Genomic DNA, 55,622 nt, shown 5'->3' on the forward strand with positions numbered 1-55,622 from the left:
AGGGGAGCATAAACATTGCGTGACGGTAAAGGGGCAATCGGCGAAACCCTGCTCAACTGGTACGACACCCATGCCCGCGTCATGCCGTGGCGCGTATCGCCTGCGGATCGGGCAGAGGGCGAGCGACCCGACCCCTACCGCGTCTGGCTCTCCGAGGTGATGCTGCAGCAGACCACGGTCGCCGCCGTGCGCGACTATTTCCGCCGCTTCACCGAGCGCTGGCCCGATGTAGGTGAATTGGCGGCGGCCGAAGACGGCGACGTGATGGCAGAATGGGCGGGGCTCGGCTATTACGCCCGCGCCCGCAACCTGCTGAAATGCGCGCGTGTCGTGGCGGATGAGATGGACGGTCGCTTCCCCGAGAGCGCGGCGGAACTGCAAAAGCTGCCCGGCATCGGCCCCTATACCTCCGCAGCCATCGCCGCAATCGCCTATGACGAGCCCGTCGCCGTGGTCGACGGCAATGTGGAGCGCGTGGTTTCGCGCCTCTTCTCCGTCGACACGCCCCTTCCCGGCGCGAAAGCGGAACTGACCGACCTGACCGCGCAGATCACGCCCGATGACCGACCCGGAGATTTCGCTCAGGCGATGATGGATCTGGGCGCGACGATCTGCACGCCGCGCAACCCGGCCTGTGGCATCTGCCCGCTGATCGACAGTTGCACCGCGCGGGCCGCCGGTATTGCCGAGACGCTGCCGCGCAAAGCCCCAAAAAAAGAAAAGCCGACCCGTCGCGGCTTTGCCTATGTGGTGATGAACGCTGAAGGCGACGTGCTGCTGGAACGTCGCCCGGACAAGGGACTTCTGGGCGGCACGCTGGGCTTTCCCGGCTCGGACTGGTCCGACGCGCCGACACCCGCCCCGCCGGTGCAGGCCGACTGGATTCTCTCCCCCGTCGAGGTGCGCCACACCTTCACCCATTTCCATCTGATCCTTCAGGTCCATGTCGCCCGCAAGGAGACCGAGTCCATGACCTCGCGGACAGATTTCCGCCCGGGCGATCTGCCCACCCTGATGCGCAAGGTCTGGGATGCCGCGCAGAGCGCCGATGGGTCGCAAGCTGAATGATTGTATCGGGTTAGCGTTCGGCTAGTATGACCGCGCCCGCATCGCTCACGAGGCCCCGATGTCCAGCCGCGACGAAATCCGCCGCCCCTCGCACGCCCTGCCCTTCTGGCTATCGCTCGGCACCGTGCCGCTGGCGGGGATCGAGGCGTGGGTCGGCGGCTGGACCCTGATCCTGCTGCCCGCCTATGCGTGGTGGCTGACGACGGTGCTCGACCAGCTGCTGGGGCATAACGAGGACCAGCCCGACACGGAAACGCCCGAGGACGACCTGTTCTGGTATCGCGCAATCACGTTGATCTGGTTCCCGATTCAGGCGGCAGTGATCTTCGGCACGATCTGGTGGGTGACGCATACCGATCACCTGAACGGCTTCGAGATCGTCGCCCTGATGTTCGGCGTGGGCGTGATCTCGGGCACGATCGGCATAGTCTACGCGCACGAATTGCTGCACCAGAAGTCCAGGCTGGAACGCTGGCTGGGCGACCTGCTGCTGGCCACAGTCCTTTATTCCCATTTCCGGACCGAGCATCTGCTGGTCCATCACCTCTGGGTCGGCACGCCGCGCGATGCGGTCTCGGCACGCTACAACGAAGGGTTTCACCGCTTCTTCTGGCGGGTGATTTTCGAGTGCCCCCGCTCCGCCTGGAGAGCCGAGAAGCTGAAGCTGCGCCGCGCGGGCCGCCCTGTCTGGCACCGCTCCAACCCGTTCTGGCGCTACGGCGCATTGCAGGTGCTGGCGCTGGTCGTGGCGGCGCTGCTCGGCGGATGGATGGGGCTCGGCCTGTTCCTGCTGCAAGCCCTCTTCGCGGTCTGGCAACTGGAGCTGACCAACTATGTCGAGCATTACGGCCTGACCCGGCAATACAAGGGCGAGGGGCGTTACGAACATGTCCTCCCGCGCCATAGCTGGAACGCCGATCACACGGCCTCGAACTGGCTGCTGATCAACCTGCAGCGCCACTCAGATCACCATTACAAACCCGATCGCCGCTTCCCGCTGCTGCAGACCTACGATGCCGAGGAAGCCCCGCAGCTGCCCTTCGGCTATCCCGGTATGACGGCGCTCGCGATGGTCCCGCCGCTCTGGCGCCGCCGGATGAACCCGCGCGTGCGGGCGTGGCGGCGGAAATACTACCCGGATGTCGAGGACTGGACGCCCTATAACACGGGCATGACGCCGTTGCCGCGCGGCTCTTTCTGACGCGCCCCTTCCTCTTGATGAAAATATCCCCGCCGGAGGCTCCCGCCGGCGCAGCCCGCACAGGCCTCAGGTCACGACGCGCATCGTCAGGTTGATCCGCCCGCCCTTCGGCATCAGCGGCGAGGTGCCGGGCTTCACGCGATCGATTCCATGATAAAGGAGCCGCGCCTCGCCCCCCATCACCATCACGTCACCCGAACGCAGCCAGATGCTTTCGGTCTTTCCGCCGCGGGTACGGTTGCCGATGCGGAACAGCCCGTCATCGCCCAGCGAGACCGAGACGACGGGCTGGTCGAAATCCTGCTCGTCGCGATCCTGATGCATCCCCATCTTCGCACCTTCGCCGTAGAAGTTGATGAGGCAGCATTCGGGGGCGCGACTCGTGCCCGAGACCGCCTCCCAGATATCGAGGATCGGTTGCGGAATCGCGGGCCACGGCTGCCCGTCGGGATGAGTCTCGGAATATCGGTAGCCCCGTCGGTCGGAGATCCAGCCGAAGCGCCCGGCCGAGGTCATGCGCACCGACATCGGCTTGCCGTAAGGGGTCATCGGCGAGAAAAGCGGTGCCTGCGTGACGACGCTACGCAGCGTCTCGATCAGCGCCTTTTGCTCCTCGAGACCGAGCCAGCCGGGGTAATGCCGGAAGCCACGGATCTCCTGCGGGTCGGGGCGAGATATTGCGTGTTTCGGATTTTCTGTCATTTTCTCGCAATCTTCCTCGGGGGAGCCTTCTTGCAGGCCGATTTTCCCCTCCTTATATACGCTTCGAAGCCGATGGCGGACCACACCGCCAGATAGCAGAACATGAAACCGAAACCCAAGGGATAGGGGCCGGGGGCCTGAATGGACCCGTTCCCCGTCATATCGCCAAGAGAGGTAACATCATGGGTAAAGTCATTGGTATCGACCTCGGGACCACGAACTCCTGCGTCGCCATCATGGATGGCGCACAGCCCCGAGTGATCGAAAACTCCGAAGGGGCACGCACCACCCCCTCGATCGTCGCCTATACTGACGACGAACGTCTGGTCGGCCAGCCGGCGAAACGCCAGGCGGTCACCAACCCCTCGAACACCGTCTTCGCCGTGAAGCGCCTGATCGGTCGCCGCACCACGGACGCGGAAGTCGAGAAGGACAAGAAACTCGTTCCCTATTCCATCGTCGACGGCGGCAATGGCGACGCATGGGTCGAAGTGAAGGGCGAGAAATATTCCCCCGCACAGGTTTCGGCCGTGATCCTTCAGAAGATGAAGGAAACCGCCGAGAGCTATCTGGGCGAAGAAGTCACGCAGGCCGTCATCACCGTGCCTGCCTACTTCAACGACGCCCAGCGTCAGGCCACCAAAGACGCTGGCAAGATCGCCGGTCTCGAAGTGCTGCGCATCATCAACGAGCCGACCGCGGCTGCGCTGGCCTATGGCCTCGACAAGAAAGAATCGAAAACCATCGCGGTCTATGACCTCGGCGGCGGTACCTTCGACATCACCATCCTCGAGATCGACGACGGTCTCTTCGAAGTGAAATCGACCAACGGCGATACGTTCCTCGGCGGTGAAGACTTCGACATGCGCATCGTCAACTACCTCGCTGACGAGTTCAAAAAAGAGCATGGCGTTGACCTCACCAAGGACAAGATGGCGCTGCAGCGTCTGAAGGAAGCTGCCGAGAAAGCGAAGATCGAACTGTCGAGCTCGAGCCAGACCGAGATCAACCAGCCCTTCATCTCGATGGGCAAGGACGGCACTCCGCTGCACATGGTCATGAAACTGACCCGTGCGAAGCTGGAGAGCCTCGTGAGCGATCTCATCAAGGCCTCGCTGAAACCCTGCGCCGCCGCGCTGAAGGATGCCGGCGTCTCCAAGGACGAGATCGACGAAGTCGTGCTCGTCGGCGGTATGACCCGTATGCCGAAAGTCGTGCAGGAAGTGACCGGCTTCTTCGGCAAGGAGCCCCATAAGGGCGTGAACCCGGATGAGGTCGTGGCGCTCGGTGCGGCCATTCAGGCCGGCGTTCTGCAAGGTGACGTGAAAGACGTCGTCCTACTCGACGTGACGCCGCTGTCGCTCGGCATCGAGACGCTGGGTGGCGTGTTCACCCGCCTGATCGATCGCAACACGACGATCCCGACGAAGAAGAGCCAGGTGTTCTCCACCGCGGAAGACAACCAGAACGCGGTGACGATCCGGGTCTTCCAGGGTGAGCGCGAGATGGCTGCCGACAACAAGATGCTCGGCATGTTCAACCTCGAGGACATCCCGCCGGCCCCGCGCGGCATGCCGCAGATCGAAGTGACCTTCGACATCGACGCGAACGGTATTGTCTCCGTTTCGGCGAAGGACAAGGGCACCGGCAAGGAGCAGAAGATCACGATCCAGGCGTCCGGCGGCCTGTCTGACGAAGAGATCGAAAAAATGGTTCAGGACGCCGAGGCGAACGCCGACGCGGACAAGTCCCGCAAGGAACTGGTCGAAACCAAGAACCAGGGCGAATCGCTGCTGCACTCGACCCGCAAGTCGCTCGAAGAGCATGGCGACAAGGTCGATGCCTCGACCGTCGAAGCGATCGAACTCGCGGCCAACGCGCTTGAGGAAGCCCTCAAGACCGATGAAGCCGGCAAGATCAAAGGCGCGATCCAGAACCTGACGGATGCGGCGATGAAACTCGGCGAGGCCATCTACAAGGCCGAGCAGGAGAAAGCCGGTCAGGGCGAGAGCTCCAACGACGAAGACAGCCCGCGCGATGTCGATGACGATATCGTCGACGCTGACTTCGAAGATCTGGGCGAGGACGAGCGCAAGTAATTGCGCATGGAATGTCGGGCGGGCCTGCCTTTTCCAAGGGCGGGCCCGCCTGCGTTCCGCCAAGGGGGTAACCAATGGCAAAACGCGACTATTACGACGTTCTGGGAACTGCCAAAGGCGCCTCGGCCGAAGAGATCAAGAAAGCCTATCGCAAGAAGGCGAAAGAGCTTCATCCCGATCGAAATTCCGACAATCCCGATGCCGAGGCCCAGTTCAAGGAAGTGAACGAGGCTTATGACGTCCTCAAGGACGCCGAGAAGAAGGCGGCTTACGACCGGTTCGGTCATGCGGCGTTCGAAGGCGGCATGGGCGGCGGGCGTCCGGGCGGCGGTTATGGCGGCGCGGGCGGTCAGGGCGACTTCGCCTCGGCCTTCTCCGACGTCTTCGAAGACCTGTTCGGCGACTTCATGGGCGGCGGCAGAGGCGGTCCCGGCGGTGGGCGTTCGCGCGCACAGCGAGGCTCCGACCTGCGCTACAATATGCGCGTCACGCTCGAAGAGGCGTATCGCGGCACCCACAAGACGATCAACGTGCCGAGCTCGGCCGCCTGTACGGCGTGTAACGGCTCCGGCGCGGAGGGCGGCTCCGAGCCGCAGACCTGTCCGACCTGTTCGGGTCTGGGCAAGGTGCGCGCGCAGAACGGCTTCTTCACGGTAGAGCGGACCTGCCCGACCTGCGGTGGTCAGGGTCAGGTGGTGAAGAACCCTTGCAAGGTCTGCCATGGCGCAGGCCGCGTGGAGGTCGATCGCCAGCTTCAGGTCAACATCCCTCCGGGGGTCGAGACCGGCACCCGCATCCGTCACGCCGGCGAAGGCGAGGCGGGGCTGCGTGGTGGTCCGTCGGGCGATCTCTACATCTTCATCGAGGTCCAGCCGCACGCGATCTTCGAACGCGAAGGCACCGATCTGCATTGCCGCGTGCCGGTCAGCATGGCGACCGCAGCCCTTGGGGGCGAGGTCGAGGTGCCGACGATAGACGGTGGCCGCAGCCGCGTTAAAATCCCGGCAGGCAGCCAATCGGGCCGCCAGATGCGCCTTCGCGGCAAGGGTATGCCCGCGCTGCGCGGCGGCGGGTCCGGCGACATGTTCATCGAACTGGCCGTCGAAACCCCGGTGAACCTGACCGCACGGCAGAAGGAAATCCTCAAGGAGTTCCAGGGGATCGAAGCCGAGAACAACCCGGAAGGTGCGAGTTTCTTTAAGAAAGTCAAAAGCTTCTGGGATGGCATGACCCAGTGACAGACATAGGAAAGGCGCCTTCGGGCGCCTTTTTTCTTGGTCTGACAGAGGGCGATTAAGGCTTTCTTCAATCCGAATCGTTCATGGTCTGTTTCATGGACCAGACGCCCCATCATATGGAGGAACCTCCGCTGCCGCTGTTTGCCAGCGGGACTGCGGTCCGTCCGCCGCCGCGTGCGTCCAAACGTTCCTATCTGCTCGACCACCGGCACCGGCTGCGCACGCGGTTCATGGAAGGCGGCGCGCGGGCCCTGCCCGATTACGAACTGCTCGAACTGGTGCTGTTTCGCGCCATTCCCCGGCAGGATGTGAAGCCCCTCGCCCGCCGCCTGATCCAGACCTTTGGCGATTTCGGGCGGGTGGTCTCCGCCCCGCCGAACCGGCTGCGACAGGTGACCGGCGTCGGGGAGGCTGTGGTGATCGAGTTGAAGCTGGTCGAGGCGTCAGCACAAAGGCTCGCGCGGTCGAAGGTAATGCATCGCCCCGTGCTCAGTTCGTGGCAGGCGCTTGTCGATTACTGCCACATGGCGATGTCCCATGCCGAGACGGAGCAATTTCGCCTGCTGCTGCTGGATCGGAAAAACGCGCTGATCGCGGATGAAGAACAGGGCCGCGGCACGGTCGATCACGTCCCGGTCTATCCGCGCGAGGTGATGAAGCGTGCGCTGGAGGCAAATGCCTCGGCGCTGATCCTCGTCCATAATCATCCCTCTGGCGATCCCACTCCGTCAGAGGCGGACATCGTCCTGACCCGACAGATCGACGAGGCAGCGAAGCTCTTCGGCATCGTGCTGCATGATCACCTGATCCTCGGCAAGGATTGCGAGATCAGCCTACGCTCGGAGGGTTATTTTTGAGCGGTCAGGCCCTGAGATTCGAACCCGTCAAGCGGCAGAACCACCGTGCCGCCATCGGAGGGGCAAGCGGGCAGATCGAGCGTGATCGGCATCGCGGCAGTCCCCGTGCCATGCATCCGCATCAGACGCCCGCCGACGGATTTACCGCAATCCTCGGGCGAAAAACTCGCCTCCAATTGCAGCCGGAGATCTGTAAGGGTCTTGGGCGCAGTATAGATCTCGATGCGCTTGCCATCGGCGGCGGTGAAGCTTTGCATATACCCGCCCAGCGACGTGTCCGGCGAACGCGGCTTCGTCGCGTCGAGGTGGCCAGCGTCGTCGAACTGCGCGCCGTTCTCATAGGCGTTGAGATGCAAAGGGCTCTCGGCTTTCGTCACCCAGATCGCCCGGTTGATCTTATCAAGGCCGGAGGCTCCGGCTTCCAGCTGCGCGATCATCGCACCGTCAGCAGTGACTTGCAGCGATGTCGTGGGCGCGAGAAGCGGCAGTACCGCCTCGAAAACCCCCGACGCATCCGTTTGCCCCGCGATCGAGAGCGATTCGTCACGGATCGCCAGATTCGTATCGGGATGGCACGGCGCGTTCAGTTCCAGCTTGGTCAAGCCGTCTCCGACTGGGCTCACCGACAGCACCGGGTTGTCGCAATCGGTGGCACCGGTTTTCAGCGGCATCGGTTGCGGCAGAGGCGCGTTGAACTGGTCGCCAGAGGTGCGCACAGTCGCCGGAACGATCCCGACGCCGGGATCGGCCGCAAAATGATAGACCGGAGGATTGCGCAGCACGGTTTTCGAAATCAGCCGGACCTTCGGCTCTTCGCGGGGCGGCGCGGCACGCTTTTCCCAGGTCTCGCTTCCGACCGAGCTGGCGACCAAAGACGCACCGAGTTGCGGACGCGGGCCCACGCTTTGCATCACATGACCAGTCGCGGCGGCGAGCAGGAATGTCGCTCCGATCATGGAAATCTTGCGAATGGTGCGCATCGCCGCCTCGAACTCGGTCTTAGAAAACTGCTTAATTTTTTCCTAATGGCCGAAAGCGGCGAAGCTGGGGCGCGATTGGGGAAATCGTGCACCCATAGCTGGCTTTGGGTGGGGTCACCCTGCCAAGAGAGTCAATGACTCCAACAAGATATGGAAAAGGCGGCCGAAGCCGCCTCAACTTTGCCATATTCCCGTCAGAGTTGTGTCAAACGAGCTGCCCGTGGCAATGCTTGAACTTTTTGCCCGAGCCGCAGGGGCAGGGATCGTTGCGCGACGGCTCGCCCCAGGTTGCCGGATTGGTCTCGTCAAAGCCCGGCAGCGGCTCTCCCACCACCTCGACCTCGGGCGCAGCCTCGGCCGCCGGCACCTCGGCGGGCGCGAGCTGCTGCTGTTGCGCTTGCATCATCTGCGCCTGCTCTTCTTCGGTTAGCGGGCGGATGCGGGCCAGCTGCTGGGTCACGTCCGAGCGCAAGCTGTCGAGCATGATCTCGAACAGCTGGAAGCCCTCGGTCTTGAATTCCGACAGCGGATCGCGCTGCGCATAACCGCGGAAACCGATGGTCTGGCGCAGCTGATCGAGCGTAACCAGATGTTCGCGCCATTTCGCGTCAATGATCTGCAGCAGGACCTGCTTTTCGATCATCTGCATCGTGTCGGCACCGAAGGCTTCGGCTTTCTCGGCCATCAGCGTATCGGTCGCATCTTCGAGACGCTCGGTGACGACCTCCTGATCGACGCCCTCTTCCTCGGCCCATTCCGCGATCGGAACGTCGAGGTTGAGCTGCTCGATCACCGCCTGATGCATCCCTTCGACATCCCATTGATCGGCATAGGATTTCGGCGGCATGTAGCGGTCCACGAGATCTTCGATCACTTGCACGCGCATATCGCGGGTGATCTCGCCGACCTCTTCGGTTTCCATGATTTCGCGACGCTGCGAGAAGACCGCTTTCCGCTGGTCGTTCATCACGTCATCGAATTTCAGAAGCTGCTTGCGGATGTCGAAGTTGCGGCCTTCGACCTTCGCCTGCGCACGCTCGAGCGACTTGTTCACCCACGGGTGGACGATCGCTTCGCCCTCTTTCATGCCCAGCTTCGAGAGGACCGAATCGAGCTTGTCGGAGCCGAAGATCCGCATCAGGTCGTCTTCCAGCGACAGGAAGAACAGCGAGCGGCCCGGGTCACCCTGACGGCCCGAACGGCCGCGCAGCTGGTTGTCGATGCGGCGGCTTTCGTGGCGCTCGGTCGCGAGAACGAACAGGCCGCCCGCTTCCAGAACCTTCGCCTTTTCCTCGGCGGTCGCCGCATCGATCCGCTTGCGGACCTCTTCGGGATCGGCGTCGGGATTCGCAGCGAGTTCGTCCTGAACGCGCATCTCGACATTACCGCCGAGCTGAATGTCAGTGCCGCGGCCAGCCATGTTGGTCGCAATGGTCACCGCACCCAGACGACCGGCCTCGGCGACGATGGTCGCTTCCTGCTCGTGCTGACGGGCGTTGAGGACGTTGTGCTTGATGCCGGCCTTCTTGAGCATGTCCGAGAGCATCTCGGATTTCTCGATCGAGGTGGTGCCGACCAGCATCGGCTGCCCCTTCTCGTGGGCCTTCTTGATCGCCTCAACGACAGCGTCGTATTTCTCCTGCGCCGTGCGGTAGACGCGGTCATGTTCGTCTTTCCGCGCGATCGGACGGTTGGTCGGAATCTCGACCACGCCCAGCGAGTAGATCTCGGCGAATTCCTCGGCCTCGGTGGCCGCGGTGCCGGTCATGCCGCCCAGCTTTTCGTAGAGACGGAAGTAGTTCTGGAAGGTGACCGAGGCGAGCGTCACGTTCTCGGGCTGAATGTCGACGCCCTCCTTGGCTTCGATCGCCTGATGCAGGCCTTCCGAGAGGCGGCGCCCCTTCATCATGCGGCCAGTGAATTCGTCGATCAGCACGACCTCGCCCGATTGCACGACGTAGTTCTGATCCTTGAAGAACAGCTTGTGGGCGCGCAGGGCCTGGTTCACGTGGTGCACGATGGTCGTGCTTTCCGGATCGTAAAGCGACTGCCCCTCGGGCAGAACGCCTGCCTCCATCAGGAGGTTTTCGAGGAAGTCATTGCCCTCTTCGGTGAAGGTCGCTGTGCGGGCCTTCTCGTCGATGGTGTAATGATCCTCGGTCAGGCTCGGGATGAACTTGTCGAGCGTGATATACAGCTCCGAGCGGTCGTCGGACGGGCCAGAGATGATCAGCGGCGTGCGCGCCTCGTCGATGAGGATCGAGTCGACCTCGTCGATGATCGCGTAGAAATGGCCGCGCTGCATCATCTGGTCGACCGACGTCTTCATGTTGTCGCGCAGATAATCGAAGCCGAGCTCGTTATTCGTAGAATAGGTGATGTCGGCGGCGTAGGCTTGCTTCTTCTCGGGCTCGGCCTGGAAGGGCACGACGACGCCGGTGGTCAGACCCAGCGCACCGTAGACCTTGCTCATCCATTCCGCGTCGCGCCGCGCGAGATAGTCGTTCACGGTGACGACATGCACGCCCTTGCCCGCCAGCGCGTTCAGGTAGGCCGGGAAGGTCGCGACGAGGGTTTTCCCTTCGCCCGTCTTCATCTCGGCGATGTTGCCCTGATGCAGGAAGATGCCACCGATCAGCTGCACGTCGAAGGCCCGCAGGCCGAGTGCACGCTTCGCGGCTTCGCGGCAGTTGGCGAAGGCTTCGGGCAGGATCTTGTCGAGGCTCTCGCCCTCTTCCTGCACGCGGCGCTGAAAATCGCGCGTCTTTTCGATGATCTGTTCGTCGGAGAGGGCTGCGTATTCCTCCTCCAGCGCGTTGATCTTGGCCACCAGCGGGCGCACCGATTTCACCTTACGATCATTCGACGTGCCGAAGACCTTCTTCGCGAGTGTTCCGATGCCGAGCATGTAATCTCCGAGGGTAGCTGACCAGATCGTTATTCCCTGTGCCTTGCCGCATAGGGTTTGCTTGCCTAGAAGAGCTAGCGAAACAAGGCCGAAACGGCTCTTACAGACCCTTGGCGATGTAAGGGGCGACTGCCAGAGTGTCAACGCCGCCTAAAGACGCGGCAGAAAGGAAGTGGCAAGGATGCCGAATCTGACGAAACTGCTTGCGAGCGTAGCGATCTGCGCGATGACTGCCGGAATCGCACAGGCAGAGGACGCAAAAGCGCCTGCACCCGCTGGGGATACCGCGAAATCGGAAACCGCCGCCAAGCCGCGCACCGACCTGAGCGCCGACACTGTCGTGGCTACCGTCAATGGCCAGGACATCACGCTTGGCATGATGCAAACCGTGCGCGACGGCCTGCCCGCACAATACCAGCAGCTGCCCGACGACAAGCTGTTCGACGGCGTCCTGCAGCAGCTGATCCAGCAGACCGCGCTCGCACAGCTCGAGGAAAAGCGCATCACCCAGCGCGATAAGATCGCCCTCGAAGTGCAAAAGCGCGCTTACCTGTCGGGTGCGTTCCTCAACTACACCGCCGACAAGGCCGTGACCGACGAAGCCGTGCAGAAAGCCTATGACGCGAAATACGCCAAGGCCGAGCCGACCAAGGAATATCACGCCGCCCATATCATCGTGAAAACCAAGGAAGAGGCCGAGAAGATCAAGAAAGAGATCGATAACGGCGCCGACTTCGCGGAACTGGCGAAGAAGAACTCGACCGATGGCGCTGCGGCGAATGGCGGCGATCTGGGCTGGTTTAAGCTCGACGCGATGGTCAAGCCCTTCGCGGACGAGGTCGCGGGCATGAAGGAAGGCGAAGTCGCCGGTCCGATCCAGACCCAATACGGCTGGCACGTGGTGAAGCTGCTCGGCACCAAGATGGTCGACGCTCCGAAACTGGCCGATGTGCGCAAGAAGCTGGTTGGCGATATTCGCCAGGAGGCTGTGCAAAACCGCGTAAAGGCTGTTGTGGACGAAGCCAAAATCGACAAGATGACCGACGGGATTGATCCGAGCGTTCTGAAAGATCAGTCCATCCTAGGTAGCAACTGATCGATCAAAAGGCGGGCGCGATGGCGAAGAAAAAGTCGAAGGACACCAAGGAGCTGAAGGCCAAGGTCAAAAAGCTCCGCGCCAAGGTGAAGGCGCTGAAGTCCGACCTTTCCGACGCGCCCGCCCCTGCCGCGCCTGCGGCACAGACCAAGGCGAAATCGGTCACGATCTCGCCGCTCGCCCCCGCGAAATTTCCCGATCTTCCGGAAATCGCGGGGGTCGAATTCGCCTCCGCTGCGGCGGGGGTCAAATATGCCGGCCGCACCGACGTGATGCTGGCGCGGATTGCGCCGGGCGCTTCGATCGCGGGCGTGTTCACCACGTCCTCCACCCGCGCGGCCTGCGTTCTCGATTGTCAGGAAAAGCTTGCGATGCGCGCGCCGGACGACGCCGGTGCCGCGATCATTGTCAACTCCGGCAATGCCAACGCGTTCACCGGGAAACGCGGTCAGGAGAGCGTCGACAAGGTCACCGGAGCGGTGGCCGAAGCGCTCGACATGCCGATCAGCCGCGTGTTCTCCTCCTCCACCGGGGTCATTGGCGAGCCGCTTCCCCATGACAAGATCGTCGCGGTGATCGACAGCCTGACGCAGCGCCTCTCCCCTGCCGGGATCGAGGATGCCGCGCGCGCGATCATGACGACCGATACCTATCCCAAAGGCGCTTTTGCCGAAGTTCAGGGCGAGGGCGGCAAGATCAAGATCGCCGGGATCGCGAAAGGCTCCGGGATGATCGCGCCGAACATGGCGACGATGCTGGTCTATATCTTTACCGATGCGAAAATCACGCCGGCGCGGCTGCAAAAGATGCTGTCGCGGCAGGTGGATGACACGTTCAACGCGATCACCGTGGACAGCGATACGTCGACCTCGGATGCGCTGATCGTCGCGGCGACCGGGAAATCCGAGGCCGCCGAGATCGCCGATCTGCGCTCGGAGCCGGCGAAGGCGTTCGAGGCCGGTCTACGCGGCGTGATGATGGATCTCGCGCATCAGGTCGTGAAAGACGGCGAAGGCGCCACCAAGTTCGTCGAGATCCGCGTGACGCGGGCGCGCTCGAACGAGGACGCGCATAAGATCGCGATGTCGATCGCGAATTCGCCGCTGGTGAAGACCGCGATCGCAGGCGAGGACGCGAACTGGGGCCGCGTCGTGGCGGCAGTCGGCAAGTCCGGGGCCGAGGCCGATCGCGACAAGCTCAAGATTTCCTTCGGGGACATGGTGGTGGCCGAGAAAGGCTGGCGCGTGCCGGATTACTCCGAGGAGGCCGCGAGCGCTTATATGAAGAATGACGAGTTGGTGATTGGCGTCGATCTCGGGCTCGGTCGCGCATCGAAATCGGTCTGGACCTGCGATCTCACCCACCGCTACATCGACATTAACGCGGATTATCGTTCGTGAAGATGGTTCTGGTATCCGCCGTCGCCCTGATCGACGCCGACGGGCGCGTGCTTCTGGCACAGCGCCCCGAGGGCAAGTCGATGGCGGGTCTCTGGGAGTTTCCCGGTGGCAAGGTCGAGCCGGGCGAGACGCCCGAGGCCGCGCTGATCCGCGAGCTGGACGAAGAACTGGGCATCCAGACCCATCAGAGCTGCCTCGCGCCGCTGACCTTCGCCAGCCACGCCTATGACGACTTTCACCTGCTGATGCCGCTCTTTGCCTGCCGCAAGTGGCAGGGGATCGTCAGCCCCCGCGAGGGACAAACGCTCGCCTGGGCGCGGGCGCGCGATCTGCGCGATTACGAGATGCCGCCAGCGGATATCCCGCTGATCCCCATCCTGCGCGACTGGCTCTGAGCGGAGTCCGGACGCGATTAACCTTCGTGATCCTGTCCGCAATCTCTCGCACCTGCCCCGCCTCGGTTCACTTATTTGTCGCGGATCCTCCAGAGCTTGCGCTTCTAGCGGGCGCGCAAAGTAAGAACCGCACGCCCAGAGCCCGCAAATCATAACCACAAATGCAAAACGGGGGCGCGAAGGCCCCCGTTTTCATATCTGTAGGATGGTCCCGAAGGATCAGAGCGTCCGCTCGACCTCTTCGCGCTCGAAAATCTCGATGACATCGCCGGGGCGGATATCGTCGTATTTCTCGAAGGCCATGCCGCATTCCTGACCGGAGGGCACTTCCTTGACCTCGTCCTTGAAGCGCTTGAGCGTCTTCAGCGTGCCTTCGTGGATCACCACGTTGTCACGCAGCAGGCGCACGCCAGCCGAACGACGGGCGACACCCTCGGTGACGCGGCAACCAGCAACCTTGCCGACGCCGGTGACCTTGAACACTTCGAGGATCTCGGCATAGCCGATGAAGTGTTCGCGGATCTCGGCCGACAGGAGGCCCGAAGCGGCAGCTTTGATGTCGTCCACCAGATCGTAGATGATCGAGTAGTAGCGGATCTCGACGCCCTTCTGGTTCGCGGCGTTGCGCGCAGGCGCATTGGCACGAACGTTGAACCCGATGACCGGCGCGTTGGACGCCTCGGCCAGCGTGATGTCGGATTCGGTGATTGCACCGACGCCCGAATGCAGCACACGGACGCGCACCTCTTCGTTGCCGACCTTCTCGAGCGCCTGAACGATCGCTTCCGCCGAGCCCTGCACGTCGGCCTTCACCAGCACGGGCAGTTCGGTGACGCTTTCGTCGGCCTTGGCTTTCGCCATCAGCTGTTCCAGCGTCGTCGCGGCACCGGCAGCGGCGCGTTTGTCCTTCGCGGCCTGCTCGCGGTATTCGGCGATCTCGCGGGCCTGCGCCTCGGTCTCGACGACGTTGAGAACGTCGCCAGCCTCGGGCGTGCCGTTGATGCCGAGCACCTCGACCGGAACTGACGGACCGGCCTCATCGACGCGGTCGCCCTTGTCGTTGATCAGCGCGCGGACCTTACCCCACTGCTCGCCGACGACGAAGATGTCGCCTTTGCGCAGCGTGCCATTCTGCACCAGCACCGTCGCGACCGGACCGCGGCCAACGTCGAGCTTCGCCTCGATCACCGCACCTTGCGCGGCGCGATCGGGGTTCGCCTTCAGTTCGAGCAGTTCGGCCTGAAGCGCGATCGCTTCGAGCAGTTCGTCGAGACCCTTGCCGGTCTTCGCCGAAACTTCCACGTCCTGCACGTCACCCGACATCTCTTCGACGACGACTTCGTGCTGCAGAAGCTCGGTGCGGACCTTCTGGGCGTTCGCCTCGGGCTTGTCGCACTTGTTGATCGCGACGATCATCGGAACGCCAGCGGCCTTCGAGTGATTGATCGCTTCGATGGTCTGCGGCATCACCGAGTCATCGGCCGCCACCACGAGCACCACGATATCGGTGACATTCGCACCGCGTGCACGCATCGAGGTAAAGGCCGCGTGGCCGGGCGTATCCAGGAAGGACAGCGTCGCGCCGCTCTCGGTCTGCACCTGATAGGCGCCGATGTGCTGCGTGATCCCGCCAGCCTCACCCGAGACAACGTTCGCCTTGCGGATCGCGTCGAGCAGCGAGGTCTTGCCGTGGTCGACGTGACCCATGATCGTGACGATCGGCGGGCGCGGCTGCAGATCTTCTTCCTTGTCGTCGACCTGATCGATGACTTGCTCGACATCCGCATCCGACACGCGCACGGCCTTATGACCGAATTCCTCGATCACATATTCGGCGGTATCGGCGTCGAGCGTCTGGTTCGCGGTGACCATCATGCCCATCTTCATGAGCGTTTTGACCACATCTGCGGCGCGCTCCGCCATACGGTTGGCGAGTTCCGACACGATGATCGTCTCGGGGAGCTGCACTTCGCGGGACTGCTTTTCAGCACGCTGCGTACCGCCCATCGCCTTCTGGCGCGCTTTTTCCTGCTTGCGCTTCATCGCGGCAAGCGAACGCTGGCGGCCTTCGCCACCCGAAAGCGCATCGCTCAAGGAGAGCTTGCCCGAACGGCGGTTGCCGCGGTCGTTGCCCTTGTTGTTACGATCGTTGTTGCGATCGTTGCGCGTGTCACGCTCGCGATCCGTCTTGCGCGGACCCGAGGAGGAGACGCCCTTGGTCTCGGCGCGGGCAGCCGCTGCTTCGACCGCGGCCTGATCGACCGGCGCATCTTTCTTCGGTCCGCCCTTGCGGATCTCTTCTTTCTTCTTGTCGCGAAGTTCGGCCTCGCGCTTCTTGCGCTCGTCCTCTTCTTCCTTGGCCTTCAGGGCCGCTTCGCGTTCACGCTCCTCGCGCTCCTTGGCCTCAGCCTCGGCGCGACGACGCTCGCGCTCTTCTTCGCGGGCTTTTTCCTCGGCCTCGCGGGCGGCGGCCTCTTCGGCCTCGCGCGCCTTCGCGGCCTGAAGCGCCTTCAGGCGACGCTCCATCTCGGCGTCGGAAATCCCGGCGGGGCGCTTCGACGGATCGCCAAGGGAAGGTTTGTTGCCCCCGCCCTTACCAGCGCCTGCCGCCGGTTTGTTCAGCACCCGCTTCTTGCCTTTCGTCTCGACCACGACGTTCTTAGTGCGCCCGTGCGAGAAGCTTTGCTTCACCTGCCCGGGGCGCCCGCCGCCCAGTCCGAGAGTCTTTTTGCCGTCCGTATCGCTCATGCCGTCTTCGTATCCTTCATGGCGGTCTTGCCGCCGTCCTGCTTGCGTACGCCCGCAAGCCTCGATGCGTCTTCAATTACGCGCCGGGTGAGGCCACCGGCTGCAAGCGCGCCGTGTATCGCACGATCGCGGCCGAATGCCAAACCCAATTCCTGAGAGGTGAGGCAGCCGAACCAGCGCCCGCCTTCGGGCGTCCAAAGCTTGCCCTTGCCCCTGTCCGAGCCGTCGCTTGCCTGTAGCAGCACTTTCGCGCGCCCCTCGGCCAGCCAGCCCTTGACCTTCTCGAAGCCGACAATCGCTTTGCCGGCCTTTCGCTCCAGAGAAATAAGCTCCACAACGCGAGAGGCAAGGGCCTGTTCCACCAATTCCACCAGATTCTCAGGGGTTTTGACCGCCTGCTTGGCTGCACGGGGGAACAATCCCTTTTTCATCGCCGTCTCGATGATGCCGCGATCGGACGTCACCCAGATCCCGCGGCCGGGCAGCTTGCCCGCCACGTCCGGGTAGACCATCCCGTCGGGTCCGACCACGAAGCGGACAAGCCCCGCCTTCGGCTGAACATCGCCGGTGACGATGCAGCGCCGTTCGGGCTCGTCGTGATTTTTCGGCTTTCCGCCGCGACTCATCTAAGCTCCTCTCCGGTCGGGACCGAGGCTTACGCCTCGGCCTCCTCCGCGGTTTCCTCTTCGCCTTCGTCTTCCGCGTCGCCTTCCAGCTCGGACGGGTCGACCCAGCCCAACTGAATACGCGCGGTCATGATCAGGTTCTGCGCCTCTTCGAGGCTCACGTCGAATTTCTCGAGCAGACCTTCATCCTTCACGCGCTGACCGTCGACCGTGGTCCAGCCACCGGCCAGTTCCCAGTCGGCGCAAGTCGCGAAATCTTCCAGCGTCTTGACGTCGTCTTTCGCGAGCGCCTCGATCATCTGCGGGGTCAGGCCTTCGAAGTCGAACAGCGACTGCTCGACGCCCATTTCCTTCGCCGCCTCCAGCGCCTTGCGGTTCTGCTCTTCGATCACGTCACGGGCACGGGCCTGCAGTTCGCCTGCGGTGTCCTCGTCCACGCCTTCGATCGACAGCAGCTCGTCCATCTCGACATAGGCCACTTCCTCGAGCGAGGTGAAGCCCTCGGCCACGAGGAGCTGCGCGAAGAACTCGTCGAGGTCCAGCGCGTCGACGAACAGCTTGGTGCGCTCGGCGAATTCGGCCTGACGGCGTGCCGATTCCTCGGCCTCGGTCAGGATGTCGATGTCGAGACCGGTCAGCTGCGAGGCCAGACGCACGTTCTGACCGCGGCGGCCGATGGCGAGCGACAGTTGCTCGTCCGGCACCACGACTTCGATCTTCTGCGCTTCCTCGTCGATCACCACTTTCGACACTTCGGCCGGCTGCAGCGCGTTCACGAGGAAGGTCGCCTGATCTTCGTTCCACGGGATGATGTCGATCTTCTCGCCCTGAAGCTCGCCGACGACGGCCTGCACGCGCGAACCGCGCATACCGACACAGGCGCCGACCGGATCGATCGAGTTGTCATAGGAGATGACGCCGATCTTCGCGCGCGAACCCGGATCGCGGGCCACGGCCTTGATCTCGATGATGCCGTCGTAGATTTCCGGCACTTCCATCTTGAACAGTTCGGCCATGAATTCCGGCGCGGTGCGGCTGAGGAAGATCTGCGGGCCACGGGTCTCGCGGCGCACGTCTTTCACATAGGCACGGATACGGTCGTTCGGGCGATAGCTCTCGCGGCCGATCTTCTCGTTGCGGCGCAGAATCGCTTCGCCACGGCCCACATCGACGATGATGTTGCCGTATTCCTCGCGCTTGACGATGCCGTTGATGATCGTGCCGACGCGGTCCTTGAACTCTTCGTACTGGCGATCACGCTCGGCTTCGCGGACCTTCTGCAGGATGACCTGCTTGGCCGATTGCGCGGCGATGCGGCCCAGATCGACCGGCGGCACCTCGTCGACGATCTCATCGCCGACCGAGGGATTTTCGAGATACTGCTTCGCCTGCTCGACGGTCAGCTCGGCCTGATAGTTCTCCAGATCCTCGTCTTCGACGACGGTGCGGACACGGGTGAAGGTCGCCTTGCCGGTCTTGCGATCGATCGAGACGCGAATGTCCATCTCTGCGCCGTAACGCGACTTCGCCGCACGCGCGAGACTCTCTTCCATCGCCTGGATCACCAGATCCGGGTCGATCATCTTTTCGCGCGCCACCGCCTCGGCGGTCTGCAGAAGCTCAAGCTGGTTGGCTGCCGTGATGGCCATCTCAGTTCTCCTCCTCGGGGGAATCGTCAATCTCGTCAAATTCAGCTTTGTCGACGCCTTCGGTCGCCTTCTTCTGGCGCAGCATCTCGTCGATCAGCTCATCGGTCAGCACCAGCTTCGCATCTGCGAGCCAGTCGAACTGGAGGCCGATCACGACGTCTTCGCCGTTCTCGTCCAGCTCGATCAGGATTTCCGAGCCTTCGGTGCCGCGCAGGATACCCTTGAAGCGCTTGCGCCCGTCGATCTGCTCGGAAGTCTCGATCTTCGCCTCGTAGCCTTCCCAGATGTCGAAATCCTTGAAGCGCGTCAGCGGGCGATCGATGCCGGGCGACGACACTTCGAGCGTATATTTGTCCTCGATCGGGTCTTCCACGTCGAGGGCCGCGGACACGGCAGTCGAGATCGCGGCGCAATCGTCCACGACGATGCCGCCATCGGGGCGGTCTGCCATGATCTGAAGCGTGGCCGTCTTGCCGCCCTGCAGCCGCAGCCGCACGAGCTCGAAGCCCAGCCCCTCGATCACGGGGGTCACGATCTCGGCCAGACGCCGGTCGATGGCGGTCTTGGCGATCAGGTCGGTCATGTCTCTCTTTCCGATCCTACAAAAACAAAAAACGGGCCGTTGCGGCCCGTCACACGTTTCCGGTGGGCGTCAGGTTTGGACCCCGGCGCGCCGCTGTTGAACGCGATATAGTCCTGTATCGCAGATTCCGCAAGTGGAATCAGGTCTGGGCACCCGCCCTCGGGTTGTCGCGCCAGACGCGGAAGTTCAGCGCGCCCGCCAATGTCAGCCAGACGAGATAGGGGAAGACCAGCAATCCGGCCAGCATATCGAGCTGCAGGAATGCCAGCATCATCGCCGCTACTGCGACCCACAGACAGATCAGGACGAGGAGCCCGAGCCACAACCGATGCGCGCCGAAGAACACCGGCGTCCAGAGCGTGTTCAGCGCGATCTGCACCGCAAACAGCGCAAGCGCGATCTGGCTCCCGGCCTCGGGGGCGATGCGCGCCGCAGCGTAGGCGACCGAGACATAGAGATAAGTCCAGGCCACGGGAAACACCCAGTTCGGCGGCGTGAAGCCCGGCTTCTTCAAGCCGACATACCATTCGCCCGGCTTGAAGATGATGCCGGTTGCAGCCGCAGCCGCGGAGGCCGCAAGAAACAGCAGGAAATAGGTGAGCGTCATGGCGGCCTCGGTGGAAATCCGGTGTCAGATCAGGATCTAAGCTCATCCATCGCGCGGACAAGCCCGGCCGTGATCCCCGGCTCGGAAAGCGCATGTCCTGCCATCGGCACCAGCTGAAGCTTCGCCAGCGCCCAGCCCTGCGCCAGCCGATAGGCCGAAGTCGGCGGACAGATCATGTCGAGCCGCCCCTGCACGATCGTCGTCGGGATATGCTCGATCTTGTAGCGGTCGCGCAGGATCTGGCCGTCCTCTTCAAGGAAGGCCGCGTTCTGGAAATAGTGGTTCTCGAGCCGCGCGAAGGCACGCGCGTAATCGGGCGAGGCTTCGCCCGGCGGACCGTCATAGCGCACCGACGCCAGCGCGTTCTCCCACATCGCCCAGTGCCGCGCATAGCGCGCTTCGGCCATGTAGTCGCCCGAAAAGAGCCGCTTGTGATAGGCGCCGATCAGATCGTGCTGCTCGTCCTCCGGAATCGGACGCCGGAAATTCGTCCAGAGGTCGGGATAGAAATTCCCCGCGCCGCCGCCGTAGAACCAGTCGAGCTCCGCCTGCGTCGCAAGAAAGACGCCCCGAAGAATCAGGTTCGAGGCCCGGTCGGGATGCGCCTGCGCATAAAGCAACGCCAGTGTCGCCCCCCAACTGCCGCCGAAAACCATCCACCTGTCGATGCCGAGCGTCCGGCGGATCTGCTCCATATCCGCGATTAGATGCCATGTCGTGTTGTCGGCGACGCTGGCATGCGGGCGCGACAGGCCGCAGCCGCGCTGATCGAACAGGATGACCCGGTAATGCTGCGGATCGAAGAATCGCCGCATCGTCGGCGAGCAGCCGCCGCCCGGCCCGCCGTGGCAGACGACGACCGGCTGGCCCTCGGGATGGCCGGATTGCTCGACATAAAGAATATGGCCATCGCCCACGTCGATCCGGCGCTGATCGAAAGGCTCGATCGGCGGATAAAGATGGGCGCCCGATGCGCGCTTTTGCCCTGCAGTTCTGTCCATATCCGGACTATATAGAGCAAAAGGCGCGCCCGCCATGGGCTGCCCTAAAATCAATGCGAGGAGAGCAATGGCAGATCCGGCAAACAGCATCGACCCGTCCGAAGTCGCCAAATTCGAAGCGATGGCCGCCGAATGGTGGGACCCGAACGGCAAGTTCAAACCGCTGCATATGCTCAACCCCTGCCGTCTCGACTACATCACCACCCAGATCGCCACCCAGTTCGGCCGTGACCTGAAAGCGCCGCGCCCGTTCGAGGGGCTGCGCCTGCTGGATATCGGCTGCGGCGGCGGGCTTCTGTCCGAACCGATGGCGCGGCTCGGGGCCGAGGTCGTGGGGGCGGATGCGGCGGAAGGGAATATCCCCGTGGCGCGGCTGCATGCCGAACAGTCGGGGCTCGAAATCGATTACCGCCATTGCGCGGCGGAAGATCTGGCCGCGAAGGGTGAGCAATTCGATGTCGTCCTCGCGATGGAGATCATCGAACACGTCGCCGATCCGCAGGGCTTCGTGAACACGATCCAGAGCCTGATGAGGACGGGCGGGCTGATGATCTGCTCGACGCTGAACCGCAATCCGAAAAGCTATATGGTCGCGATCATCGGCGCCGAGCGGGTGATGCGCTGGCTGCCGGTGGGCACGCATGAATGGTCGAAATTCGTCACGCCCGACGAGCTTTACGAGCTGTCGCGCAACGCAGGGCTCGACCCGGTCGACCGCCGTGGGATGGTGTTCAACCCGCTGGCGTGGACATGGTCACTCTCGGAGCGCGATCTTTCGGTGAATTACGCCATCGCAGCGGTGAAGCGGTAAGGGGCGCTGCCCCTCTGCCTTCGGCATTCACCCCGGGATATTTCGGCCAACACGAAAAGAGGTGATTTTCGCCCCGGGTCAAATATCCCGGGGGACTCTCTGAAAGAGACGGAGACCGCGCCCCCTCTTACTTCTTCTTCGGACGGAAGGCTTTGATCCGGGCCGGATCGGTCTCGATATAGCCCGCGCCGATCAGGTCGAGGCAATAGGGCACGGCGGCGAAGACCGCATCGAGGCAGGTCGCGATGGCCGAGGGTTTTCCCGGCACCATGATGATCAGCGATTTTCCCGCGATCCCTGCCGACTGGCGCGACAGAATGGCGGTCGGCACTTCGAGCAGCGAGGCGCGGCGCATTTCTTCGCCGAAGCCCGCGAGTTCCTTCTCGATCACGTCGAAGCAGCCCTCGGGCGTCTCGTCGCGCGGCGCGGGACCGGTGCCGCCGGTGATCAGGATCAGATCTGCTTCCGCCTCGACCAGCTCGCGCAGCTTTGCCGCAACGCTCTCGCGCCCATCGGGGATGATGTGACGCTCGATCTCCAGCGGCGAGGTGATCACGCCGCGGAGATAGTCCTCGCAGCCCGGACCGCCCTTGTCTTCGTATTCGCCCCGGGACGCGCGGTCGGAGACGGTGACAATGGCGGCCTTGGGCTGCGAAAAACTCATTTCTTCACTCGCGCGTTGCGGGTTGCGATCAGCTTCAGGCGCAGCGCGTTGAGCTGGATGAAGCCTGCCGCGTCTTTCTGATCGTAGGCACCTGCGTCTTCCTCGAAGGTCACATGGGCCTCGGAGTAGAGCGAATAATCCGACCAGCGCGCCACGGTCCGGGCCGCACCCTTGAAGAGCATCAGCTTCACCGTGCCGGTGACATATTCCTGCGTCTTGTCGATCAGCGCCTGCAGCGCCTCACGCTCGGGCGAGAACCAGAAGCCGTTATAGATCAGCTCGGCATAGCGCGGCATGATCGAATCCTTCAGGTGGCCCGCGCCGCTGTCGAGCGTGATCTGCTCGATGCCGCGGTGGGCCTCCAGCAGGATCGTGCCGCCGGGAGTCTCGTAGACGCCGCGCGACTTCATGCCGACGAAGCGGTTCTCGACGAAATCGAGACGGCCGATGCCGTGCTTTTTGCCGTATTCGTTCAGCTTGGTGAGGATCGTCGCGGGCGACATCGCCTCGCCGTTGATCGAGACCGCGTCACCCTTCTCGAAACCGATCTCGATATATTCGGGCTCGTTCGGAGCCTGCGTGATCGGATCGTCAGTGCGCTGGTAGACGTAATCGGGCGCCATATCTGCCGGGTCTTCCAGCACCTTCCCCTCGGACGAGGTGTGAAGCAGGTTCGCATCGACCGAGAAAGGCGCTTCGCCGCGCTTGTCCTTTGCGATCGGGATCTGGTTGGCCTCGGCGAATTCCAAGAGTTTGGTGCGCGAGGACAGATCCCATTCGCGCCACGGCGCGATCACCTTGATCGACGGGTCGAGGGCATAGGCCGACAGCTCGAAGCGGACCTGATCGTTGCCCTTGCCGGTCGCGCCATGCGCCACCGCATCGGCGCCGTGCTGATGCGCGATCTCGACGAGATGCTTGGAGATCAGCGGGCGCGCGATCGAGGTGCCCAGCAGATAGAGCCCCTCGTAGACCGCATTGGCGCGGAACATCGGGAAGACGAAATCGCGGACGAATTCCTCGCGCGCGTCGAGAATATGGATGTTCTCCGGCTTGATGCCGAGCATCTCCGCCTTCTTGCGCGCCGGCTCGAGTTCCTCGCCTTGGCCGAGATCGGCGGTGTAGGTGATGACCTCGCAGCCGTATTCGGTCTGCAGCCATTTCAGGATGATCGAGGTATCGAGGCCGCCCGAATAGGCAAGCACGACTTTCTTGGGCGCGGACATACGGCATCTCCCGGTTTTCTTGTTCCGCGACGGAATAGAAGCTTTTTTTCCAATGAACAAGGGCCGCCCCGAAGGACGGCCCTTTCGCATCGGCTTTAAGCGAGATCAGCTCTCGGTGGACGGATCCACGAGCGGATCGGTGGTTTCCCCGGTCGCGGCGAGATCGCCTTCGACGGTGGCGTCCCCGGTCGTGCCGTCGCCGGTCGCCACATCGCCATCGGCGGGCGGCTCTGCCGTCGCGGTCTCCGGCGGGGGCAGGTCAAGCAGTTGGTGCAGATAGGCGAGCGCCTCGGGCGAAAGCTCGCGACCGTTCGAGGCGGCGAGAAGCGCATCGTTTTCGTTCGTGGCGGTGTTCGCGATCTCGGTTTTCAGATCGGTGACCTTCTGCTGCGCAGCGGCCAGATCGGCCTCATAGGTCGTCGCTGCCGCCAGTTCTTCCTCCAGCGGCGCGAGCTGCGCATCATAGCCCTCCGCCTCGGGGTCAAGCTCATCGATCGCTGCCTGGATATCCTCCACGCTGCGGACATCCCGGGATTCAAGTGCCGCCAGCGCATCCTGCGCGTCGGTCAGGTTCTGCTCGGCCTCGGCCGCAGCCAGAACCGTGTCGCGATAGGCTGCAATCCGACCCACCTGGCTGTTCGGCGAGGCGTTGGCGAGCGCTGTCGCGCTGGCATGGGCGGCATTGAGGCCTTTCAGTTCGGAGGCCAGCGCGCCGTGATTGCGCAGCTCATCCTCGCTCAGGCTCGGCTTGCCGTTCGGACGCGGCGACTCGTTGACCGCGTATTCGGTCGGGGTGGTCGAGCGTTTCTTCGTCGCGGTCGTACCGCGCGACGCCGTCTTCACGGTGGAGCGGCTGCTGTGTTGCGACTTGTTGTTAAGTTTGCCGGAGAAGAGATCGTCGAGGAATTTCGCCGGGCCGCCGCCATGCGTGGCAGCTTTGCCGGAATTGCCCGGGCTCGTGGGACGCCCGGCCGATGCGGATTTGCCCGCCGCGCCGGATTTGCCGCCCGCGTGGCCGTTGCCGCCCCCGTTGCCGCCGCCATGGCCACCGCCATTACCGCCACCGTTCCCACCACCATTGCCGTTCTTGGCAAACGCGGCATCCGCGCCGGTGAAATGGCTGGTCGCCACCGGGGCGACGACGAAGCTCGCCGCGACAAGGGCGACGATCGAAGTTTTTCTCAGGCGCATGCGGCCCTCCTCTTTTTGTTGCTCGCGACACGTTTTCAGCACGAATACCGTCGAAAGTGGGCAAAAAAGCGGCGGCCTTTGCAAAATGCGCAAAGCTTCGCCCAAAGCGCCCCCGGGTTGCGCGTAGTCCCGCCGAACGGCCTTCCCCCTTGCAAGAGCGGTGCAGCTTCGTCATGGCTTTCCTTATGAGTGAGTTCGCCCTTTCCGCCCAAGCCGCCACCCGCGCGCTGCGTGCGCTCTTCGAGCCGACGCCGCTGCAACTCAATGCGCATTTGTCGAAACGCTTCGAGGCGGAGGTCTGGCTCAAGCGCGAGGACCTGACGCCGGTGCGCTCCTACAAGATTCGCGGCGCCTTCACCGCCATGCGGAAATTGCGCGAACGCGACCCCTCGGCGGCGCATTTCGTCTGCGCGAGCGCCGGAAACCATGCGCAGGGCGTGGCCTTCGCCTGTCGGCATTTCGGGGTGAAAGGCACGATCTTCATGCCGGTCACGACGCCGCAGCAGAAAATCGACAAGACCAAGACCTTTGGTGGCGATGCGGTCGAGATCGTTCTGACCGGCGACTATTTCGACGACACGCTCGCCTCGGCGCAGGAATTTTGCCGCGACGCCGGAGCGCATTTCCTCGCCCCGTTCGACGATCCGGATGTGATCGAGGGACAGGCCTCGGTCGGGGTAGAGATCCTCGACCAACTGGGCGGCGCGCCGGATATGGTAATCCTGCCCGTGGGCGGCGGGGGCTTGGCCGCGGGCGTCACCGGCTATCTTCGTGCGACCGCCCCCGGGACGGAATTCCGCTTCGTCGAGCCCTTGGGCGGTGCGAGCCTGACCGCAGCGGTCAAGGCGCATGAGCCCGTGACGATTTCGCAGGTGAACAGTTTTGTCGACGGTGCCGCAGTCGCCCGGATCGGCGCGCGCCCCTTTGCGGAGCTTGGCTGGGTCACGCCCGAGCAAGTCCATCTTGCGCCGGAGGATCGCATTTGCATCACGATGCTCGAGATGCTCAATGTCGAAGGCGTCGTATTGGAACCCGCCGGCGCGATGTCGGTCGATATTCTCCCGGAACTGGCCGATACGATCCGCGGCAAGCGCGTGGTCTGCGTGACCTCGGGCGGCAATTTCGATTTCGAGCGGCTACCGGAAGTGCGCGAACGCGCCCAGCGCTATTCGGGCCTGAAGAAGTATTTCATCCTTCGCCTGCCGCAACGGCCCGGTGCCCTGAAGGATTTCCTTCAGATGCTTGGCCCCGACGACGACATCGCGCGCTTCGAATACCTGAAGAAGTCGGCGCGGAATTTCGGCTCGGTCCTGATCGGGATCGAGACCAAACGCGCCGAGAACTTCACAGAGCTCTTCGCTAAGCTCGACGCCGAGGGCTTCGTTTGGCGCGACATCACCGAAGACGAGACCTTGGCCGAGTTTCTTATTTAACGCCTCCTTTCCGATAGGCCGCCCATCATATGGGGGCGTTAGATTTTCGTTGTCCTTGCACTGCGCCGCATTGATGCGTCCGCCGTTCGATAGTTACGGCCCCGCTTCGGTAGCCGAACCAATTTTCGAACTCTGGCCGTAACCACGCTTGTGATCTTCCGTTCTGCGCAATGCAGCGCTTGGCGCGATCTACCTGGCACCTTACCTATGCGGCCGGGGTGAATTCCGATAGCCGCCCCATGAATTGCAGTTTGGACAAGCTGTAGGTCTCGCGGATCGCGCCCAGATCGACCTCCGCGGAGCGTCCGGCGGCCGCCATGCGCTCTCCTTTCTGACAGGCACCGCCGAAATCGCGAAAGCCGAGATTCCAGGCAGAGCCCTTCAGGAAATGCAGATCTTCTTCGACCCGATCGGGGCGCCCGCCAAGCGCCATCACGACGGCCTCGACCTCGTCGAGAAATAGATCCACGACCTCGGAAAAGCCCTCTGCGCCTATTTCAGAGCGCAATTCCTGTACCCGTTCCCAATCAATCATCGCGCCCTCCAGGCCAATCGATCCGACACCAACCGACGCTGACCATAGGGCCGCACCCTTTCGATTTTCTTAACGTCTGAGCCGGCCGGTTTTCACCGAATCTTAGGGACTCTGCGGTTTCAATGGTTGCAGAGGTTTCGGATGATGCAGATGGCGCAAAGACACGAGGTTCCCGTTGGCGCGAGCCGACCACCCTTGGCGGGCACGGCGCGGCACGTTCTGGTCGTGGACGACAGCCGGATGCAGCGCCGCATTCTGTCGGCGCAATTGTCGCGCTCCGGCTATCAGGTGAGCGAGGCTGAAAGTGCGGAAGAGGCAATCGCGATCTGCGCCCAGTGCGAGCCGGATATCGTGATCTCGGACTGGATGATGTCGGGGATGAGCGGCCCCGAATTCTGCCGTATCTTCCGCGACTTGCCGCGACGCAGCTACGGCTATTTCATCCTTCTGACCACCAAGGCCGAGAAGACGGACGTCACGCGCGGTTTGGAAAGCGGGGCCGACGATTTCCTCTCGAAACCAGTCAACGGAGAGGAGCTTCGCGCAAGGCTCAGCGCGGGAACCCGCATTCTCAAGATGCAAGAGGAACTGACCGAGAAGAACCGACTGCTACGCGCGGCGCAGGAGGTGATCGACCGCGACCTGCAGGAGGCACGCAAGCTACAGCAGAGCTTGGTGCGGGTACGTCACGCACAGTTCGAAGCGGCGGAGGTCTCGTTGCTCTTGCGACCGGCGGGCCATGTCGGCGGCGACCTCGTCGGGTACTTTCCGATCAACGAACGCCGGGTCGGCCTTTACGGCATCGACGTGTCGGGACATGGCATTACCTCGGCTCTGATGATGGCACGGATTGCGGGCTACTTCTCCGCCGCCGCCCCCAGCCAGAACCTCGCAATCTACCGCAACGCACAGGGTGAATTGCGCGGCCGACGCCCGGCGGACCTTGCGCGACATCTCAACGAGCTCGTGCTGAGCGAGATGAACACCGAAACATATTTCACGCTAATCTATGCCGATATCGACCTGCGCACCGGCAAGGCGGAGCTGGTGCAGGCCGGGCACCCCTATCCGGTCCTGCAACGGCGCAATGGTACGGTGGAGTTTCTCGGCGAGGGAGGACTACCGATTGGTCTGATCGAAGGCGCCACCTACGAAACCTTCACCGTTCAACTGACCCCGGGAGACAGGCTGGTTCTGGTCTCGGACGGAATCACCGAAGCCTGTGACCGAGACGGCGAAATGATCGATCAGACCCGACTGGCCCGGATACTCCGCAAGTTTTCCGGGATGGCGGGCCCAGCGCTGCTGGATGCGATATATCGCGAAACCGAGCAGTTCGCCGAGGGCGAAATCGCGGACGATGTCTCGGCGGGCGTTCTGGAATTTCACGGCCCCGGCAGCACCGCGCGACGATCAGTGCTCGTTTCGGACAATGGCGAATGTGACCCGATTGCAGAAACGACAGGAGGATGAACCACCGCAACTAAGCTCCCACCGAATGAAACGACCCCTATTTTTCAGCGGCGAAGCACCCGCCGGAAAAACGCGCGCTCGCCTTCATTCGCAAGCAAACCGAGCGCCTCCTCGGGATCGGCCCAATGCGCCGTATGAAACGGCTCCGGCGGGAGGCCGCGCTTCAACACCGGGCGCGCCAGCCAGATCGAACACAGCTTCTCCGCCCAGAACTCGTATTCGGGCATGTAGGTGAAACGCCGATAGGCCCCAACGCGGCGCAACCCGGTGATCGCCCAACCGGTCTCTTCGAAGACCTCACGGTGCAGCGCTTCGATCGGCCCCTCGCCCGGATCGATCCCGCCGCCCGGCAATTGAAACTCCGGCACGGGATGGGACTGATGGGTCAGAAGCACCCTGCCGTCGCGGATCAGGATCGCGTAGGCACCGGGGCGCAAACGATACCGCTGACCGGATTTCACCCGCTCTCCGAACCTCGCGATCATGTGCTCTCCCTTGGGTCTGCGGTTGCCGCGCCTATATTGGGGCTGTATGGCAGGCTCCGCGCTGCCCGAAAACCCCTCTGAGCCTCTCAGGAGCACCATGTCCAAGTTATCCCAAATCGCATGGGACGATACAGTTCTGCCGTTTCAGCTCGACCGCTCTGACATCCGCGGCCGGGTTGCCCGCCTCGACGGCGTGCTAGACACCGTCCTGTCGCAACATGATTACCCCCGCGCGGTCGAAATGCTGGTGGCCGAAGCCGCCCTTCTGACCGCGCTGATCGGCCAGACCGTCAAACTGCGCTGGAAGCTGTCGCTGCAAATCCGCGGCAACGGCCCGATCCGCATCATCGCCACCGACTACTACGCCCCCGAGAAGGAGGGCGCGCCCGCCCGCATCCGCGCATGGGCGAGCTTCGATGACGAGAAGCTCGATCCCAAAGCCGACCCGTTCGAACAGATCGGGCAGGGCTATTTCGCGATCCTGATCGATCAGGGCAAAGGCACGACCCCCTATCAGGGTATCACGCCGCTGACCGAGGGCTCGCTGCGCGCCTGCGCCGAGGCGTATTTCGCGCAATCCGAGCAGCTGCCCACGCGATTCTCGCTGTCCTTCGGGCGCTCGATCCTGCCCGGTCAGGGCGAAAGCTGGCGCGCGGGCGGCGTGATGCTGCAGCATATGCCCCCAGCCTCGCCCTTCGCCGCCCAGGAAGGCTCGGGCGATCAGGGCCTGCTGACCGCCGACGACATCCTCGATGGCGAGGAAGGCGAGAACTGGGCCCGCGCCAATATCCTGCTCGACACGGTCGAGGATATGGAGCTGATCGGCCCGACCGTGCAGCCGACCGAGTTGCTGGTGCGCCTGTTCCACGAAGAGCGGCCGCGCGTCTTTGATCCGCAGCGGGTGGAGTTCGGCTGCACCTGCTCGGCCGACCGCGTGCGTCAGTCGCTCTCGATCTACTCGGCGCGCGACATCGCGCATATGACCACCGATGAGGGTACGGTCACCGCGGACTGCCAGTTCTGCGGCGCGCATTACATTTTCGATCCGCTGACGCTTGGCTTCGAGGCGCAGAAGAACCCCGACGGGTCGCTGCGCGAAGCGGGAGGCGAGGGAACGAATGAGTGATCCGCTCGCCCCGGTTCTGGACGCCTTGGCGCGACCGGGGCGGCCCTCTTCGGATTACGATCTGAATCCGGAAGTGATCCTGCCCGAGGGACGCAAGCTGCGGCCCGCGGGCGTTCTCGTCGCCTTCGATACGTTCGGGCCGGAGCCGCGTCTGCATCTGACGAAGCGAAGCTCGCATCTGCGCCACCATCCCGGCCAGATCGCCTTTCCCGGCGGCAAGGTGGATCCCGATGACGAAGGCCCGGTCGGCGCGGCGCTGCGCGAGGCGCAGGAAGAGATCGGCCTGCCTCTTGACCATGTCGAGGTGCTGGGCACGTTCGCTCCCCATGAGACGGTGACGTCCTTTCTGGTGACGCCGGTGCTCGCGCGCATCCATACCCCGTTCGAGGTCATCCCCGAAGCGGGCGAGGTGGCCGAGGCGTTCACCGTGCCGCTGTCGCATATCACGCCCGAGAATTTCCGCGTCGAGTCGCGCCGGTGGCGCGGCACACGGCGCAGCTATTTCGTGGCGCCTTACGGGCCCTATTACATCTGGGGCGCCACCGCGCGTATATTGCGCTCATTGGCGGACCGGATGGCGGGATGAGACTGACCGGAGACTGGATCGAGGCAGAACCGACCCAACGCGTGCTGAAGATGCTCGAAGAGGGCGGGCATCAGGCGCTTCTGGTGGGCGGCTGCGTGCGCAACAGCGCCTTGGGCGCGCCGGTCAACGATATCGACATCGCCAGCGATGCGCGGCCCGAACGGGTGATCGAACTTGCGAAGGCGGCCGGGCTGAAGCCGGTGCCGACCGGGGTCGATCATGGCACGGTCACGGTGGTCGCCGACGGGCATCCGCATGAGGTCACCACCTTCCGCCGCGATGTGGAGACCCATGGGCGGCACGCCACGGTCGCGTTTTCCGACGACATCGCGGAGGACGCGGCGCGGCGCGATTTCACGATGAACGCGCTTTATGCGCGCTCAGACGGCACGGTTCTCGACCCGCTAGGCACGGGGCTGGAGGATCTGGCGGCGCGTCATGTGCGCTTCGTCGGCGAGGCCGAAGAACGCATCCGCGAGGATTACCTGCGTATCCTGCGCTTCTTCCGGTTTACCGCGTGGTATGGGCACGATCTCGACCCTGACGGGCTGGCCGCCTGTGCCGCGAATACCGCTGGAATAGAGACGCTTTCGCGCGAACGCCTTGGCGGCGAAATGCTCAAATTGCTGGCCGCACCCGATCCCGTTCACGCTGTGGCGGCGATGGCGCAATGCGGGGTTCTCACAGCCGTGCTGCCCGGCGCTGATGCGACCGCGCTCGGGCCGCTCGTGCATCTCGAAGATCGCCCCGCAGATCCGATCCGCAGGCTGGCAGCGATTGGCGGCGAGGACGTGGCCGAGCGGCTGCGTCTGTCGAAGAAGGACACACGGCAGCTCGAGGCCCTGCGCGCCTCGCTGTCCGACAGCGACGACCCGACTGTCCTCGGCTATCGGCTCGGCGCCGACACTGGGGCCGATGCGTTTTTGCTGCGCCAAGCGCTCATGGGGCAGGAAATGCCGGAGGGCTGGAAAAGCAGGGTCTATTTCGGCGCAAAACAGCAATTTCCGGTGCAAGCGCGGGATCTGATGCCCCGCTATGAGGGTAAGGCTCTGGGCGATACGCTGAAGACGCTCGAGGCGCGCTGGATCGACTCCGGTTTCACGCTGACGCGCGAGGATTTGCTCGCCGCGCTTTGAACCGCGCCGCAATCGACTATATCGGGAGAGGAAAGAGAGACCCATGTTCGATCCCTTCTCCCCCGCCGAAGGCGCCCCGCCGCGCCAGCTTGGCGCCTTCTTCCGCTGGTGCCTCAAGGGCAGCTGGGGCGCGATTGCCGTGGCCAGCTTCGGCACGACCATCGCCGGCGTGATGGAAGTCGTCTCGGCCTGGCTTCTGGGACAGGTGATCGACGCTGCACTGAACAGCGAACGGGCCGCAGTGATCGGGGCAAATGTCGGGCTTCTCGTCCTGTTCGTCGCGTTCTTCCTGCTGATCCGCCCTCTGACCTTCGGCATCAGTTCTGCCACCAACAACCTGCTGATCAGCCCCAACGTGATGCCGCTCGTGCTTTCGCGGCTGCATCGCTGGACGATGGGCCAGTCGGTCACCTTCTTCGACAACGACTTCGCCGGCCGCATCGCGCAAAAGCAGATGCAGACCGCCCGTGCGGTAACCGACACGGTCACCGAGATCATCAACACCGGCCTCTTCGCGCTGGCCTCGATCGTCGGCTCTCTGATCGTTCTGGCCCAGATCGACCGCTGGGGGGCCGTGGGCCTCGTATTCTGGACCTTCGGGCTCTACCTGATCATCCGCCTCTTCCTGCCGCATATCCGCGGACGCTCGCGTGAGCGGGCGTCCGCCCGGGCGATGGTGACGGGGCAGGTCGTCGACACGGTCACCAATATCAAGACGGTAAAGCTGTTCGCCCATGCCGAGCACGAGGATCGCGCGGCGCTGGAGGCAATGCAGAAGTTCCGCCAGAAGACCTATTCCTTCGGCATGGTTCAGAGCCTCTATCGCGTGGTGCAGATGGCCTATGCAGGGATCGTTCCGGTGATGCTGGTCGGCGGCGCGATCTGGCTCTGGTCGCAGGGCGAGGCGACTGCGGGGGCCATCGCGACCTCAGGCGCCATCGCGATCCGGCTGTCGCAGATGTCAGGCTGGGTGAGCCAGGCGCTGATGTCCGTCTGGACCCATATCGGCGAGGCCGAGGATGGGATGCGAACGCTTGCCCATATGCATGACCTGACCGACGCGCCCGATGCCCGGACGTTGCGCCATGTCGAAGGCGAGATCCAGCTCGAAAATGTCGACTTCGCCTACGGCCGTCGCAGCGGCGGGATCGCGGATATCAACCTGACCATCGCGGATGGCGAGCGGATCGGGATCGTCGGGGCCTCGGGTGCAGGGAAATCGACGCTCGTTGCGTTGCTGCTAAGGCTCTATGACGCTGAAAAAGGGTCTATACGGATCGACGGGCAGGATATTCGCGAGGTCACGCAGGAAAGCCTGCGCCGCAATATCGCGATGGTCACGCAGGAAACCGCGATGTTCAATCGCTCGGCGCGGGAGAACATCCTTTACGGCAAGCCCAACGCGACCGAGGAGGAGATGATCGCCGCCGCGAAACAGGCCGAGGCGGATCACTTCATCCGCGGCCTCGCCGATCACGAAGGCAATCGTGGCTACGACGCCAAGCTGGGCGAGCGTGGGGTGAAGCTGTCGGGCGGGCAGCGCCAGCGGATCGCCCTTGCGCGCGCCTTCCTGAAGAACGCGCCGATCCTTGTGCTGGACGAGGCGACCTCGGCACTCGACTCGGAAGTCGAGGCGCAAATCCAAACCGCCCTTCACCGGGTCATGGCGGGCAAGACCGTTCTGGCGATCGCGCACCGCCTCAGCACCATCGCCGAGATGGACCGGATCGTCGTGCTGGAGGAAGGGCGGATCGTCGAACAGGGTAGCCATGACGAATTGCTGGCGATGAACGGCCTCTACGCGCGCTACTGGGCGCGTCAGTCCGGGGGCTTCCTGACCTGCGACGACGCGGAGGATGCGGCGGAATAGGGTCTTTTCTGACCGGCGCCACGCCGCTAGAGAATGCGCATGACCTATGAAATTGAGCGACTGTCCCTGCATGCCGACGGCGTGACCCATGGCCCCGAGGGGACCGTGCATGTCGCCATGGCGCTTCCCGGCGAAGTGGTCGAGGGCGAGGTGGTCGACGGCCGCATCGCTCAGCCGAAGATCGTGACGCCGTCGCCCGATCGCGTCAAAGCGCCCTGCCCGCATTACCGCTCCTGCGGGGCCTGCTCGATGCAGCACGCGTCGGAGGCGTTCACCGCCGAATGGAAAATGGACGTGGTACGTCAGGCGCTGACCGCGCGCGACCTGCCCGTGCCGGAGATGACCATCGCGACCTCGCCGCTGAATTCCCGCAGGCGGGCGACGCTGTCGGGGCGGCGCACCAAGAAAGGCACGCTGGTCGGCTTTCACGCCCGCGCCTCGGACACGGTCGTCGAGATTCCGAACTGCCTGATCCTGCGGCCCGAACTGCTGGCCGCGATACCGATGCTGCACGAGGCGACCGCGATCGCAGGCTCGCGCAAAGGCGAGATCGCTTTCACACTGACGCTTTCGGAGGCAGGTCTGGAACTCGCGGCACAGGGCGGTAAAGACCCTGATACGGCCCAATTCGAGGATTTGTCGGGTCTGGCGCATCGCCACGATCTCGCACGGCTCAGCTGGAACGGGCAGATCATCGCGGGGCGGCGGCCGGCGATCCAGCAATTCGGCAAAGCCAAGGTCGTGCCGCCGCCGGGTGCTTTCCTGCAAGCCACCCATCACGGCGAAGCGGTGCTGACCGCCTTCGCCAAGGCGGCGATTGGCGATGCGAAAAAGGTGGCCGATCTCTTCGCGGGCTGCGGGACGTTCTCTCTGCCGCTGGCCGAGCTTGCCGAAGTGCATGCGGTCGAAGGAGTCGCAGCGATGACCGAAGCGCTCGATCAGGGCTGGCGTCAGTCGCAGGGCCTGCACCAGGTCTCCACCGAGGCGCGCGACCTGTTCCGCCGACCGCTTCTGCCGGACGAACTGGCGAAGTTCGACGCGGTGTTGATCGATCCGCCGCGGGCGGGCGCGCAGGCCCAGATCGCCGAGATCGCGACCTCGAAGCTCAAGCGCCTCGTCCATGTCTCCTGCAATCCTGTGACCTTCGCGCGCGACGCCGAGACGCTGATCGCGGCGGGCTTCACGCTCGATAAACTACTGGTCGTGGATCAGTTCCGGTTTTCCGCTCATGTGGAGCTCGCGGCGCTTTTCACCCGCTAGATGCGAGGCCGAAAATCGGTTAGAAATGTGGCAAAACAGCAGCTTTCGAATACAGGCCGAACATGAATCGTCGAACCCTCCTCTTGGGCGGATGCGCCCTCGCAACGCTGGCCGCCTGCGGCGATTCCAGCAAATTCAAATCCTATAACGGCCCCGCCGTGACCCAGATTCAGCTCTTCAAGTCGCAGCGGATGATGTACCTGCTGCATGGCGACAAGGTGCTGGAAAGCTACAAGGTCGGCCTTGGCGGTGATCCTGTCGGACCGAAGCAATTCGAGGGTGACGGCAAGACGCCAGAAGGGCTCTATTACATCAACCGGCGCAATCCGAATTCTGCCTATTACCTGTCGATCGGCATCAGCTATCCGAACCCGCAGCAGGTGGCCTTCGCGGAGTCTCAGGGCAAGAAGCCGGGTGGCGACATCTTCATCCATGGCCGCGACGGCAAGAACAAGGGCAAGGGCCGAGACTGGACCGCTGGCTGCATTGCGGTGAAGGACAAGGAAATCCGCGACATCTACGCGATGGTCCGCGACGGAACGCCGATCTTCATCTTCCCCTGATTGCCCCCCCGAAAATTACAAAGGGCCCCGCATGGGGCCCTTTTTTGCTTGCGGCGGGTCTTCGGCTCAGTTGCCCGTGACCATCGTCCACCAGATCTTGCCGGAGGGCTCCTGGTACCACGAGAAGCCCATCTGGGTCGCCGCCGGGTTCAGGATCACGTCGCGCGTATCGGCGACCTTCATCCAAGCCGCGAGGGTCTCCATCTCGGTTTCGTAGGTCTCGGAGATATTCTCGCCCAGCACCTGCCCCGGATAGCCAGCACGCTGCGCCCGGGTCAGCGGCGAGGAGCCGTCGGAACCCCAGTGCCACGGGCGGTTCTGCGCGGCCATGTCCTTGGAATGCGCGAGTGCCGCCGTCGTCAGTGCGTCATTCAGCACCAGCGGCGCGGCCCCGCGCGCCGAGCGCAGGCTGTTCACAGATTCCAGCACACGCTGCGGGATCACCGAGCGGTCACTCGCGGTGATGTTGTAGACTTTCGGCAGCGGCAGGCCATCGGGGCCAAGCTTCGGCTGCGTGTCGGTCGGCTGGCAAGCTGCCAGTGCCACAGTCGCAGAGATCGCAAATACGGTAGCGCGCAACATCTTTGGTCAGTCCCTCGTTAAACCGTCAATCCGCATTACACGCTTGTACTCAGCCGCGCAAACCCCTCTGTCGATTTGCGGGCCGATCCCCGCCAGTTTGATTTGCCGCGGCCGTGCGATCACATTATATTTATCGCAATCGTCCCCGTCGCGAACCCGGAGCCTGAGATGTCACACACGCGCAAGCCCTTCGACCGCCGCGCCTTTCTCGGCGCCGCCGCCTGCCTTGGGGCGGGGCTCGCGCTGCCCGCCGGAGCGCAGACGCCCGATGCCGGGCAGGAGCAGTTCGAGACCACGGCCTTCACCAACCAGCGGCGCAATATCTCGAGCTTCCAGAACCGCGACTGGCAGTCCTATTTCTCGAATTTGCGCAACGGCGCGATCCTCGTCGACACCCATTCGCGGGCGCTGCATTACTGGTCGGAGGATCGCTCGATCTACCGGCTCTACCCGACCTCGGTGCCGGTCTCCGAGGAACTCACCCGGCGCGGCCGCACCGAGGTGATCCGCAAGGTGAAGGGGCCGAGCTGGGCGCCGACGCCTTCGATGAAGAAGCGCAATCCGGAATGGCCCGATTACGTGCCACCGGGTCCGGACAACCCGCTGGGCACCCACGCGCTTTACCTATCGTGGCGCTATTACCGCATCCACGGCACCCATGACACGCGCAAGATCGGCCGTAAAAGCTCGAACGGCTGCATCGGGCTTTACAACGAACATATCCAGGAGCTGTTCGGCTTCGCGAAGATCGGAACGCAGGTGCTGCTGATCTGAGGCGCGCCGCTCGACCGACACGGAAAACCCCCGGCTCCGCGTAGGACCGGGGGGCTTTTCAATCTGCGTAGCGGTCAGTCGTGTCCACCCGCGGCGTGGGCGTGGTCGGACGCGCCGCCCGAGCCATCGCCCGAAGCATCGCTGGCTCCCGAACCGCCCGACAAGCCGTCGAGCTTGCCACGGGCGCTTTGCACCATGACGCCCAGCATCTCGTCTTCGCCGGGCGTGTCGACCGATTGCACGAGGTTTTCCTCGTGATTTTGCGAGTAAATCACGTCGTCTTCCGTCGCCCACGGATTTGCATGGCCGGCCCAGGACGCGCCGGCATAGAGAGCCGCCAGAGCGGCCAGTCCGATAGTCTTGATCATTCTCGTTCCTTTCTGCTCTGCGCGTCCCGATCGTTGCCGGTCCGCAGGATGCGCCTTCACGGCGATCCCCTTCCCCAACGTCAGGAACATATAGGAAGAGAGCCCCACTAATCTGTGAGACAGGTCGTCGCAGATTGCGAAAGTCGTATCAGTCCAGCCAACCGGCGAGGTTTTCCTGCACGACGTCCATCAGCGCCTTGATGTGCAGATCGTCGTCGTTGAGGCAGGGGACATAGGTGAATTTCTCGCCGCCCGCATGCTCGAACGCCTCGCGGATTTCGCCGTTGATCTCCTCGAGCGTCTCGATGCAATCCGCGCTGAAGGCGGGCGAGATCACCGCGATATTCTTCTTCCCGGCCTTCGCCAGTTCCGCCACATGCTCGACGGTGTAGGGCTTGAGCCATTCCTCGGGACCGAAGACCGACTGGAAGGTGGTGTCGATTCCGTCCTTGTCCCAGCCGAGCCGTTCGCGCAGCAGGCGCGAGGTCTTTTGGCACTGACAGTGGTAGGGGTCGCCCTCCATCAGGTAGCGCTTGGGCATCCCGTGATAGGACGCGACCAGCACGTCGGGCTTGTCGTCCAGCGTCGCATAGACCCGCTCCACCGATTGCGCGAGAGCGTCGATATAGGAGGGTCTGTCGAAATATTCAGGCGCGACGCGGGCGGCGGGCTGGCGCTTCTGTTTCATCAGCGCGCGGAAGAACTGGTCGTTCGCGGTGGCCGAGGTTGCCCCTGCATATTGCGGATAAAGCGGCAGGAACAGGATCTTCTCGCAGCCTTGCTCGACCATCTTGTCGACCACCGACTGGGTCGAGGGGTTGCCGTAGCGCATGCAGTAATCGACGACGACTTCCTGCCCGTAGCGCGCCGAGACCGCATCGCGCAGCTTTGCGACCTGCTGCTTGGTAATCGTCATCAGCGGGCTTTCGTCGGCCTCGTTGTTCCAGATCGTTTTGTAGTTCGCGCCGGAGGTGAAAGGCCGCCGCGACAGGATGATCAGCTGCAGCAGCGGCTGCCACTTCCATGCCGGATAATCGATCACACGCCGGTCCGAAAGGAACTCGTTCAGGTAGCGGCGCATCGACCAGTAATCGGTATTGTCCGGGGTTCCGAGGTTGGCGACGAGCAGACCGATCTTCGCTTCCTTGACGGGCGGATGATCGGCGGGGGCGTGGGCAAGGCGCGGATTTGCGGCGTTGGTCATCGTGTCACTGTCCTGTCGTCAATTATCGCGGAACTTCCACCCGACTTAACGGGTTTCCCGATCTGTGCCAATGCGGCCTATTCAACCGGGACAGGATCACTTACGGTCTTCACATGGCAATGGATGACATGACCGGGAAAAAACCGGCACCGCCCGCGCTCGACCCGTCACGGGACGCGCTGTTCCTCGATTTCGACGGATGTCTCGTGGATATAGCGCCGCGCCCGGACGCGGTGATCGTGCCGCGCGATCTGCCCGGCATCCTGACCGAGCTGTCAGAGGCGCTCGACGGCGCGCTCGCGGTCGTCTCGGGGCGGTCGCTGCACGAACTGGAACGGTTTCTCGAGGGGTTCGAAGGCCTGATGGTCGGATCGCACGGCTCGGAGGCGCGCGGGATGGAGCCGCCGATGGCCGAGGCGCCGCAGCATCTGGGCGCGGTGAAAGAGGATCTGGCGGGCTTCGCGCAGGAGCATGATCTCATCTTCGAGGACAAGAGCCACGGCGCCGCGATCCATTTCCGCTCCAACCCCGCCAAGCAGGGTCAGGTCGAAGCCTTCACCGAGGCGCTGACCGAGCGCTATGACGGCTTCATGATCCAGCCCGCGAAGATGGCCGTCGAAATCCGCCCCCAGGGGTTCTCGAAGGACGGCGCCTTGGCGATCCTGTCCGACCTCGCGCAGTTCGACGGGCGCAAGCCGGTCTATGCGGGCGACGACACGACGGACGAGCCCGCGCTGGCCTGGGCCGAGGAACATGGCGGCTTCGGAATCAAGGTCGGCGACGGAGAGAGCGTCGCACGCTATCACCTCGCCGCACCGACGAATGTGCGCGACTGGCTGGCCGCCGCGTTGCGCGTTGAATGAGGAACGTCACATGGGTCGCCTGATCTGCATCTCGAACCGTATTCCGACCGGGGCCAATCCTTCGGGCGGGCTGGTCGTGGCGCTTGGCGACGTGCTGGAGGAGACCGGCGGCATCTGGATCGGCACCTCCGGCGAAATCGCGGAGAAACCCGCCGCGGAGCTACGCGAGATCGAGGGCGGGCCGTTCAGGCGCTACTGCTTCGATCTGACCCAGGAAGAGCAGGACAACTATTACGCGGGCTATTCCAATTCGGTCCTTTGGCCGCTGTTCCACGGGCGCGCCGATCTGATGGATATCCACCACCTCTATCTGGGCGTCTACAAGCAGGTGAATCGGCGGATCGCGAAGCTCGTGGCGCCGTTTCTCAAGCCCGACGACAGGATCTGGGTGCAGGATTACCACCTGCTGCCGCTGGCCTACGAGCTGCGCCTGATGGGCGCGACCAACCCGATCGGTTTCTTCCTTCACACGCCCTTCCCCGGGCCGACCGCGATGCAGGCGCTGCCCAACGGGCGCGAAGTCTGCCAGTGGATCGCGAATTACGACCTCGTGGGGCTGCAGGCAGAGCGCGACGTGCGGGCCTGCCTCCACTCGATGATCGAGATCGCCGGGGCTTCCGATCTGGGCGCGGGCTATGTGCATCTCTCGCCGCGCCAATGTCGGATCGCCGCCTTCCCGATTTCGATTGATGCGCGGGAATTCCAGGACCTGGCAGAGGCCGAGTTCGAGAACCTCCCCGCCGGGATCGTGAAGGATCATCGCCGGCTGGTGATAGGCGTCGACCGGCTGGATTATTCCAAGGGCGTTCCGCACCGCTTCCGTGCCTTCGGCGAATTTCTGGAGCGGCACGAGGATTGGCATCGCCACGTCTCGCTGCTGCAGATCTCACCGCCGACCCGCGAGGGCGTGCAGGCCTATGACGATATCCGCGAAGAGACCGAGCATCTCTCGGGCCGCATCAACGGCCAATTCGCAGACATCCAGTGGGTTCCGATCCGCTTCATCAACCGGGCGGTGCCGCGCGAGGTTCTGGCGGGGCTCTATCGCGCCTCGCATGTCGCGCTGGTGACGCCGCTGATGGACGGGATGAACCTCGTCGCGAAGGAGTTCATCGCAGCACAGAACCCCGACGATCCCGGCGTGCTGATGCTGTCGCAATTTGCCGGCGCGGCCGAGCAGATGGACGCGGCGCTGATGGTGAACCCGCACGACCCGGAACAGGTCGCGACCTCGATGCTGACTGCGCTGATGATGTCGCGCGGCGAGCGGCGGGAACGCTACCGGTCGCTGATGGAAGGGCTGACCACTTATGACGTGCATTGGTGGTCGAAGTCCTTCCTCGACGCGCTAGGCTGAGCCGGGCTTGTCGCCGCTCGGCCGCTCGGTCGTTCCAAGCGCATCTGCGAGCCGCTGCGCCGCCGATCCCGGGCGCAACGGTTTCTGCTGATCGGGATGCGGCTTCCAGCCGGTGAGCCAGACCATGTCGAAGGTCGCGCGCACCCGGCCATCGGGCTCCTGATAGGTCTCGATATAAAGACGCAACGCCTCGGCCAGCACATCGCGGCGCAGGAAGCGGCGATCACGCGCGGCGAGCGCATTGGTCTCGCCCATCGCCCGCAGGTCCGAAAGAAGGCGCAGCGGCGTCTCGTAGGTCACCTTGCGCGTCACCGCATCGGCGACGGGCAGCGCCAACCCGGCTCGCTGGATCAGCGCGCCGAGATCGCGGATTTCGCCCATCGGCACGATCCGCGGGCTCAAGCCTCCGGTGATCGTGGCTTCGGCCTGCGCCAGCGCAGCGCGCAGCTCGTTGAGCGTCTGGCCGCCGAACATCACGCCGATGAACAGCCCGTCGGGTTTCAGCGCACGCGACGCCTGCACCAGCTGTCCGACCGGATCGTTCGCCCAATGCAGACACAGCGCGTGAACCACGAGATCATGCGCGCCTTCCTCGAGATCGAGCACATCCGTATCGGCCACCACCTTCGCGTCGGGAAGGATTTCGAGCCAAGGTTCGGGAAAAGCGGAGATCAGGGCCGGCTCCGTAAAGGTCCTGTTAACCTCTAGCAGTCTTTCCTCGAGCTCAGCCGCCGCGTCCTCGTGCAGGAACAGTTCGGGCGCGCGGGCGGCGCGTTTCCTGTGGCGCTCTAGCGCCTCGCGGTCGGTCAGAAGGGGCGGCGTATCCATGGCAGATACCCTTAACGAGGTTCGGGGCCGGATGCTAGCGGCGGGACGTCTGGGATTGCGCACCCTCTTCCCGCCGCGCTGCATCGCCTGCGGCGACGCGGTGGGCACCGATTTTGGCCTCTGTAGCGCCTGCTGGTCGGATGCCACTTTCGCGCGCGGCACGGTCTGCGACGCCTGCGGTACGCCCCTGCCCGGAGAAAGCGAGACCGCCATCCTTTGCGACGACTGCCTCACCCATCCGCGCCCATGGGCGCAGGGCCGCACGGTGATGCATTACTCTGGCACCGGGCGCGATCTGGTACTGGCGCTGAAACATGGCGACCGGCTCGATCTGGTGCCGCCGCTGACCGACTGGATGGCACGCGCCGCCGCGCCGCTTCTGACACCCGACACGCTGATCGCGCCGATCCCGCTGCATCGGCTGCGACTGCTGCGACGACGCTACAACCAAGCGGCGGAACTCGCGCGCGCGCTGGCCCGGCGCACCGGGCACGCCTATTGCGCCGATCTCTTCAACCGCACCCGCGCCACCGCGAGCCAGAAAGGGAAAAGCCGCGAGGAGCGCCGCACCAATCTCGACGGTGCGATCACCGTCGCGCCGCGCCACGCCGCGCTGCTGCAGGGGCACCCGCTTCTCATCGTCGATGACGTGATGACTTCGGGGGCCACGCTTTCCGCTGCAACGGAGGCGGCGCGAAATGCCGGGGCAGAGCGGATCTGCGCTGTGACACTGGCACGCGTTGCGAAGGCGCCCTAAATCCCTATAGTCTCGCAGACCAAAGGGAATACACTATGAAACGCGTCGAAATCTACGTCACCAGCACCTGCCCCTTCTGCATCCGGGCCAAGCGCCTGTTGGACAAGAAGGGCATCTCCTACGAGGAAACCGATGTGGCCCGCGAGCCGCAACTGCGCGCCGCGATGACCCAACGTGCCAATGGCCGCCGGACCGTCCCGCAGATCTTCATCGGCGGCGAGCCGATCGGCGGCTGCGACGAGCTGCATGCGCTCGAGCATGCGGGTAAACTCGATCAGATGCTGGCGGGCTGACGATGAAGGCGGCGCTCGTTCAGCTTTCGGTCACGGATGATCCGGCACGGAACCTGCCGGTCACGATCGATTTCATCCGCGATGCCGCGTCGAAAGGCGCGCAACTGATCGCGACGCCCGAGTGCACCAACCTGATCTCGTCGGATCGCGCGCATCAGAACGCGGTCCTGCAGCACGAGCATCACGATCCGACGCTGGAGGCGCTTTGCAACGAGGCAGAGCGCCTCGGCGTCTATATCCTGATCGGCTCGCTCTGCCTGAAATCCGGAGACGATGCGCGCTTCGCCAATCGCTCCTTCCTGATCGGGCGCAAGGGCAATATCAAAGCCCGCTACGACAAGATCCACATGTTCGACGTGGATGTGTCCGAGACCGAACGCTACCGCGAATCCGAAGCCTACCGGCCCGGGCGCGAGGCGGTTCTGGGCGCCACGAAATACGCCCAGCTGGGCCTGTCGGTCTGCTACGATCTGCGCTTCCCGCATCTCTACCGGACGCTGGCGCAGGCCGGGGCGCAGGTGCTGACGATCCCGGCGGCGTTCAACGACACGACCGGGGCCGCCCATTGGGAGGTTCTGGTACGTGCCCGCGCGATCGAGAACACCTGCTTCGTGCTCGCGCCCGCGCAATGCGGCACCCATGCCGCGCATGGCGGTCGACCGCGCCGGACTTGGGGCCATTCGCTGGCGGTCGATCCGTGGGGCAAGGTGCTGGCCGATGGCGGCACCGAGCCCGGCGTGACGCTCGTCGATCTCGATCTCGACCAGGTGGACGCGGTGCGCTCGCGGCTGCGCTCCTTGTTCCATGACCGGAGCTTCGACGGACCGTGAGCACCTTGCCCGAGAACGATCCGCTCGCCGCGACGCTGTTCGCCGAGGTCTTCATGGCCGATCAACTGGCGCGCAACGTGGTGAGCCGCGCCCTGCCGAAGGGTATGGAAATCTCGCATTTCTCGGTGCTCAACCTGCTGGCCCATATCAACGAGGAACGCACGCCCGCCCAACTGGCCGAGGCGCTGCATGTCACCCGCGGTGCGATGACCAACACGCTCGCCAAGCTGGAATGGGCGGGGCATGTGCATATCCGGCCCGACTGGGACGATGCGCGGCGCAAATGGGTCTCGCTCTCGCCCTCGGGACGGCGCGCGCGTGATGCCGCGCTGGCCTCGCTGATGCCGATCATCGGGGGGATCGTGCGCGACCTCGGTCCCGAAAAGGTCCGAGCCACCCTGCCGGTGCTCCGCGAATTGCGCGCCCGCCTCGGTCAGGCCTGAACGGATCGGGGGGCTCTGCCCCTCTGGCCTGCGGCCATTCACCCCGGGATATTTCCGCCAAACCGAAATCCGGAATTTTCGCTCTTCTTCAAATACCCTAGGGGAGCGCGGTACGCGTGGGGGGAAGAGTTCCCTTTTCCCTTTTGATTGTCGCCCTCCGGCGACGGCGGCGGAGCTCCCTTTCAACGTTGCGAAAACGAAAAGACCCCGCCGTATCGCACGGCGGGGCAAGGCGCGTGCCGAGGAGCGGTCCTCAGGCACCGGCGGTAACTTCTAATTCTTGAGAGAGCGGAGCCTCAGTTCATCTCGGCGCGGATCTGCTGGCGCAGCAGGTCGATCGGGACCTGTTTGCCGTCGCGCTTGAACGTCCAGTAGGTCCATCCGTTGCAGGAGGGCGCGCCTTCGAGATGGGCACCGACCTGATGGATCGAGCCTTTCACGTCGTCGCCGATCAGCGTGCCGTCGGCGCGGACCTTCGCCTTGTGGCGACCGTTGAGCGAGTAGAGCTCCTCGCCCGGGCGCAGCATCCCGCGTTCGACCAGCTGGCCGAAGGGCACCCGCGGCTCGGCGCGTTTCGAGGTGGAAACCTCCAGAGCTTCCTTGTCGAACTTGCGGATCTTGGCGAGGCGCTTGAGCGCGACTTCGCGATAGGCTTCCTCGCGTTCGATACCGATGAAATCGCGGCCCAGCATCTTCGCCACGGCGCCGGTCGTGCCGGTGCCGAAGAACGGGTCGAGGATCACGTCGCCGGGGTTGGTGGTGCCGACGAGCACGCGGTGCAGCAGCGCCTCGGGCTTTTGGGTCGGGTGGGCTTTCTCGCCGTTCGAATCCTTCAGACGCTCGCCGCCATTGCAGATCGGGATCACCCAGTCGGAGCGCATCTGCACCCCTTCGTTGAGCGATTTCAGCGCTTCGTAATTGAAGGTGTATTTCGCGCCTTCGGATTTCGACGCCCAGATCAGCGTCTCATGCGCGTTCGTCAGGCGCTTGCCGCGGAAGTTCGGCATCGGGTTCGATTTGCGCCACACGACGTCGTTCAGAATCCAGAAGCCTTGGTTCTGCAGCTCTGCGCCCATGCGAAACACGTTGTGATAGGAGCCGATCACCCACATCGCGCCGTTCGGCTTAAGGATGCGGCGTGCGGCCTTCAGCCATTCGCGGGTGAAGTTGTCGTAATGCGCGAAGGAGCCGAACTGGTCCCACGCGTCATCGACCGCGTCGACCTTGGAATTATCGGGGCGATGCAGGTCGCCGCGCAACTGTAGGTTGTAGGGTGGATCGGCGAAGATCAGGTCTACACTGTCCTCGGGCAGCGAGTTCATCATCTCGATGCAATCGCCTGCGAGAATTTCGTTCAGGGGCAGTGCATTGCGCACCACCGGAGTCTTGGTCTTTGCCATTTTTAGCCTCTTAACTGCCCGCCTCAGGGCCCAATATCTGGGTGCCGGCTTTGTGCCGATCTATGGCTATAAAAATGAGTCAAAGCCGATTCATCGTCAATTTCTTTTTTGAATCAAGGGCTTATATAATTCGCTTGGCACAAGATATTGTGGACCGGCTTGAAGCTTCGTCTATGAACGGGGGTAACCCCTAAATCTAGAAGCGCCTGCAGATGATCCTTCGTCGCGTAGCCCGCATTTCGTTCCCAGCCGTAGCCAGGATACTGTTGCGCCAAATCCACCATGAGCAAATCGCGGGCCTCCTTCGCGAGGATCGAGGCCGCCGCGATCGACAGGCAGCGCGCGTCGCCCTTCACGATCGGCTCGCAGGAAAGTTGCAGATCGGACGGCACGCGGTTGCCATCGACGAGGACGTGATCGGCGATCCGGGCGAGGCCTGTGACCGCCCGGCACATCGCGAGATGCGAGGCGTGATAGATATTAAGCGCGTCGATCTCCTCGACGCTGGCATGGGCCACGCAGAACTCGGCGCAGTCCATGATCCGGGCCGCCAGATCGGCGCGGCGCTTCGCGCTGAGCTTCTTCGAATCGTTGAGCCCCTCGGGAATGCAGGCGGGATCGAGAATGACCGCAGCGGCGGTGACGGGCCCGCAAAGCGGTCCGCGGCCGACTTCGTCCACGCCCGCGACGACGATCAGGCCGCGCGCGAAGGCGGCTTCTTCGAAGGAAAAGTCAGGTGAGTCTGCCATGCGTTGGGAATGCCCCGAACCGGCAGGTCTGTTCAATGAAAAAGCGGGGGCCCGAAGGCCCCCGCACTGCTCGACGACGCTCTTCTTGGCGTCTGCCGCATGTCTTAACGCCGACGGAGACGGATACCGCGATCCTCCAGGCAGTTGCTGCCGTAGACTTTCTCGACCCCGTGACGCCCGGTGCGCATCGTGAAGGCGCAGTTGGCGGGCAGCGTATGCTCGGTGCGGCGGTCGAGGCAGGAGGCGGAAACCACCTCGCCCCAGCCGCGGCGGGTCTTCACGCGCTGCACGCATTCCGCAGGCAGGTAGATGCGGTCTCGGTCATGGCGATAGCGGTCGTGGTCGTAGCGTTCCTGCGCGCGCTTGCGGCGGGCTTCGGCGGCGCGACGCTCGCGCTCACGGCGTTCACGCTCCAGTCGGCGCTGCCGGTCCTGCCAGCTTTCATAGCGCGGCTGCGCCTTCTTCGCCTTGTGGTCGTTCTTGTTCATGCCGTCGAGCAGCAACGCGGCGGCACCGACCCCAAGCAGGATGGTTAGCGCCTGACGGTCCTTCTTGCCCAGCGCGGCGGCGGGCGTGGCACTGATCGCGACGGAGCCCAGCGCGAGGGCGAGGGCGGTGATGGCGGCGGTGGCCTTGGTCTTGAGGCTCATGGCTTCGGTCCTTTCACTCGGCAGCCCGAAGGCCGCGTGACGTCGATGAACCGAGATTGGGCCGGGGGTCGAAAGTCAGGCAATAACGGCCCCCTGCTATCGGATAACAGACCGGCCAACCCCCTTTGGCTATTGAATAACACGGGCATTGCGCGCAGCGTGTTCCACATGAAACATGCAGTCCTCATATTGGCGTTTCTCGCCTCTGCCTCGGCCGCGCAGGCCGAGTGCTATGCCGACTACAAGGCCAAGCGCGACAACCCGTTGCAGCTGCAATACGGGGTTGCGCAGGTCTCGGACTCGGCCTGTTCGAAAAAGGCGGCGGCGCGCGAATTGGCGCCGAAGCTGAAAGCCGATGGGTGGACCTTGCTGACGGTTCTCTCCACATTCGGCCCCGATGGCTTGGAGCAAAGGAAGGCCAGTGCCGGACAATATTTCCTCCGTTACTGACAGTTTGCGATTGGGCTCGCGCGCGGTCGTGGGCGGGATCGTCGCCGTGGTTGCGATTCTCGCGGTCGCTGCGGTGCTACTATTTGCGAACCTGCCGAATGCGGATGCGTTCAACGCGCGAGTCGAGCAGATCTTCGTGCAGAACGACAACCTGACCTCGCAGGCCGAAATCAAACTGCTGGAGGTGCTCGCGCAATCGGGCACCGCGTTCTCCGACGTGCTGGCGAATTACCGCGTGATCATCTTCATCCTCCTGATCTTCGCCGCCGCGTTGCTGATCGCGACGATCGTCTTCCTGCTGCTGCTGATCGCGCTGAACAAGCGCATGACCGAGATCCGCCGCGCCGGGATCGAGGTGCAGAGCCTGCGCATCCTGCGGGGCGAAAACGCGGTCATGCTCAACGATATGGGCTTCACACTGACCCCGGCGGCCATCGAGACGCTGTCTGTTCTGGCCGAAGCGCGGATGGATGACGACATCCTCACCGGCGCGCAGATCGAGGCGATGATCTCGGGCCGCGACGAGGCCGATTGCGACGAGGCGGCGGGCGCCACGCGGATCAAACGGCTGCGCGACAGCCTCGGAAATCAGCTCGTCAGCGAGCTTCTGGTGCGCAACATTTCCCGCAAAGGCTATGCGCTTAGCGTGGCCAAGGATGCGATCCGAGTCGACTGATCCGGTTGCGCCACTGTCACATGGGCCCTATATCGCAGGGTCTGTTGACCTGCGGGGGAGCCATGTCCGATACGCCCTTCTACCTGATCGACGAGGCCCGACTGCGCGAGAACATGCGCAAGATCGAGCGTCTGCGCGAACGTTCCGGCGCGAAAGCCCTGCTGGCGCTGAAATGTTTCGCGACGTGGTCGGCCTTCGACATCATGAAGCCCTACATGGATGGCACGACCTCCAGCTCGCTGTTCGAGCTGCATCTGGGACGTGAGAAATTCGGCAAGGAAACCCATGCCTATTCGGTCGCCTGGGCCGATCACGAGATCGACGAGGCCATCGGGTATGCCGACAAGATCATCTTCAACTCGCTGAGCCAGCTGGATCGCTTTGGCGAGAAGGCGGCGCATATCGAGCGTGGCCTGCGCCTGAACCCGCGTTTTTCGACCTCCGGCTTCGATCTGGCGGACCCGGCGCGGCCGTTCTCGCGTCTAGGCGAATGGGATGCCGAGCGGCTCGAGGCGGCGATGGATCGCATCTCGGGCGTGATGATCCACTACAATTGCGAGAACGCCGATTTCGCGCTGTTCGACCATCAGCTTTCGCGGATCGAAGCCGAGTTCGGCGATATTCTGAAGCGCCTGAAATGGGTGAGCCTTGGTGGCGGCATCCATTTCACCGGCGAAGATTACCCGCTCGACGATCTGGCCGACCGGCTGAAGAAATTCTCCGAAGATTTCGACGTGCAGGTCTATCTCGAGCCTGGCGAGGCCTCCATCACGCAGAGTGCCTCGCTCGAAGTCACGGTGCTCGACATTCTCGACAACGGCAAGAAGATCGCCATCGTCGACAGCAGCATTGAGGCGCATATGCTCGACCTGCTGATCTATCGCGAGACCGCGAAGCTGCCGCAACAGGGCGAATACGAATACCAGATCGCGGGCAAAACCTGCCTCGCGGGCGACATCTTCGGAGAGGCGCGGTTCGACAAACCGCTCGAAATCGGCGACCGTATCTCGATTGCCGATGCCGCCGGTTACACGATGGTCAAGAAGAACTGGTTCAACGGCGTTGCGATGCCCGCTATCGCCATCCGCCGCGAAAATGGGAACATCGACCGGATTCGCGACTTCACCTATGAGGATTATCGCGCCTCATTGTCCTGAGGGCCCACAAGAGCCCCCTTCCCCTGTCCGCAAACAAAGGAGACAGCCGAAGTGAAAAAGAACGTGCTCATCATCGGAGCGGGCGGCGTCGCCCAGGTCGTGGCGCATAAATGCGCGCAGAACAACGACATCTTGGGCGATCTGCACATCGCCTCGCGCACCAAATCGAAATGCGATGCGATCATCGAAAGCGTGCATGAGAAAGGCGCGATGAAGGTCGAGGGCACGTTTGAGGCGCATGCGGTGGATGCGACCGATTCCGAGGCCGTCGCCGAGCTTATCCGCAAGACCGGGTCCCAGATCGTGATCAACGTCGGCACCGCCTTCGTGAACATGCACGTCCTCGATGGCTGCATCGCCACCGGCGCCGCCTATATCGACACCGCGATTCATGAAGAGCCCGACAAGATCTGCGAAACCCCGCCTTGGTATGCCAATTACGAATGGAAGAAGCGCGACCTGTGCGCCGAACATGGCGTGACTGCGATCCTCGGCGCGGGCTTCGATCCGGGCGTGGTGAACGCCTATGCGCGTTTCGCCATCGACCAGATGGACGAGGTGAAGTCGATCGACATCGTCGACATCAACGCGGGCTCGCACGGCAAGTATTTCGCGACCAATTTCGATCCGGAGATCAACTTCCGCGAATTCACCGGAGTCGTCTATTACTGGGAAGACCAGCAGTGGAAAGAGACGAGCATGTTCGCCTCGGGCCACGAATGGGATCTACCCGTCGTAGGCCCCTCGCAGGCCTACCAGTCGGGCCATGACGAGGTGCACTCGCTCGCCACCAACTATCCGCAGGCCGACGTTCGCTTCTGGATGGGCTTCGGCGATCACTACATCAACGTCTTCACCGTGCTGAAGAACCTCGGCCTGTTGTCGGAACAGCCGGTGAAAACCGCCGAGGGTCTGGAAGTCGTGCCGCTGAAAGTGGTGAAGGCCGTGCTGCCCGACCCGTCGAGCCTCGCGCCGAACTACACCGGCAAGACCTGCATCGGCGATCTGGTGAAAGGCACGAAGGACGGCAAGGACGTGGAGTATTTCGTCTATAACGTCGCCGATCACAAAGAAGCCTACGAAGAGGTCGGCTCGCAGGGCATCTCCTATACGGCGGGTGTGCCGCCGGTTGCCGCCGCAATCCTGATCGCGCAGGGCGACTGGGATGCGAAGACGATGAAGAACGTCGAAGAGATGGACCCCAAACCCTTCTTCACCGAGCTCGACCGCATGGGCCTTCCGACCCGCGTGATGGTCGGCGGCCTCAAGGGCGAGGACAAATCCTGGACCGAGGTTTGAGCGGTCGCACCAGAAACACGAAAGGCCCGCATAGCGCGGGCCTTTTTCATGTCTGATTGGCGATCCCGGCAGGATTCGAACCTGCAACCTGCCCCTTAGGAGGGGGCTGCTCTATCCAGTTGAGCCACGGGACCGCACAGCGCCTTTGATGCCGCCAAAGAGCTTGTGGCGCAAGTCCATCGCGGTGGTGCTGCGAAAAACCGCAGCCGCTATGCCGCGCATCTAGTGCGGTCGTGAATTCGGGAACTGGGTGGGAAGAAAGAAAAGGGAGCGCAAATTGGCCCACTGCGCCCCCTTTCGCGTCCCTCGCCCTGACGAATCCGACAGGGGCGCGGGTCTGTCCAGGTATCGAGCGGAGATTATCCGACCCTATAACCGTTAACGCTAACATACTGGTCATCATTCGCTTGCGCAAGGGAAATGTTTGGCGCTAACAAGAGGTGAACCTTGAGGAACTGCCCTTGTCCCGCCCCATCGAAACCCGCCGCCCCTTGACCCTGCGCGATGTCTCCGAAGCCTCCGGCGTCTCCGAGATGACCGTGAGCCGCGTGCTGCGCAATCGCGGCGATGTCTCTGATGCGACACGCGAAAAGGTCCTGCAAGCCGCGAAGGCGCTTGGCTACGTGCCCAACAAGATCGCCGGCGCGCTCGCCTCGCAGCGGGTGAACCTCGTGGCCGTGATCATCCCGTCGCTGTCGAACCTCGTCTTCCCGAAAGTCCTGTCGAGCGTATCCGACGAGCTTGAGGATACCGGGCTGCAGCCGGTCGTGGGCGTGACGAATTACTCGCCCGAGAAGGAAGAGCAGGTTCTCTATGAGATGCTCTCGTGGCGCCCCTCGGGGGTGATCATCGCGGGGGTCGAACACACGCCCGCCTCTCGCGCGATGCTGCAGAACGCGGGCATTCCGGTGGTCGAGATCATGGATGTCGATGGTGAGGGGATCGACTCGGTCGTCGGTATCTCGCATCGCCGCGCCGGGCTGCACATGGCCGAGGCAATCATCGCCGCGGGCTATCGCAAGATCGGGTTCCTCGGGACGAAAATGCCCGAGGATCACCGGGCGCGCAAACGGCTCGAAGGGTTCAAGGAAGGGCTCGCCAAGGCAGGGATCGAACTGGCCGATACCGAGTTCTACGGCGGGGGATCGGCACTCGCGAAGGGCCGCGAGATGACGGAGACGATGCTAAAGCGCTCGCCCGATCTCGATTTTCTTTATTATTCGAACGACATGATCGGCGCCGGCGGTCTGCTTTGGTGCCTCGATCACGGGATCGACGTGCCGGGAAAGATGGGTCTGGCCGGGTTCAACGGGCTCGAACTGCTCGACGGTCTGTCGGTGCGGCTCGCCACGATGAATGCCTGCCGGGCCGAGATCGGGTGCAAGGCGGCGCAGATCATTTCGGGTCGCTCGCAAAGCGGGATGATCGGCGGCGAGGTGATCGAGCTGGAGCCGACCCTCGATCCCGGCGACACGATCCGTAAAGTCTGATCAGTCGAGGCGGCAGCATCCGGTCAGCGCGCGACGACCTGCGGATGTCTTCAGGAAGAGATCGAGCCCGATCGCGTAAAGCGCATCGCTCATGCCATCGGAACACGTGCCGCCCTTGAACACCACGAAGCCCTCCGTGCCTTTTCCCGACAGTTTCATCCCCACCGTCTCGGCCTTTCCGTTTTGCGGAGCCCCTGACCATTCGACATCGAGGTTTTGCGCAGCCTCCCCCGCCATCTCGAACCGAAAGAGCCCCGGCGCGTAGCGCAGCGACCAGAACGGCTCCGTCCCGGAACAGGCGAGCGGCACCTGTTCGGTCCACCACGGCGGCATCGGAACGTCCTTGAGAAATCGCGCCGCAGCCCACCCCGTGCGTCCATCGACATTCAACCTCAGCCATTTTTCGTCCGCGGATGCGCCCGTTATCTCGATGCCTGTCGCTCCGGGGGACAATGTGCCTAGGACGGGCGCCGATGCGGTCGGCTCCGCCCGGAGATTGAGAACATCGTCGGCAGCGACGCCGGTGACCGCCGCGTAGTGGGGAAAGTCCTCTGCCAGAACGGATCCGGCAGAACTCATCGCAAGAGCCAGACCGAGGCCAATCGTTCGGATGGTATTCGCGGCCATAACAGCGCTCCTTTTCGAAACGAGCCTGCCTGAAAAGGCACTAACGCCGCGCCCCCCAGCTGATCGAGGCGTATTGACGCGTGTAGAATTCGCCCAGAAGGCCGATCATCAGGATCGCTAGCCCGACATAGAGCGGATATTCCCAGTTCGAGAAATGCGGATTGTAATTGATGAAGGTGAAGCCGCGCGCCTGATCGATCGTGTGGAACAGCGGGTTCCAGTTGAACAGGATCAGCATCTTGTGCGGCAGATTGTTCGCGAGAAACATCTTGCCCGAGGCGATCATGTTGGCACGGGTGTAGACCTGCTGGATCACGCCCACCACTTCGGGCGCCCAGGGCTTCGCCGCCAACAGCACAACCCCGACCGCGAGCCCCGTGAACCACGCCAGCAACACCATCCCGAAGGCACCGACCCAATCGTAGATCTCGATCGGCTTGAAGGCCGCATGGTAGATGTAGAGCACTGTCACCATCGACAGCACCTGGATGTAGAGCGCGCTCAGCGCCGCCGCGGAGATCGAGACCGCGGTGGTCATCGGCGCGTGTTTCATCATCGCCGAGGTCGGCCCCTCAGATCCGAAGACCGCGCCCAGGGTCTTGGTATGGGTCATGTAGAGGAAAATGCCGGTCATGATGTAGAGCAGGAAATCGCCGCGCACCGAGCTGGACCGCATCCCCAATATGCTGAACATGACGTAGAAAGAAATGACCAGCATCATCGTCTGGACCATGTTCAGCAGCAGGCCGATCAACGCATTGCCGTGGGTCTTGCGCAGATTGCGCACGGTCGCATGGTAGATCAACTCCAGCAGGCTGAAGGTCGTCCCGAGCTTGGTCGCTTTCGTCTCCGGTCTGAACATGTTCCTGCCGATTCGGGCGCGTTGCGGCCCAAGCTAGGTCGGATTGCTTGCTCAACCCTTGTCGCCGCATCATAAGGGGGGAGTTGGAGCATAGCAATTGGGCCTTAACAAGGCCGGGAGAGGCGTGACGATGGATTTCGAACATCTGATGCGAGTGATGCGGCGACTGGCGCTCGAGGCAGGCGACAAGATCATGGAGATCTACGACTCGCCGGATTTCGAGGTGAAGTCGAAGTCGGACAACTCGCCGGTGACCGAAGCCGACGAGGCCGCCGACGCGCTGATCTCCGCCGGGCTGCGCGCCGAATTTCCCGACGTGCCGCTCGTCACCGAGGAGCAGGCCGCGAGCCATTCGCAGGAGGTGTCGACCTTCCTCATCGTCGATCCGCTCGACGGCACGAAGGAATTCGTGAAGCGCCGCGGCGATTTCACCGTCAACATCGCCTATGTCGAGAATGGCAAGCCGGTGCGTGGCGTGGTCTATGCGCCCGCCAAGGGGCGGCTGTTCTACACACTGGCCGAGGGCCGCGCGGTCGAAGAAGACGGCCCCTTCGACAAGGAGCGCCCCGGCAAGCAGCAGCCGATCACGGTTTCGATGCCCGACAATCGCGGTCTGATGGTGGTTGCGTCGAAATCGCATCGCGATCAGGCGACCGACGAATACATCGGCAAATACGCGGTGAAGGATATGGCCTCGGCCGGGTCGTCGCTGAAATTCTGCCTTGTCGCGACGGGCGAGGCAGACCTCTATCCACGTCTGGGCCGCACGATGGAATGGGACACGGCGGCAGGTGACGCGGTTCTGCGCGGCGCAGGCGGCGAGATGATCCGCTTCGAAGATCATGCGCCCTTCACCTATGGCAAGCCTGGCTTCGAGAACCCGTTCTTCATCGCCTACGCTCCCGGCGTTCTGCTGGTGAAGTGATGTCTGTCCTCATCGTCATTCCGGCGCGCTACGCGTCGAGCCGTTATCCCGGCAAGCCCCTGGTCGAACTGACCGGCGCCACGGGCGAGAAAAAGACCCTGATCCAGCGCAGCTGGGAGGCGGCGACGCAGGTCGGCGGCGTCGACCGGGTCGTGGTGGCCACCGATGACGCCCGTATCAGCGACGCCTGCCAGGCCTTCGGCGCGGAGGTGGTGATGACCTCGGAGAGCTGCCGCAACGGGACCGAGCGCTGCGCCGAAGCTGCCGCAACGCTTGGCGGTGACTACGATATCGTGGTGAACCTGCAAGGCGACGCGCCGCTGACTCCCGCCTGGTTCATCGAAGACCTCGTGACGGGGTTGCGCGCCAATGACTGGGCCGAACTCGCGACCCCGGTGCTGCGCTGCGAGGGCGCAATGCTGAAAAGCCTGCTGGAAGATCGCCAGAACGGGCGGGTGGGCGGCACCACGGCGGTGTTCGGCGCAGGCAATCGCGGGCTCTATTTCTCGAAAGAGGTCATTCCTTTCACCTCCGAGAGCTACGCGGACGAAGCCCCGACGCCGGTGTTCCACCATGTGGGCGTCTATGCTTACCGACCGGACACGCTGGCGGCCTATGCAGGCTGGCCGATCGGGCCTCTGGAGACGCTCGAAGGGCTGGAGCAATTGCGTTTCCTAGAGAACGGGCGTGCAGTGCTCTGCACAGAAGTCGAGGCGCGCGGACGGCAATTCTGGGAACTCAACAATCCATCAGACGTGGCCCGGATAGAATCCATGATGCAGCAGATGCAGCTCCCCTGACTGCGGCGATTTATCGCCGAACACGCGTAAACCGCGAATTTTCACGGCGTTGAACGAAACAATTTTCGCGTTTGCAGCATTTCTTCCTTTTGGAGTGCTCAACGCGAAAACCGGTCCCTTGTTGGATTGAGGCTTTGGGGACACAATAAACCAACTTCTGACGATTTGATCGTAGCAACCCTATAGGTGACGAATGAAAAGCAAGGTGACGAAGGCGATCTTCCCGGTGGCCGGCCTCGGAACCCGCTTCCTGCCCGCGACGAAGTCGATCCCGAAAGAGATCCTCACGCTGGTGGACCGCCCGCTTATCCAATACGCCATCGACGAGGCGCGCGCGGCCGGTATCGAGGAATTCATCTTCGTCACCTCGCGCGGCAAATCTGCGCTCGAGGATTACTTCGACAACGCCCCCGAGCTCGAAAGCGCGCTCTCGCAGAAGGGCAAGACCGAGATTCTCGACGAGTTGAAGAAGACCAACATGGATAGCGGCGCGATTGCCTATGTCCGCCAGAACCAGCCGCTGGGTCTGGGCCATGCGGTCTGGTGCGCGCGCCGTCTGGTGCATGACGAAGCCTTCGCCGTGATCCTGACCGACGACGTCATCGCCGCCGACAAGCCCTGTCTGCAGCAGATGATGGAAGCCTATAACGAGACCGGCGGGAACTATGTCGCGGCGATGGAAGTCCCCGCCGACAAGACCGCCTCCTACGGTGTTCTGGAT

55 protein-coding genes and 1 tRNA gene (1 of these 56 running past the window's edge) are annotated in these 55,622 nt (G+C 63.3%); 32 read left to right on the top strand and 24 right to left on the bottom strand.

The annotated features are described in order from the left end of the window. Positions 1–15: 15 nt before the first annotated feature. Together mutY and B6V74_RS14270 are read left to right on the top strand one after the other, a co-directional pair. Positions 16–1,068, top strand: a complete 1,053-nt coding sequence (gene mutY / locus B6V74_RS14265) for an A/G-specific adenine glycosylase (RefSeq protein ID WP_088723171.1) — start codon at positions 16–18, stop codon at positions 1,066–1,068. Between the two features lie 58 nt (positions 1,069–1,126). After that, positions 1,127–2,269: an alkane 1-monooxygenase gene (locus B6V74_RS14270; protein WP_088723172.1), complete on the top strand. Its 1,143-nt coding sequence runs from the start codon at positions 1,127–1,129 to the stop codon at positions 2,267–2,269. A gap of 66 nt (positions 2,270–2,335) precedes the next feature. Here the strand turns inward: B6V74_RS14270 and B6V74_RS14275 are convergent, their stop codons facing one another. Beyond that, positions 2,336–2,971 (bottom strand): alpha-ketoglutarate-dependent dioxygenase AlkB, encoded by a 636-nt coding sequence (locus B6V74_RS14275; RefSeq protein ID WP_075775237.1) that lies wholly within the window; start codon positions 2,969–2,971, stop codon positions 2,336–2,338. 182 nt (positions 2,972–3,153) lie between these two features. Here B6V74_RS14275 and dnaK point away from each other — a divergent pair, with 182 nt between their 5' ends. The 3 genes from dnaK to radC all read left to right on the top strand — a co-directional run bounded on the left by dnaK (position 3,154) and on the right by radC (position 7,165). Continuing rightward, positions 3,154–5,070: a molecular chaperone DnaK gene (gene dnaK / locus B6V74_RS14280; protein WP_088719886.1), complete on the top strand. Its 1,917-nt coding sequence runs from the start codon at positions 3,154–3,156 to the stop codon at positions 5,068–5,070. A 74-nt stretch (positions 5,071–5,144) separates the two neighbouring features. After that, positions 5,145–6,308, top strand: a complete 1,164-nt coding sequence (gene dnaJ / locus B6V74_RS14285; protein ID WP_075775235.1) for a molecular chaperone DnaJ — start codon at positions 5,145–5,147, stop codon at positions 6,306–6,308. Between the two features lie 95 nt (positions 6,309–6,403). After that, positions 6,404–7,165, top strand: a complete 762-nt coding sequence (gene radC, locus B6V74_RS14290) for a DNA repair protein RadC (protein ID WP_088723246.1) — start codon at positions 6,404–6,406, stop codon at positions 7,163–7,165. Here radC and B6V74_RS14295 read toward each other — a convergent pair. Both B6V74_RS14295 and secA read right to left on the bottom strand, forming a co-directional pair. Beyond that, entirely contained in the window at positions 7,156–8,145 is a 990-nt protein-coding gene (locus B6V74_RS14295) for a hypothetical protein (protein ID WP_088723173.1), read from the bottom strand. The genes radC and B6V74_RS14295 overlap by 10 nt on opposite strands. Before the next feature lie 205 nt (positions 8,146–8,350). After that, positions 8,351–11,053 (bottom strand): preprotein translocase subunit SecA, encoded by a 2,703-nt coding sequence (gene secA / locus B6V74_RS14300; protein ID WP_088723174.1) that lies wholly within the window; start codon positions 11,051–11,053, stop codon positions 8,351–8,353. Between the two features lie 181 nt (positions 11,054–11,234). Here secA and B6V74_RS14305 point away from each other — a divergent pair, with 181 nt between their 5' ends. From B6V74_RS14305 to mutT, 3 genes are read left to right on the top strand one after another with little or no spacing between them, the layout of a single operon-like run. Continuing rightward, a complete protein-coding gene (locus tag B6V74_RS14305; RefSeq protein ID WP_075775232.1) occupies positions 11,235–12,149 on the top strand; it encodes a peptidylprolyl isomerase in 915 nt (304 codons plus the stop codon). A 20-nt stretch (positions 12,150–12,169) separates the two neighbouring features. Next, complete coding sequence (gene argJ, locus B6V74_RS14310; RefSeq protein WP_088723175.1) at positions 12,170–13,549, top strand: bifunctional glutamate N-acetyltransferase/amino-acid acetyltransferase ArgJ; 1,380 nt, start codon at positions 12,170–12,172, stop codon at positions 13,547–13,549. Beyond that, a complete protein-coding gene (gene mutT / locus B6V74_RS14315) occupies positions 13,546–13,944 on the top strand; it encodes an 8-oxo-dGTP diphosphatase MutT (RefSeq protein WP_075775231.1) in 399 nt (132 codons plus the stop codon). The genes argJ and mutT overlap by 4 nt, the downstream gene beginning before the upstream one ends. A gap of 219 nt (positions 13,945–14,163) precedes the next feature. Here mutT and infB read toward each other — a convergent pair whose 3' ends face one another. The 6 genes from infB to pip form a co-directional block, all read right to left on the bottom strand. Then, positions 14,164–16,692: a translation initiation factor IF-2 gene (infB, locus tag B6V74_RS14320; RefSeq protein WP_075775230.1), complete on the bottom strand. Its 2,529-nt coding sequence runs from the start codon at positions 16,690–16,692 to the stop codon at positions 14,164–14,166. Next, on the bottom strand, positions 16,689–17,318 hold the full coding sequence (locus B6V74_RS14325) for an RNA-binding protein (protein WP_075775229.1): 630 nt from the start codon (positions 17,316–17,318) through the stop codon (positions 16,689–16,691). Before B6V74_RS14325 ends, infB begins: the two co-directional genes overlap by 4 nt. A gap of 29 nt (positions 17,319–17,347) precedes the next feature. Continuing rightward, positions 17,348–18,967: a transcription termination factor NusA gene (nusA, locus tag B6V74_RS14330; protein ID WP_075775228.1), complete on the bottom strand. Its 1,620-nt coding sequence runs from the start codon at positions 18,965–18,967 to the stop codon at positions 17,348–17,350. Between the two features lies 1 nt (position 18,968). Then, positions 18,969–19,550 carry a ribosome maturation factor RimP gene (rimP, locus tag B6V74_RS14335; RefSeq protein WP_088723176.1) on the bottom strand — a complete coding sequence of 194 codons (582 nt, stop codon included), beginning with the start codon at positions 19,548–19,550 and terminating at the stop codon, positions 18,969–18,971. Positions 19,551–19,689: 139 nt separating this feature from the next. Then, positions 19,690–20,157, bottom strand: a complete 468-nt coding sequence (locus B6V74_RS14340; protein ID WP_088719891.1) for a TspO/MBR family protein — start codon at positions 20,155–20,157, stop codon at positions 19,690–19,692. A gap of 29 nt (positions 20,158–20,186) precedes the next feature. After that, positions 20,187–21,158: a prolyl aminopeptidase gene (gene pip / locus B6V74_RS14345; RefSeq protein ID WP_088723177.1), complete on the bottom strand. Its 972-nt coding sequence runs from the start codon at positions 21,156–21,158 to the stop codon at positions 20,187–20,189. Between the two features lie 67 nt (positions 21,159–21,225). Between pip and ubiG the strand changes: the two genes are divergently transcribed. Beyond that, entirely contained in the window at positions 21,226–21,969 is a 744-nt protein-coding gene (gene ubiG, locus B6V74_RS14350; RefSeq protein ID WP_088723178.1) for a bifunctional 2-polyprenyl-6-hydroxyphenol methylase/3-demethylubiquinol 3-O-methyltransferase UbiG, read from the top strand. A gap of 127 nt (positions 21,970–22,096) precedes the next feature. Here the strand turns inward: ubiG and mog are convergent, their stop codons facing one another. From mog to B6V74_RS14365, 3 genes are all read right to left on the bottom strand, one after another. Then, complete coding sequence (gene mog / locus B6V74_RS14355; RefSeq protein WP_088719894.1) at positions 22,097–22,633, bottom strand: molybdopterin adenylyltransferase; 537 nt, start codon at positions 22,631–22,633, stop codon at positions 22,097–22,099. After that, positions 22,630–23,859: an argininosuccinate synthase gene (locus B6V74_RS14360; protein ID WP_075775222.1), complete on the bottom strand. Its 1,230-nt coding sequence runs from the start codon at positions 23,857–23,859 to the stop codon at positions 22,630–22,632. The genes mog and B6V74_RS14360 overlap by 4 nt, the downstream gene beginning before the upstream one ends. A 105-nt stretch (positions 23,860–23,964) precedes the next feature. Beyond that, positions 23,965–25,050 (bottom strand): hypothetical protein, encoded by a 1,086-nt coding sequence (locus B6V74_RS14365; protein WP_088723179.1) that lies wholly within the window; start codon positions 25,048–25,050, stop codon positions 23,965–23,967. A gap of 185 nt (positions 25,051–25,235) precedes the next feature. On the opposite strand from B6V74_RS14365, the gene ilvA reads away from it, so the two are divergent. Beyond that, entirely contained in the window at positions 25,236–26,483 is a 1,248-nt protein-coding gene (gene ilvA / locus B6V74_RS14370; RefSeq protein WP_075775456.1) for a threonine ammonia-lyase IlvA, read from the top strand. Positions 26,484–26,688: 205 nt separating this feature from the next. On the opposite strand, the gene B6V74_RS14375 is transcribed toward ilvA, so the two are convergent. Further along, entirely contained in the window at positions 26,689–27,018 is a 330-nt protein-coding gene (locus B6V74_RS14375) for a histidine kinase (protein ID WP_075775220.1), read from the bottom strand. A gap of 150 nt (positions 27,019–27,168) precedes the next feature. On the opposite strand from B6V74_RS14375, the gene B6V74_RS14380 reads away from it, so the two are divergent. Further along, on the top strand, positions 27,169–28,491 hold the full coding sequence (locus B6V74_RS14380; RefSeq protein WP_088723247.1) for a SpoIIE family protein phosphatase: 1,323 nt from the start codon (positions 27,169–27,171) through the stop codon (positions 28,489–28,491). A 44-nt stretch (positions 28,492–28,535) separates the two neighbouring features. Here the strand turns inward: B6V74_RS14380 and B6V74_RS14385 are convergent, their stop codons facing one another. Then, positions 28,536–28,976 carry an NUDIX hydrolase gene (locus B6V74_RS14385; protein ID WP_088723180.1) on the bottom strand — a complete coding sequence of 147 codons (441 nt, stop codon included), beginning with the start codon at positions 28,974–28,976 and terminating at the stop codon, positions 28,536–28,538. Positions 28,977–29,073: 97 nt separating this feature from the next. Between B6V74_RS14385 and B6V74_RS14390 the strand changes: the two genes are divergently transcribed. The 6 genes from B6V74_RS14390 (at position 29,074) to B6V74_RS14415 (ending at position 35,517) form a co-directional block, all read left to right on the top strand. Beyond that, the gene (locus tag B6V74_RS14390) at positions 29,074–30,102 is read left to right on the top strand and encodes an Hsp33 family molecular chaperone HslO (protein ID WP_075775217.1); all 1,029 of its coding nucleotides are present in this window, start codon (positions 29,074–29,076) and stop codon (positions 30,100–30,102) included. Continuing rightward, positions 30,095–30,688 (top strand): CoA pyrophosphatase, encoded by a 594-nt coding sequence (locus B6V74_RS14395; RefSeq protein ID WP_088723181.1) that lies wholly within the window; start codon positions 30,095–30,097, stop codon positions 30,686–30,688. Before B6V74_RS14390 ends, B6V74_RS14395 begins: the two co-directional genes overlap by 8 nt. Continuing rightward, the gene (locus tag B6V74_RS14400; protein ID WP_088723182.1) at positions 30,685–31,824 is read left to right on the top strand and encodes a CCA tRNA nucleotidyltransferase; all 1,140 of its coding nucleotides are present in this window, start codon (positions 30,685–30,687) and stop codon (positions 31,822–31,824) included. Before B6V74_RS14395 ends, B6V74_RS14400 begins: the two co-directional genes overlap by 4 nt. Before the next feature lie 43 nt (positions 31,825–31,867). Next, entirely contained in the window at positions 31,868–33,694 is a 1,827-nt protein-coding gene (locus B6V74_RS14405) for an ABC transporter ATP-binding protein (RefSeq protein WP_088723183.1), read from the top strand. Positions 33,695–33,733: 39 nt separating this feature from the next. Continuing rightward, a complete protein-coding gene (locus B6V74_RS14410) occupies positions 33,734–34,954 on the top strand; it encodes a class I SAM-dependent RNA methyltransferase (protein ID WP_088723184.1) in 1,221 nt (406 codons plus the stop codon). 62 nt (positions 34,955–35,016) lie between these two features. After that, positions 35,017–35,517, top strand: coding sequence for a L,D-transpeptidase family protein (locus B6V74_RS14415; RefSeq protein ID WP_075775212.1), 501 nt, complete (start codon positions 35,017–35,019; stop codon positions 35,515–35,517). Between the two features lie 66 nt (positions 35,518–35,583). On the opposite strand, the gene B6V74_RS14420 is transcribed toward B6V74_RS14415, so the two are convergent. Next, a complete protein-coding gene (locus B6V74_RS14420) occupies positions 35,584–36,099 on the bottom strand; it encodes a CAP domain-containing protein (RefSeq protein WP_075775211.1) in 516 nt (171 codons plus the stop codon). A gap of 168 nt (positions 36,100–36,267) precedes the next feature. Here B6V74_RS14420 and B6V74_RS14425 point away from each other — a divergent pair, with 168 nt between their 5' ends. Then, positions 36,268–36,873 (top strand): L,D-transpeptidase, encoded by a 606-nt coding sequence (locus B6V74_RS14425; protein WP_075775210.1) that lies wholly within the window; start codon positions 36,268–36,270, stop codon positions 36,871–36,873. A gap of 74 nt (positions 36,874–36,947) precedes the next feature. Here B6V74_RS14425 and B6V74_RS14430 read toward each other — a convergent pair whose 3' ends face one another. Further along, positions 36,948–37,241, bottom strand: coding sequence for a hypothetical protein (locus B6V74_RS14430; protein WP_088723185.1), 294 nt, complete (start codon positions 37,239–37,241; stop codon positions 36,948–36,950). Positions 37,242–37,389: 148 nt separating this feature from the next. After that, positions 37,390–38,445, bottom strand: coding sequence for a ferrochelatase (gene hemH / locus B6V74_RS14435; protein WP_088723186.1), 1,056 nt, complete (start codon positions 38,443–38,445; stop codon positions 37,390–37,392). A gap of 113 nt (positions 38,446–38,558) precedes the next feature. Between hemH and otsB the strand changes: the two genes are divergently transcribed. Both otsB and B6V74_RS14445 read left to right on the top strand, forming a co-directional pair. Then, positions 38,559–39,308, top strand: a complete 750-nt coding sequence (gene otsB / locus B6V74_RS14440) for a trehalose-phosphatase (protein WP_088723187.1) — start codon at positions 38,559–38,561, stop codon at positions 39,306–39,308. Positions 39,309–39,318: 10 nt separating this feature from the next. Further along, a complete protein-coding gene (locus B6V74_RS14445) occupies positions 39,319–40,665 on the top strand; it encodes a trehalose-6-phosphate synthase (protein ID WP_075775207.1) in 1,347 nt (448 codons plus the stop codon). Here B6V74_RS14445 and B6V74_RS14450 read toward each other — a convergent pair. After that, a complete protein-coding gene (locus B6V74_RS14450; protein ID WP_088719904.1) occupies positions 40,657–41,493 on the bottom strand; it encodes a methyltransferase domain-containing protein in 837 nt (278 codons plus the stop codon). The two genes, B6V74_RS14445 and B6V74_RS14450, sit on opposite strands and share 9 nt — an antisense overlap. On the opposite strand from B6V74_RS14450, the gene B6V74_RS14455 reads away from it, so the two are divergent. Genes B6V74_RS14455 through B6V74_RS14470 form a run of 4 tightly spaced genes read left to right on the top strand, consistent with a single transcriptional unit; the run spans position 41,492 to position 43,816 of the window. Next, the gene (locus B6V74_RS14455) at positions 41,492–42,250 is read left to right on the top strand and encodes a ComF family protein (RefSeq protein WP_240496956.1); all 759 of its coding nucleotides are present in this window, start codon (positions 41,492–41,494) and stop codon (positions 42,248–42,250) included. The two genes, B6V74_RS14450 and B6V74_RS14455, sit on opposite strands and share 2 nt — an antisense overlap. Positions 42,251–42,285: 35 nt before the next feature. Then, positions 42,286–42,543, top strand: a complete 258-nt coding sequence (gene grxC, locus B6V74_RS14460) for a glutaredoxin 3 (RefSeq protein ID WP_088723188.1) — start codon at positions 42,286–42,288, stop codon at positions 42,541–42,543. A gap of 2 nt (positions 42,544–42,545) precedes the next feature. After that, positions 42,546–43,373, top strand: a complete 828-nt coding sequence (locus B6V74_RS14465; RefSeq protein WP_075775203.1) for a carbon-nitrogen hydrolase family protein — start codon at positions 42,546–42,548, stop codon at positions 43,371–43,373. Between the two features lie 53 nt (positions 43,374–43,426). After that, entirely contained in the window at positions 43,427–43,816 is a 390-nt protein-coding gene (locus B6V74_RS14470) for a MarR family transcriptional regulator (protein WP_075775454.1), read from the top strand. A 296-nt stretch (positions 43,817–44,112) separates the two neighbouring features. Here B6V74_RS14470 and B6V74_RS14475 read toward each other — a convergent pair whose 3' ends face one another. From B6V74_RS14475 to B6V74_RS14485, 3 genes are all read right to left on the bottom strand, one after another. Then, positions 44,113–45,216: a site-specific DNA-methyltransferase gene (locus tag B6V74_RS14475; RefSeq protein WP_075775202.1), complete on the bottom strand. Its 1,104-nt coding sequence runs from the start codon at positions 45,214–45,216 to the stop codon at positions 44,113–44,115. 113 nt (positions 45,217–45,329) lie between these two features. Beyond that, positions 45,330–45,965, bottom strand: a complete 636-nt coding sequence (locus B6V74_RS14480; protein WP_088723189.1) for a ribonuclease HII — start codon at positions 45,963–45,965, stop codon at positions 45,330–45,332. A 104-nt stretch (positions 45,966–46,069) separates the two neighbouring features. Beyond that, on the bottom strand, positions 46,070–46,615 hold the full coding sequence (locus B6V74_RS14485; RefSeq protein WP_088723190.1) for a hypothetical protein: 546 nt from the start codon (positions 46,613–46,615) through the stop codon (positions 46,070–46,072). Positions 46,616–46,783: 168 nt separating this feature from the next. Here B6V74_RS14485 and B6V74_RS14490 point away from each other — a divergent pair, with 168 nt between their 5' ends. The 4 genes from B6V74_RS14490 to B6V74_RS14505 all read left to right on the top strand — a co-directional run bounded on the left by B6V74_RS14490 (position 46,784) and on the right by B6V74_RS14505 (position 50,197). Next, a complete protein-coding gene (locus tag B6V74_RS14490) occupies positions 46,784–47,065 on the top strand; it encodes a hypothetical protein (protein WP_075775453.1) in 282 nt (93 codons plus the stop codon). Further along, entirely contained in the window at positions 47,037–47,741 is a 705-nt protein-coding gene (locus B6V74_RS14495) for a helix-turn-helix domain-containing protein (RefSeq protein WP_098409595.1), read from the top strand. The genes B6V74_RS14490 and B6V74_RS14495 overlap by 29 nt, the downstream gene beginning before the upstream one ends. A 62-nt stretch (positions 47,742–47,803) precedes the next feature. Next, positions 47,804–48,898 (top strand): carboxynorspermidine decarboxylase, encoded by a 1,095-nt coding sequence (nspC, locus tag B6V74_RS14500; RefSeq protein WP_075775198.1) that lies wholly within the window; start codon positions 47,804–47,806, stop codon positions 48,896–48,898. A gap of 51 nt (positions 48,899–48,949) precedes the next feature. Then, on the top strand, positions 48,950–50,197 hold the full coding sequence (locus tag B6V74_RS14505) for a saccharopine dehydrogenase family protein (RefSeq protein WP_075775197.1): 1,248 nt from the start codon (positions 48,950–48,952) through the stop codon (positions 50,195–50,197). A gap of 57 nt (positions 50,198–50,254) precedes the next feature. Here the strand turns inward: B6V74_RS14505 and B6V74_RS14510 are convergent. Continuing rightward, a tRNA-Arg gene (locus tag B6V74_RS14510) sits at positions 50,255–50,331 on the bottom strand. Between the two features lie 327 nt (positions 50,332–50,658). On the opposite strand from B6V74_RS14510, the gene B6V74_RS14515 reads away from it, so the two are divergent. Continuing rightward, the gene (locus tag B6V74_RS14515; protein ID WP_088723191.1) at positions 50,659–51,687 is read left to right on the top strand and encodes a LacI family DNA-binding transcriptional regulator; all 1,029 of its coding nucleotides are present in this window, start codon (positions 50,659–50,661) and stop codon (positions 51,685–51,687) included. Here the strand turns inward: B6V74_RS14515 and B6V74_RS14520 are convergent, their stop codons facing one another. Together B6V74_RS14520 and B6V74_RS14525 are read right to left on the bottom strand one after the other, a co-directional pair. Continuing rightward, positions 51,688–52,314 carry an SH3 domain-containing protein gene (locus tag B6V74_RS14520; protein ID WP_088723192.1) on the bottom strand — a complete coding sequence of 209 codons (627 nt, stop codon included), beginning with the start codon at positions 52,312–52,314 and terminating at the stop codon, positions 51,688–51,690. Positions 52,315–52,354: 40 nt separating this feature from the next. Next, positions 52,355–53,176: an ABC transporter permease gene (locus tag B6V74_RS14525; protein WP_075775195.1), complete on the bottom strand. Its 822-nt coding sequence runs from the start codon at positions 53,174–53,176 to the stop codon at positions 52,355–52,357. A 130-nt stretch (positions 53,177–53,306) separates the two neighbouring features. Between B6V74_RS14525 and cysQ the strand changes: the two genes are divergently transcribed. From cysQ to galU, 3 genes are all read left to right on the top strand, one after another. Then, positions 53,307–54,101 (top strand): 3'(2'),5'-bisphosphate nucleotidase CysQ, encoded by a 795-nt coding sequence (gene cysQ / locus B6V74_RS14530; RefSeq protein WP_075775194.1) that lies wholly within the window; start codon positions 53,307–53,309, stop codon positions 54,099–54,101. Continuing rightward, positions 54,101–54,901, top strand: coding sequence for a 3-deoxy-manno-octulosonate cytidylyltransferase (gene kdsB, locus B6V74_RS14535; RefSeq protein WP_088723193.1), 801 nt, complete (start codon positions 54,101–54,103; stop codon positions 54,899–54,901). The genes cysQ and kdsB overlap by 1 nt, the downstream gene beginning before the upstream one ends. Before the next feature lie 193 nt (positions 54,902–55,094). Next, positions 55,095–55,622, top strand: partial view of a UTP--glucose-1-phosphate uridylyltransferase GalU gene (galU, locus tag B6V74_RS14540; protein ID WP_075775192.1) — the 5' portion only. Its footprint extends 366 nt past the window's final position; the window shows 528 of its 894 coding nt (coding positions 1–528); it begins with the start codon at positions 55,095–55,097; the stop codon falls past the right edge of the window.

This window comes from Thioclava sp. F42-5 (assembly GCF_002213195.1).
Classification (GTDB): Bacteria; Pseudomonadota; Alphaproteobacteria; order Rhodobacterales; family Rhodobacteraceae; genus Thioclava; species Thioclava nitratireducens.

Excerpts from the sequence above, each read along its gene's own strand:
- B6V74_RS14270 (WP_088723172.1), top strand. The coding sequence starts at position 1,127 with ATGTCCAGCCGCGACGAAATCCGCCGCCCCTCGCACGCCCTGCCCTTC.
- B6V74_RS14275 (WP_075775237.1), bottom strand. The coding sequence starts at position 2,971 with ATGACAGAAAATCCGAAACACGCAATATCTCGCCCCGACCCGCAGGAG.
- dnaK (WP_088719886.1), top strand. The coding sequence starts at position 3,154 with ATGGGTAAAGTCATTGGTATCGACCTCGGGACCACGAACTCCTGCGTC.
- dnaJ (WP_075775235.1), top strand. The coding sequence starts at position 5,145 with ATGGCAAAACGCGACTATTACGACGTTCTGGGAACTGCCAAAGGCGCC.
- radC (WP_088723246.1), top strand. The coding sequence starts at position 6,404 with ATGGACCAGACGCCCCATCATATGGAGGAACCTCCGCTGCCGCTGTTT.
- B6V74_RS14295 (WP_088723173.1), bottom strand. The coding sequence starts at position 8,145 with ATGCGCACCATTCGCAAGATTTCCATGATCGGAGCGACATTCCTGCTC.
- secA (WP_088723174.1), bottom strand. The coding sequence starts at position 11,053 with ATGCTCGGCATCGGAACACTCGCGAAGAAGGTCTTCGGCACGTCGAAT.
- B6V74_RS14305 (WP_075775232.1), top strand. The coding sequence starts at position 11,235 with ATGCCGAATCTGACGAAACTGCTTGCGAGCGTAGCGATCTGCGCGATG.
- argJ (WP_088723175.1), top strand. The coding sequence starts at position 12,170 with ATGGCGAAGAAAAAGTCGAAGGACACCAAGGAGCTGAAGGCCAAGGTC.
- infB (WP_075775230.1), bottom strand. The coding sequence starts at position 16,692 with ATGAGCGATACGGACGGCAAAAAGACTCTCGGACTGGGCGGCGGGCGC.
- B6V74_RS14325 (WP_075775229.1), bottom strand. The coding sequence starts at position 17,318 with ATGAGTCGCGGCGGAAAGCCGAAAAATCACGACGAGCCCGAACGGCGC.
- nusA (WP_075775228.1), bottom strand. The coding sequence starts at position 18,967 with ATGGCCATCACGGCAGCCAACCAGCTTGAGCTTCTGCAGACCGCCGAG.
- rimP (WP_088723176.1), bottom strand. The coding sequence starts at position 19,550 with ATGACCGACCTGATCGCCAAGACCGCCATCGACCGGCGTCTGGCCGAG.
- B6V74_RS14340 (WP_088719891.1), bottom strand. The coding sequence starts at position 20,157 with ATGACGCTCACCTATTTCCTGCTGTTTCTTGCGGCCTCCGCGGCTGCG.
- pip (WP_088723177.1), bottom strand. The coding sequence starts at position 21,158 with ATGGACAGAACTGCAGGGCAAAAGCGCGCATCGGGCGCCCATCTTTAT.
- ubiG (WP_088723178.1), top strand. The coding sequence starts at position 21,226 with ATGGCAGATCCGGCAAACAGCATCGACCCGTCCGAAGTCGCCAAATTC.
- mog (WP_088719894.1), bottom strand. The coding sequence starts at position 22,633 with ATGAGTTTTTCGCAGCCCAAGGCCGCCATTGTCACCGTCTCCGACCGC.
- B6V74_RS14360 (WP_075775222.1), bottom strand. The coding sequence starts at position 23,859 with ATGTCCGCGCCCAAGAAAGTCGTGCTTGCCTATTCGGGCGGCCTCGAT.
- B6V74_RS14365 (WP_088723179.1), bottom strand. The coding sequence starts at position 25,050 with ATGCGCCTGAGAAAAACTTCGATCGTCGCCCTTGTCGCGGCGAGCTTC.
- ilvA (WP_075775456.1), top strand. The coding sequence starts at position 25,236 with ATGAGTGAGTTCGCCCTTTCCGCCCAAGCCGCCACCCGCGCGCTGCGT.
- B6V74_RS14375 (WP_075775220.1), bottom strand. The coding sequence starts at position 27,018 with ATGATTGATTGGGAACGGGTACAGGAATTGCGCTCTGAAATAGGCGCA.
- B6V74_RS14380 (WP_088723247.1), top strand. The coding sequence starts at position 27,169 with ATGGCGCAAAGACACGAGGTTCCCGTTGGCGCGAGCCGACCACCCTTG.
- B6V74_RS14385 (WP_088723180.1), bottom strand. The coding sequence starts at position 28,976 with ATGATCGCGAGGTTCGGAGAGCGGGTGAAATCCGGTCAGCGGTATCGT.
- B6V74_RS14390 (WP_075775217.1), top strand. The coding sequence starts at position 29,074 with ATGTCCAAGTTATCCCAAATCGCATGGGACGATACAGTTCTGCCGTTT.
- B6V74_RS14395 (WP_088723181.1), top strand. The coding sequence starts at position 30,095 with ATGAGTGATCCGCTCGCCCCGGTTCTGGACGCCTTGGCGCGACCGGGG.
- B6V74_RS14400 (WP_088723182.1), top strand. The coding sequence starts at position 30,685 with ATGAGACTGACCGGAGACTGGATCGAGGCAGAACCGACCCAACGCGTG.
- B6V74_RS14405 (WP_088723183.1), top strand. The coding sequence starts at position 31,868 with ATGTTCGATCCCTTCTCCCCCGCCGAAGGCGCCCCGCCGCGCCAGCTT.
- B6V74_RS14410 (WP_088723184.1), top strand. The coding sequence starts at position 33,734 with ATGACCTATGAAATTGAGCGACTGTCCCTGCATGCCGACGGCGTGACC.
- B6V74_RS14415 (WP_075775212.1), top strand. The coding sequence starts at position 35,017 with ATGAATCGTCGAACCCTCCTCTTGGGCGGATGCGCCCTCGCAACGCTG.
- B6V74_RS14420 (WP_075775211.1), bottom strand. The coding sequence starts at position 36,099 with ATGTTGCGCGCTACCGTATTTGCGATCTCTGCGACTGTGGCACTGGCA.
- B6V74_RS14425 (WP_075775210.1), top strand. The coding sequence starts at position 36,268 with ATGTCACACACGCGCAAGCCCTTCGACCGCCGCGCCTTTCTCGGCGCC.
- B6V74_RS14430 (WP_088723185.1), bottom strand. The coding sequence starts at position 37,241 with ATGATCAAGACTATCGGACTGGCCGCTCTGGCGGCTCTCTATGCCGGC.
- hemH (WP_088723186.1), bottom strand. The coding sequence starts at position 38,445 with ATGACCAACGCCGCAAATCCGCGCCTTGCCCACGCCCCCGCCGATCAT.
- otsB (WP_088723187.1), top strand. The coding sequence starts at position 38,559 with ATGGCAATGGATGACATGACCGGGAAAAAACCGGCACCGCCCGCGCTC.
- B6V74_RS14445 (WP_075775207.1), top strand. The coding sequence starts at position 39,319 with ATGGGTCGCCTGATCTGCATCTCGAACCGTATTCCGACCGGGGCCAAT.
- B6V74_RS14455 (WP_240496956.1), top strand. The coding sequence starts at position 41,492 with ATGGCAGATACCCTTAACGAGGTTCGGGGCCGGATGCTAGCGGCGGGA.
- B6V74_RS14450 (WP_088719904.1), bottom strand. The coding sequence starts at position 41,493 with ATGGATACGCCGCCCCTTCTGACCGACCGCGAGGCGCTAGAGCGCCAC.
- grxC (WP_088723188.1), top strand. The coding sequence starts at position 42,286 with ATGAAACGCGTCGAAATCTACGTCACCAGCACCTGCCCCTTCTGCATC.
- B6V74_RS14465 (WP_075775203.1), top strand. The coding sequence starts at position 42,546 with ATGAAGGCGGCGCTCGTTCAGCTTTCGGTCACGGATGATCCGGCACGG.
- B6V74_RS14470 (WP_075775454.1), top strand. The coding sequence starts at position 43,427 with ATGGCCGATCAACTGGCGCGCAACGTGGTGAGCCGCGCCCTGCCGAAG.
- B6V74_RS14475 (WP_075775202.1), bottom strand. The coding sequence starts at position 45,216 with ATGGCAAAGACCAAGACTCCGGTGGTGCGCAATGCACTGCCCCTGAAC.
- B6V74_RS14480 (WP_088723189.1), bottom strand. The coding sequence starts at position 45,965 with ATGGCAGACTCACCTGACTTTTCCTTCGAAGAAGCCGCCTTCGCGCGC.
- B6V74_RS14485 (WP_088723190.1), bottom strand. The coding sequence starts at position 46,615 with ATGAGCCTCAAGACCAAGGCCACCGCCGCCATCACCGCCCTCGCCCTC.
- B6V74_RS14490 (WP_075775453.1), top strand. The coding sequence starts at position 46,784 with ATGAAACATGCAGTCCTCATATTGGCGTTTCTCGCCTCTGCCTCGGCC.
- nspC (WP_075775198.1), top strand. The coding sequence starts at position 47,804 with ATGTCCGATACGCCCTTCTACCTGATCGACGAGGCCCGACTGCGCGAG.
- B6V74_RS14520 (WP_088723192.1), bottom strand. The coding sequence starts at position 52,314 with ATGGCCGCGAATACCATCCGAACGATTGGCCTCGGTCTGGCTCTTGCG.
- B6V74_RS14525 (WP_075775195.1), bottom strand. The coding sequence starts at position 53,176 with ATGTTCAGACCGGAGACGAAAGCGACCAAGCTCGGGACGACCTTCAGC.
- cysQ (WP_075775194.1), top strand. The coding sequence starts at position 53,307 with ATGGATTTCGAACATCTGATGCGAGTGATGCGGCGACTGGCGCTCGAG.
- kdsB (WP_088723193.1), top strand. The coding sequence starts at position 54,101 with ATGTCTGTCCTCATCGTCATTCCGGCGCGCTACGCGTCGAGCCGTTAT.